This window comes from Streptomyces sp. NPDC002536 (genome assembly GCF_053594995.1).
The window spans coordinates 113861-170166 of sequence record NZ_JBSFWU010000001.1; the positions used below are offsets into that span (position 1 = coordinate 113861).

Sequence of the window (56306 nt, forward strand, 5' to 3'; positions counted from 1 at the left end):
CATGCCGACGAGCGAGGATCCCAGAGCCAGCAGTACCGTGCTGCGGTACCGCCAACAGTAACCGGCGAGCCTCCTGGCCCACCCCCGACCGGTTGCGTCCTTCACCGCCACCCCAGACCTCCTGCTGGTCTTCTCCCGCACTGCCGACGGAAGGCCCCAACGCTCCGGGCGGCCGATTTCATCCCGCTGCAACACAGACGGCCGGAACGACCGCATCCGGTCACCTGTGCCGCAGCCACGCCGCGGGGCGGATCAGATCCCGGGGATGTACTGGATCAGCAGGTCGATCAGCTTGATGCCGACGAACGGGGCGACGAGCCCGCCGACCCCGTAGAGGCTCAGGTTGCGGCGCAGCAGCGCGTGGGCCGAGGACGGCGCGTAGCGCACCCCGCGCAGGGCGAGCGGGATGAGGGCCACGATGATCAGGGCGTTGAAGATGATCGCGGAGGCGATGGCGGAGGTCGGGCTGTGCAGGCCCATGACGTTGAGCTTCTCCAGACCCTCGTAGCCGGCGACGCCGCCGAACATGGCGGGGACGATCGCGAAGTACTTGGCGACGTCGTTGCAGATGGAGAAGGTCGTCAGGGCGCCGCGGGTGATGAGCAGCTGCTTGCCGACCTCGACGATGTCGATGAGCTTGGTGGGGTTGGAATCCAGGTCCACCATGTTGCCGGCCTCCTTGGCGGCCGGCGTGCCGGTGTTCATGGCCACGCCCACGTCGGCCTGGGCGAGGGCCGGGGCGTCGTTGGTGCCGTCGCCGGTCATGGCGACGAGGTTGCCCCCGGCCTGCTCCTCGCGGATGCGCGCGAGCTTGTGCTCGGGGGTGGCCTCGGCGATGAAGTCGTCGACGCCCGCCTCGGCGGCGATGGCCCTGGCGGTGAGCGGGTTGTCGCCGGTGACCATGACGGTCTTGATGCCCATGGCGCGCAGTTCGGCGAAGCGCTCGGCGATGCCGGGCTTGACGACGTCCTTGAGGTGGACGGCTCCGAGCACGCGGGCACCGTCGGGGTCCTCGATGGCGACGAGCAGCGGCGTGCCGCCGGCCGCTGCGACGGACTCGACGATCCAGGCGGCCTCCTCGGGCACCTGGCCGCCGCGCCGGGCGACCCACTGGACGACTGCATTGCCGGCGCCCTTGCGGATGCGGCAGAAGTCGCCCTGGAAGGCGAAGTCGACGCCGCTCATGCGCGTCTGGGCGGAGAAGGGGACGAAGCGGCCGTGCGAGAAGTCCCCGTCGTTGTGGTGGATTCCGTGCTGCTTGGCCAGCTCGACGATGGAGCGGCCCTCGGGTGTCTCGTCGGCGAGGGACGACAACTGTGCGGCGTCGGCGAGGAGTTCCGCGGAGATGCCCTTGACGGGCACGAAGGCGGCCGCCCGGCGGTTGCCGAGGGTGATGGTGCCCGTCTTGTCCAGCAGGAGCGTGCTGACGTCCCCGGCGGCCTCCACGGCCCGGCCGGACAGGGCGACGACGTTGCGCTGGACGAGCCGGTCCATGCCCGCGATGCCGATCGCGGAGAGCAGAGCGCCGATGGTCGTCGGGATGAGGGTGACCAGCAAGGCGACCAGAACCGTGATGGTCTGCGGCGCACCCGCCCAACTGGCCATCGGCTGCAGCGAGACGACGGCCAGGATGAAGATGACGGTGAGAGAGGCCAGCAGGATGTTGAGCGCCAGCTCGTTGGGCGTCTTCTGCCGGCTCGTCCCCTCGACCAGAGCGATCATCCGGTCCAGGAAGGTATGACCGGGGCGTGAGGTGATCCGGACGACGATCCGGTCGGAGAGCACCTTGGTGCCGCCGGTGACGCTGGAACGGTCGCCGCCCGACTCGCGGATCACGGGGGCGGACTCGCCGGTGATGGCCGACTCGTCGACCGAGGCGACGCCCTCGACGACCTCGCCGTCACCGGGAACGGTCTCGCCGGCCGCCACGACCACGAAGTCCTGCGGCCGCAGATCGGTCGCCGCTACCTGCTCCTCCTCCCAGTCGTAGCTCTGGATGCCGACCCGCCAACTGCGCAGCCGCCGGGCGACGGTGGTACTGCGCGTGCGGCGCAGCGCCTCCGCCTGTGCCTTGCCGCGGCCCTCGGCGACCGCCTCGGCGAGGTTGGCGAAGATGACGGTCAGCCAGAGCCAGACGCTGATCACCCAGGCGAAGGCCGAGGGTTCGAGCACGGCGGAGAGGGTCGTCAGGACGGAGCCGACCTCGACGACGAAGAGCACGGGGTGCTTGACCATCACCCGCGGGTGCAGCTTCCGGACGGCCTCCGGGAGGGACGCGACCAGCTGTTTGGGATCGACGAGCCCGCCGCCCACCCGCCGGTGGCTGCGCCGCCCGGCTCCGGTCGGGGGCGGCGGGGGCGGGGTCGTCTGTACGTCCTGGTCCGGCAGCAGGTGCAGCATCGGGATGGCCTTAGCGGTCGGATGGCGTGGAATGACCGACTCAGCCAATCGTCTCCGGCACATCCGCCGGGATCCCCTGACGGGCCTTTGTCGCAAGGCCCGTCAGGACTGACGCCGTTTTAGCGCCGGAGCAGGAACCTCACCCCCGGGCAGCAGCGATCTGACGGGACATGATCGTGGTCAGCTCGTAGGCGGTGTGCGACGCGGCCACGGAGGTGATCTCCGCGTGGTCGTACGCCGGGGCCACCTCGACCAGGTCGGCGGAGACCAGGTGGCAGTCGGCGAGCCCGCGGATGATCTCCAGCAGCTCGCGGGAGGTCAGACCGCCGGCCTCCGGGGTGCCGGTGCCCGGGGCGTGGGCCGGGTCCAGGACGTCGATGTCGATCGAGATGTACAGCGGGCGGTCGCCGATGCGCTGGCGCAGCTGGTCGGCGACCTCGTCCACGCCGCGGCGCATGACGTCGGCGGACGTGACGATGCCGAAGCCCATCTTGGCGTCGTCGTCCAGGTCCTTCTTGCCGTACAGCGGGCCGCGGGTGCCGACGTGGGAGAGCGCGGAGGTGTCGAGGATGCCCTCCTCGACGGCGCGGCGGAAGGGGGTGCCGTGGGTGTACTCGGCGCCGAAGTAGGTGTCCCAGGTGTCCAGGTGCGCATCGAAGTGCAGCAGGGCCACCGGGCCGTGCTTCTTGGCGACCGAGCGCAGCAGCGGCAGGGCGATGGTGTGGTCGCCGCCGAGCGTCATCATGCGCGCGCCGGTGCCGAGGATGTCGTCGGCCGCGGCCTCGATCGTCTCGACGGCCTCGTCGATGTTGAACGGGTTCGCGGCGATGTCGCCCGCGTCCGCGACCTGCGCCAGGGCGAAGGGGGAGGCGTCCTGCGCCGGATTGTACGGGCGCAGCAGGCGGGAGGCCTCGCGGATGGCGTTGCCGCCGAAGCGGGCGCCCGGGCGGTACGAGACACCGGTGTCGAAGGGCACGCCGACGACGGCGACGTCCGCGGTGCCGACCTCGTCCAGGCGGGGCAGCCGGGCGAACGTCGCGGGGCCCGCGTAGCGGGGGATGCGGGAGGAGTCGACAGGGCCGCGCGGTTCACGGGGGGCGGGGGTGCTCATGCTGGGGCCTCTCGGGATCACGGACGGGTCACGGTCGCGTCGATGTGGTCACGTTCGCATCAACGTCGGGGCGGCCGCGGTGGCCGTACCCGAGGGTAGGCAGGGAGCCTGGTTCCGCACATGTACGGATTGCAGGGTCCGGAACATCCATATGGACACCACGTCCATCGCACGCCGGGGGAGAATCACCACATGCCGAGCACTCCGACCACGCCGATACCCAGCCGCAGCGAACTGATCGACCACCTCGTCCGCACCCGCATCGCGGGCGCCGTCGCGACCCCGCGCGAGAACAACCTCGACCACTACCGAAAGCTCGCGCAGGGCGACCGCAATCACTGGTTCGGTCTGGAGCTCGGCGACCGCTGGACGGACGAGCAGGACGTCCTGGCCGTCATGGCCGAGCGCTGCGGCGTCAGCGACGACCTCGAACACCGCTCCGGGCAGGACACGATCGACCCGGAGCTCACGGTCGCCGCCCTGGAGCGCATGGCCATAGTGCTGCGCAAGGCCGCCGAGAGCCGCCTGAGCGTGCTGCTCGCCACCGGCCACCCGGGCGGCCTGCTGGACGTCCACCGCGCGACGGCCGCCGCACTGCGGGCGGCCGGCTGCGAGATCGTCGCCATCCCCTTCGGGCTGCGCGCGGACGACGGCAACGTGTACCAGGTCGCGGACGTGGCGGTCTACGAGCGCGGGGCGTCGCTGTGGCACACGCACTCGCCGCACCCGATGGCGGCGATCCTGGACGGCCTCGCGGCCGGGGGACGGCCGCTGCCGGACCTGGTGGTCGCCGACCACGGCTGGGCCGGGTGCGCGGCGCAGCGCGGAGTCGACGCGGTGGGGTACGCGGACAGCAACGACCCCGCGCTGTTCCTGGCGGAGGCGGAGGGGACGCTGCAGGTGGCGGTGCCGCTGGACGACCACGTGGCGGACCCGCGGTTCTACGAGCCGATGACCGCGTACCTGCTGGGGGCGGCCGGGCTGGTGTGACGGCGCAGTGCCTCGCGGCGCATCACCCGCGGGGCACCCGCACCACGCCCTCCTGGATCACCGAGACCGCCAGCCTGCCGTCCGCCGTGAAGATCCGGCCCCTGGCCAGGCCCCGGCCGCCCTGGGCCGTCGGGCTCTCCTGGTCGTACAGCAGCCACTCGTCCGCCCTGAACGGCCGGTGGAACCACATCGCGTGGTCCAGGCTCGCGCCGACGACGTCGCCGACCGCCCAGCCGCCGCGTCCGTGCGCGAACAGCACGGAGTCCAGCAGCGTCATGTCGGAGACGTAGGTCGCCAGGCAGACGTGCAGCAGCCAGTCGTCGGTCAGTTTGCCGTTCGTCCGGAACCACACCTGCGACTTCGGCTCCCGCACCTCCCCCACGCTGGCGAACGGCGGTGCGTCGACGTAGCGCAGGTCCACCGCGTCCCGCGTCTCCAGGATCCGCTGCACGATCTCCGGGCCGCCCAGCAGATCGGTGTAGGCGGGCAGCATCTCGGCGGCCGTGGGGAGGGACAGCGGGTCCGGCGCCGCGGGCATGGGCTCCTGGTGCTCCAGGCCCTCCTCGTACGTCTGGAAGGAGGCCGACAGGTGGAAGATCGGCTGCCCGTGCTGCACGGCGACCACGCGCCGCGTGGTGAAGGACCGCCCGTCCCGGATGCGGTCGACGGTGTAGACGATCGGCGCGGCCGGATCTCCGGGCCGCAGGAAGTAGGAGTGCAGGGAGTGCGCGGGCCGGTCGGCCGGCACCGTGCGCCCTGCGGCCACCAGCGCCTGCGCGGCGACCTGTCCGCCGAACACCCGTGGCACGAGGGTGGGATGGCTGGTGGTCCCGCGGAATATGTTCTCCTCGATCTTCTCGAGGTCGAGCAGGCTCAGGAGCTCGTCCAGCGGTGTAAGGGGCTCGTTCATTGGGCCGGTGGTCCTTACAGGCCTTACAGGCCCATTGATTTGGCGACGATGGAGCGCATGACCTCGCTCGTGCCGCCGTAGATCCTGCTGACGCGGGTGTCCGCGTACAGACGGGCGATCGGGTACTCCATCATGTAGCCGTATCCGCCGTGCAGTTGGAGGCACTTGTCGATGACGACGGCCGCGCGCTCGGTGGTGAAGAGCTTCGCGGAGGCCGCATCGGCGGCAGTCAGCTCGCCCGCGTCGTGTGCATCCAGGGCGCGGTCGACGACCGCCTGCATCGCATCGACCTCGGACTTGCAGTCGGCGAGCACGAACTTGGTGTTCTGGAAGGACGAGACGGTCTTGCCGAACACCGTGCGCTCCCGCACGTAATCGGTCGCGAACCGCACGGCCGCGGCGGACTGCGCGTACGCGCCGACGGCGATGCCGAGGCGCTCCTGCGGCAGGTTGTGGGTGAGGTACTCGAACGCCCTGCCCTCCTCGCCGAGGCGGTCACCGACGGGCACCACGACATCGGTGAAGGAGAGTTCGGCCGTGTCGGAGGAGTGCAGGCCGAGCTTCTCGAGCTTGCGGCCGACCGCGTAGCCCTCGGAGGTGGCGTCGACGACGAGGATGGAGATGCCGCCGCGCCGGTCCTCGGGCGTGGCGGGAGCGGTGCGGGCGCAGACGAGGACCCGGTCGGCCTGGACGCCTCCGGTGATGAAGGTCTTGGCGCCGTTGAGCACGTAGTGCGTGCCGTCGGCGGAGAGCTTGGCCGTGGTCCGCATGCCGGCCAGGTCGGAGCCGGTGCCGGGTTCGGTCATGGCGATGGCGGTCATCATGTCGCCGGAGACGAACGAGGGCAGCCAGCGCCGCTTCTGCTCCTCGGTGCCGTAGGCGAGGAGGTACGGCAGGCAGAGCGCGGTGTGCACGCTGCTGCCGCCGAAGCTGACGCCCGCACGGGCGCACTCCTCGGTGATGACGGCCTGGTACTTGAAGCTCGCCTCGCCCGCTCCGCCGTACTCCTCGGGCACCTGGATGCCGAACACGCCGAGTGCGCCGAGCTTCTTGTAGAACTCGCGCGGCACGGCGCCGGCTTCGCGCCACTGCTCGTAGGACGGGACGACCTCGGCGGCGATGAAATCGCGGATGGTCTCGCGGAACGCCTCGTGGTCCTCGTTGAACACCGTGCGACGCATCATCGCCTCCCCGGCTGCTGCACAGCTGTATAAGCGCTTGCTCAGCCAGAAGCTACTCGGGCGTCACCGGACCTGTCCAGATCCGATTGCTCCGTGGCCCGATCGGCGCCCCTGTCCGGATCGCCCCCGCCTGTCCGGCCGGGCCGGTCAGTCCGAGAGGGCCGCCAGCGCCCCCAGCGCGAGGCGGCGCAGCAGGGCGGCGGTGGCCGCGCGGCCGGGCAGGGCGCCGGGGCGGCCGAGGTGCGGCGTGGAGTTGAGGAGCCCGAACACGGCGTGCACGGCCGCGCGGGCCTCGGCCTCCGCTGCACCCGGGTGCAGCTCGCGCACGACCCCGACCCAGAGCTCGACGTACTGGCGCTGGAGCGAGCGCACCAGCTTGCGGTCGCTGTCGCGGAGCTGGCCCAGCTCGCGGTCGTGGAGGGTGATCAGCGCCCGGTCGTCGAGGGCGAAGTCGATGTGGCCGTCGATCAGCGAGTCGAGCACGGCAGCCGGGCCCGCACCGGCCTCCGCCGCCTCGGCGACACGCTCCCGGCCGCCGGCGAAGAGCCGCCCGCTGATCCCGACCAGCAGCTCGGCGAGCATCGCGTCCTTGCCCGCGAAGTGCCGGTACAGCCCGGGGCCGCTGATGCCGACCGCCGCCCCTATCTCGTCCACGCCGACGCCGTGGAAGCCGCGCTCGGCGAAGAGCCGGGCGGCCTCCTGGAGGATCCGCTCCCGGCGCGTGGGGACCGGGGCGACGACGGACTGGGCTCGAGTTGCTGCTTCCTTCACAAGGCAATTCTAGACAGCCGGGTTAGCGCGCGTTAACGTGGGGAACAGAGATGTTAACGCTCATTAACACGAGCAAGGGGGCTCGAGGACGATGCAGCAGGCACCGGTGCTCGGAAGCGCCGCAGATCCGGCGTCCGACGCCTGGCGGGCCAACGAGGCCGCGCACCACGAACTGGCCGAGCAGCTGCGGCAGAAGCTCGCCGCGGCCCGGCTGGGCGGCGGCGAGAGGGCCCGCGAGCGGCACACCGCACGCGGCAAGCTGCTGCCGCGCGACCGGGTGGACGCTTTGCTGGACCCCGGCTCGCCCTTCCTCGAGCTCGCCCCGCTCGCGGCGGACGGGATGTACGAGGGGGCGGCCCCGGCCGCGGGCGTGATCGCGGGCATCGGGCGGGTCTCGGGCCGCGAGACGGTGATCGTCGCCAACGACGCCACGGTCAAGGGCGGCACGTACTACCCGATGACGGTCAAGAAGCACCTGCGCGCCCAGGAGATCGCCCTGGAGAACAGGCTCCCCTGCCTGTACCTGGTGGACTCGGGCGGCGCCTTCCTGCCGATGCAGGACGAGGTCTTCCCCGACCGCGAGCACTTCGGCCGGATCTTCTACAACCAGGCGCGGATGTCGGGAGCCGGGATCCCGCAGATCGCGGCGGTGCTGGGTTCCTGCACGGCGGGCGGCGCCTATGTCCCGGCGATGAGCGACGAGGCGGTGATCGTGCGCGGCCAGGGCACGATCTTCCTCGGCGGCCCGCCCCTGGTGAAGGCCGCGACGGGCGAGATCGTCACGGCGGAGGAGCTCGGCGGCGGGGAGGTCCACTCCCGGGTCTCCGGCGTCACCGACCACCTCGCGGAGGACGATGCGCACGCCCTGCGCATCGTGCGCACCATCGTCTCGACGCTCGGCGACCGCGGCCCGCTGCCCTGGTCGGTGGAGCCGGCGGAGGAGCCCAAGGCCGATCCCGCCGGGCTCTACGGAGCGGTGCCGGTGGACTCGCGGACACCGTACGACGTGCGCGAGGTCATCGCGCGTGTGGTGGACGGCTCCCGGTTCGCCGAGTTCAAGGCCGAGTTCGGGCAGACGCTGGTGACGGGCTTCGCCCGGATCCACGGCCACCCGGTCGGCATCGTCGCCAACAACGGCATCCTCTTCTCCGAATCCGCCCAGAAGGGCGCCCACTTCATCGAGCTGTGCGACCAGCGCGGCATCCCGCTGGTCTTCCTGCAGAACATCTCGGGCTTCATGGTCGGCCGGCAGTACGAGGCGGGCGGCATCGCCAAGCACGGCGCAAAGATGGTCACCGCCGTCGCCTGCACCCGGGTCCCGAAGCTGACCGTCGTCATCGGGGGCTCGTATGGCGCGGGCAACTACTCCATGTGCGGGCGCGCCTATTCGCCGCGCTTCCTGTGGATGTGGCCCAACGCGAAGATCTCGGTGATGGGCGGCGAGCAGGCGGCCTCCGTCCTCGCCACCGTCAAGCGCGACCAGTTGGAGGCACGCGGCGAGGAGTGGAGCGCGGACGAGGAGGAGGCGTTCAAGGCCCCGGTCCGCAAGCAGTACGAGACCCAGGGCAGCGCCTACTACGCCACGGCGCGGCTGTGGGACGACGGCGTCATCGACCCGCTGGAGACCCGCCAGGTGCTGGGCCTCGCGCTCACCGCGTGTGCCAACGCCCCGATCCCCCCTCGAGACCCGGCCGCCCCCGGCTACGGCGTCTTCCGCATGTGAGAGGACACGGACCCACCATGTTCGACACCGTACTGGTCGCCAACCGGGGCGAGATCGCCGTGCGCGTCATCCGTACGCTGCGGGATCTGGGCATCCGTTCCGTCGCGGTCTTCAGTGACGCGGATGCGGACGCCCGCCACGTCCGGGAGGCCGACATCGCCGTGCGGATCGGCCCCGCCCCGGCGTCCCAGAGCTATCTGTCCATAGAGCGCCTGCTGGCGGCCGCCGGGCGCACGGGCGCCCAGGCCGTCCACCCCGGCTACGGCTTCCTCGCGGAGAACGCCGCCTTCGCCCGCGCCTGCGCCGATGCGGGGCTGGTCTTCATCGGGCCGCCCGCCCCGGCCATCGAGCTGATGGGCGACAAGATCCGCGCCAAGGAGACGGTGCGCACGGCAGGCGTTCCCGTGGTGCCGGGCTCCTCCGGCAGCGGGCTCGGCGACGCCGAACTGATCGCCGCAGCAGGGGAGATCGGCATGCCGGTGCTCCTCAAGCCCTCGGCGGGCGGCGGCGGCAAGGGCATGCGGCTCGTCCGCGACGAGGCGCTGCTCGGCGAGGAGATCGCCGCCGCCCGGCGCGAGGCGCTCGGCTCGTTCGGGGACGACACCCTGCTCGTCGAGCGCTGGGTGGACCGCCCGCGGCACATCGAGATCCAGGTGCTGGCGGACGGCCACGGCACCGTCGTCCACCTCGGCGAGCGCGAGTGCTCCCTGCAGCGTCGGCACCAGAAGATCGTCGAGGAGGCGCCCTCCCCGCTGCTGGACGAGGCGACGCGGGCCGCCATGGGCGAGGCCGCGGTCCAGGCCGCGCGCTCCTGCGGCTACACGGGCGCGGGCACGGTGGAGTTCATCGTGCCGGGCGGCGATCCCTCCTCCTACTACTTCATGGAGATGAACACCCGCCTCCAGGTCGAGCACCCGGTCACCGAACTCGTCACCGGGCTGGACCTGGTGGAGTGGCAGATCCGGGTCGCCTCCGGCGAGCCCCTCGGCTTCGGCCAGGAGGACGTGACGCTCACCGGGCATGCGGTGGAGGCGCGGATCTGCGCGGAGACGGCGCGGGTGAGCGGCGAGCGCGTCGACTTCCTGCCGTCCGCCGGCACGGTGCTCGCCCTGAACGAGCCGTCGGGCGAAGGCGTCCGGGTGGACTCCGGACTCGCGCCCGGCAGCGCCGTGGGCACGGCCTACGACCCGATGCTCGCGAAGGTCGTCGCGCACGGCCCGGACCGGGAGACGGCACTGCGAAGACTGCGCGGGGCGCTGGCGGAGACCGCCGTGCTCGGGGTGGACACCAACGCGGGCTTCCTGCGCAGGCTGTTGGAGCATCCGGACGTGGTGTCCGGCGCGCTCGACACGGGGCTGGTCGACCGGGAGGCCGCGGCACTCGTCTCCGCCACGGTGCCGGACGAGGTGTACGTGGCGGGTGCGCTGCTGGCGCAGGTGCGGTTGTCCCCCGCGGACGACGGGCGCTGGGTGGACCCCTTCTCGGTCCCGTCCGGCTGGCGCCTGGGCGGCGAACCCGCCTGGACGGCACACCACTTCCGCGTTCCGGGCCACGCCCCGGTGACGGTCCGCGTGCGCGGCACGGACGTCCTCCTGGACGACGCGCCGCTCGGCGGCGCCAGGCTGCTGCCCTCTCCGCGGCCCGGGGAGCTGAGCCTCGAACTCGACGGTGTCACCCATGTGTTCACCCGCGCCCCCGGCCCGGAGGGCATCTGGCTGGCCCGCCGGGGCGACACCTGGCACCTCACCCCGCACGACCCCGTCGAGGCCACCGGCGGCGCGGCGGCCGCCCACGCCGGCACCCTCACCGCCCCCATGCCCGGCACCGTCACCGTGGTCAAGGCGGCCGTGGGGGACAGGGTCACCGCGGGGCAGGGCCTCCTCGTCGTCGAGGCGATGAAGATGGAGCACCTCGTCTCCGCCCCGCACGACGGCACCGTCACCGAGCTGGACGTCACCGCGGGCAGCACCGTCGCCATGGACCAGGTGCTGGCGGTCGTCGCCCCGGAGCAACCGGAACAAGGGGAACAAGGGGAAGAGTCATGATCAGCGGACTGCCGATGACCGTTCCGGACCCCGCCCTCCCGGACCGTATCCGGATCCACGAGGTGGGCCCCCGCGACGGCCTGCAGAACGAGAAGGCCGTCGTCCCGGCGGAGATCAAGGCGGAGTTCATCCGCCGCCTCGCCGCCAGCGGCCTGTCCGTCATCGAGGCGACCAGCTTCGTGCACCCGAAGTGGGTGCCGCAGCTGGCCGACGCCGAGCAGCTGATGCCCATGCTGGCGGACGTCCCGGCCCGGCTGCCGGTCCTCGTGCCCAACGAGCGCGGCCTCGACCGCGCCCTCGCCCTCGGCGTCCGCGAGGTCGCGGTCTTCGCCAGCGCCACGGAGTCCTTCGCCAAGGCCAACCTCAACCGCACCGTGGACGAGTCGCTGGAGATGTTCGCGCCGGTCGTCGCGCGGGCCCGGGAGGCGGGCGGCAGCGTGCGCGGCTACCTCTCGATGTGCTTCGGCGACCCCTGGGAGGGCGCCGTCCCCGTCGACCAGGTGGTCCGCGTGAGCCGCCGCCTGCTGGACCTCGGCTGCGACGAGCTGAGCCTCGGCGACACCATCGGCGTCGCCACCCCGGGCCACGTCGCGGCCCTGCTGACCGCGCTCGGCGAGGCCGGGGTGCCCGTCGGACGGCTCGCCGTGCACTTCCACGACACCTACGGCCAGGCCCTCTCCAACACCCTCACCGCCCTGCGGCACGGGGTGACCACCGTCGACGCCTCCGCGGGCGGCCTCGGCGGCTGCCCCTACGCCAAGAGCGCCACCGGCAATCTCGCCACCGAAGACCTCGTCTGGATGCTGGAGGGCCTCGGCATCTCCACCGGGGTCGACCTCGGCCTGCTCACCGCCACCAGCGTGTGGATGGCCGCCCACCTGGGACGGCCCAGCCCGTCCCGCACCGTCCGCGCCCTCTCCCACCAGGAGCACTGAGTCATGTCGCTGGACCACCGTCTCACCCCCGAGCACGAGGAACTCCGCCGCACCGTCGAGGAGTTCGCACACGACGTGGTCGCCCCCAAGATCGGGGACTTCTACGAGCGCCACGAGTTCCCGTACGAGATCGTGCGGGAGATGGGCCGCATGGGCCTGTTCGGGCTGCCCTTCCCCGAGGAGTACGGCGGCATGGGCGGCGACTACCTCGCCCTCGGCCTCGCCCTGGAGGAGCTCGCCCGGGTGGACTCCTCGGTCGCGATCACCCTGGAGGCGGGCGTCTCGCTCGGCGCCATGCCCGTGTACCGCTTCGGCACGGAGGAGCAGAAGCGCGCCTGGCTGCCGAAGCTCTGCACCGGCGAGATGCTGGGCGCCTTCGGTCTCACCGAGCCGGGCGGCGGCTCGGACGCGGGCGCCACCCTCACCACGGCCCGGCTGGACGAGGCCACGGGCGAATGGGTGATCAACGGCACCAAGTGCTTCATCACCAACTCCGGCACGGACATCACCGGCCTGGTCACGGTCACCGCCGTCACCGGCCGCAAGCCGGACGGCCGCCCGGAGATCTCCGCCATCATCGTCCCGTCCGGCACCCCGGGCTTCACGGTCGCGGCGCCCTACTCCAAGGTCGGCTGGAACGCCTCCGACACCCGGGAGCTGTCCTTCTCCGACGTCCGGGTCCCGGCGGCCAACCTGCTGGGCGCGGAGGGGCGCGGCTACGCCCAGTTCCTGCAGATACTGGACGAGGGGCGGATCGCCATCTCGGCGCTGGCGACGGGTCTGGCCCAGGGCTGCGTGGACGAGTCGGTGTCGTACGCGAGGACGCGCGAGGCGTTCGGCAGGCCGATCGGGGCCAACCAGGCCATCCAGTTCAAGATCGCGGACATGGAGATGCGGGCGCACACGGCCCGGCTCGCCTGGCGGGACGCGGCCTCCCGGCTGGTCCACGGCGAGCCGTTCAAGAAGGAGGCGGCGCTGGCCAAGCTGTACTCCTCGGAGATCGCGGTCACCAACGCCCGCGAGGCCACGCAGATCCACGGCGGCTACGGCTTCATGAACGAGTACCCGGTGGCCCGGATGTGGCGGGACTCCAAGATCCTGGAGATCGGCGAGGGCACGAGCGAGGTCCAGCGGATGCTGATCGCCCGGGAACTGGGGCTCACGGACTGACGGTTCGGCGGTTCCCGGACGGTTCGTGCCGGGCGGGCCTGCTGGGAGAATTGCCCGCATGGTTGAAATCCTTCAGAAGGACGGCACTTGGGCGTTCGAGGGTGATGCGATACGCATCGTCCCGGGCTGGGACAAGGGGGTGCACGCCGCGCGGCAGACGCTCGGCGAGCTGACCGTGCCGCTGACGGCCGTGGCAGGCATCTCCTTCGAGCCGGGCCGCAAGGGGGGACGGCTGCGCCTGCAGCTGCGCCCCGGTGCCGACCCGCTGTCCCGGGCCACCAGCGGCCGGCTGCCGGACGCCGCCGACCCGTTCCAGCTGACGGTCGACTCCTCGGGTGCGGACGTCGCCGGCTACCTGGTGGACGAGGTCCGTCAGGCACTGCTGCTGGACCAGGTGCCCTCCGGCCCGGTGGACCGCTATCTGCTGCCGGGCCCGGCCGTGCCGCTGTCGGTGTCCGCCGGTGACGGCACCGTCCACTTCGACGGCGAGCACGTCCGGCTGGAGTGGGGCTGGAAGACGGACGAGGACAAGCGGACGGCCGGCCCGACCGTGCTCCCGCTGGCGGAGATCCGCGCCGTGGAGTGGCGGCCCTCGGCCGGCCTGGAGAACGGCTGCCTCCGGTTCACCACCGCCGGCGGCCCAAGCAGGCTCCCGGCCAAGCGGGATCCGCACGCCGTGGAGCTGTACGGCTTCAAGAAGGACCCGCTGATGGCGCTGGTCGCCGCGGCGGTCACCGTCCGGCTGCCGCATCCGTCGGGCGGAGCGGAACCGGCCGCCCCTCTTCCGGCGTCCTCTCCCGTGCAGCAGCTCGAAGGTGCCGCACCCGCGGCCCCGGCGGCCGAGCCCGGCGCCGATCACGACACTCTGCTGCGCCGCCTGCGCGAGCTGGGTGAGCTGCATCACGCGGGAGTCCTCACCGACGAGGAGTTCACCGCCGCGAAGCAGGCCATACTTCGTCGCTTCTGACCGTTTCCTTTGCACTTCGACTGCAGTCCTGCCCGATTTCGGGCAGGATTCTTGCGAAAGACGTCGGCACCCCTCAGTATCGACGGGTGCTCGAACGCCGCATGACCCACGACGACCTGGTCGACCACCTGATGCGCAGCACATCGCTGCAGCGCGGTGAAGCCGCCCGGGTGGTGCTGGACGTGCTGGCGTACTTCGACGAGACGACCGAGGAATTCGTCCGCCGCCGCCACCGCGAACTGCAGTCCGGCGGCATGACGAACGCAGACATCTTCGAGCGGATCGCGGCCGAGCTGCCGCACAGGGCGGTGGCGCCGCCCGAACTCTCGCTGCGGCAGCTGCGCCGCATCGTCTACGGCTGAGTGCACAGCGGCCCGCACGCCGCACCGCCGCCACGGCAACCGCCGTCGCCCGACGTCATCGTCGCCACCGGGCACCACTGATCGCTTACCTGGGAGGGTCACTTATGTGCGGAATCGTCGGATACATCGGAAAGCGTGATGTCGCACCGCTGCTCCTCGAAGGCCTCCAGCGCCTGGAGTACCGCGGCTACGACTCCGCCGGCATAGCCCTGCACGCGAGCGGCAAGACCGGCGGCCTGAAGGCGGCCAAGGCCAAGGGCCGCGTCCGCGAGCTCGAGTCCCGCCTGCCCAAGCGCTTCAACGGCACCACCGGCATCGCCCACACCCGCTGGGCCACCCACGGCGCCCCGAACGACGTGAACGCGCACCCCCACCTGGACGCCGACGAGAAGGTCGCGGTCGTCCACAACGGCATCATCGACAACGCCGCCGACCTGCGCACCCGGCTGACCGCCGAGGGCTTCGTCTTCGTCTCCGACACCGACACCGAGGTGCTCGCCCACCTCATCGGCCGCTCCAAGGCAGGCACCCTGGAGGAGAAGGTCCGCGAGGCCCTGCGGCACATCGAGGGCACCTACGGCATCGCCGTGCTGCACGCCGACTTCCCGGACCGCATCGTCGTCGCCCGCAACGGCTCCCCCGTGGTGCTGGGCATCGGCGAGAAGGAGATGTTCGTCTCCTCCGACGTCGCCGCCCTGGTCAGCCACACCCGCCAGGTCGTCACCCTGGACGACGGCGAGATGGCCACCCTCAAGGCCGACGAGTACCGCACGTACACCACCGAGGGCTCCGCCACCTCGGCCCAGCCGACCACCGTCGAGTGGGAGGCCGAGTCGTACGACATGGGCGGCCACGACACGTACATGCACAAGGAGATCCACGAGCAGGCCGACGCCGTGGACCGCGCGCTGCGCGGCCGCATCGACGACCGCTTCTCCACCGTGCACCTCGGCGGCCTCAACCTCGACGCCCGCGACGCCCGCGCCGTGCGCCGCGTCAAGATCCTCGGCTGCGGCACCTCGTACCACGCCGGCCAGATCGGCGCCCAGATGATCGAGGAGCTGGCCCGGATCCCCTCCGACGCCGAGCCCGCCTCCGAGTTCCGCTACCGCAACCCGGTCGTGGACCCCGACACCCTCTACATCGCGGTGTCCCAGTCCGGTGAGACCTACGACGTCCTCGCGGCCGTCCAGGAGCTCAAGCGCAAGGGCGCCCGCGTCCTGGGCCTGGTGAACGTCGTCGGCTCGGCGATCGCCCGGGAGACCGACGGCGGCATCTACGTGCACGCCGGCCCCGAGGTCTGCGTCGTCTCCACCAAGTGCTTCACCAACATGGTGGTCTCCTTCGGCCTGCTCGCCCTGCACCTGGGCCGCATCCGCGACCTGTCCGTCGCCGACGGCAAGCGGATCATCGAGGGCCTGCGCAAGCTCCCCGCCCAGATCTCCGAGATCCTGGCCAACGAGGAGCAGATCGAGAAGCTGGCCGCGGAGTACGCCGACGCCAAGTCGATGATGTTCATCGGCCGGGTCCGCGGCTACCCCGTCGCCCGTGAGGCCTCGCTGAAGCTCAAGGAGGTCTCGTACATCCACGCCGAGGCCTACCCGGCCTCCGAGCTCAAGCACGGCCCGCTGGCCCTGATCGAGCCCGCGATGCCGACGGTCGCGATCGTGCCGGACGACGACCTGCTGGAGAAGAACCGCGCCGCGCTGGAGGAGATCAAGGCCCGCAGCGGCCGCATCCTCGCCGTCGCACACCGGGAGCAGGAGAAGGCCGACCACACCATCGTGGTGCCGAAGAACGAGGACGAGCTGGACCCGATCCTCATGGGCATCCCGCTCCAGCTGCTCGCCTACTACACGGCGAAGGCCATGGGCCGCGACATCGACAAGCCGCGCAACCTGGCGAAGTCCGTCACGGTCGAGTAGCCACCGGACCGGCCCCGCACGGGGCCATGAACTCTCGTACCTGTCCGCACCTGTCCGCGACAGGTCCGAGAAGGACGGTCCTCCCCGCGCGTGCCACCACGCGCGCGGGGAGGACCGCCTCCCCTGTGCCGGCGTCGCCCTCGCGCCGGCGGTGATGCCGCCGGGGCCCGGGAACCGTCACCTCCCGTCCGGCAGCACGCAAGCGTCCTGTTGACGGATGCCTACCCCCCGGAACGGCGCCTGCCACCTCTGCGCCCGGGTGGATTCCGGAACCCGTCGGAAACCCCCGTCGGAAACCACTGCCCCTCCCCCGCCCTCATGTCGCCGACGGCATGGGGGAGTTGACGTTTCCGCAGGGAATGACAAGCGGCGCACCGCTCAGGGAATGACCACCACCGGGCGCTGTGCGCGCCGCGCCAGCCGCCCCGCCACCGAGCCGAAGATCCGGCCCACCAGGCCGTGCGTGGAGCCGACGACGATCGCGTCCGCCGCGTACTCCCGCCCGACTTCCTCCAGTTCGTGGCAGATGTCCCCACCACGCTCCACCAGGATCCACGGCACCTCGGACAGGTGGTCCGCACAGGCCAGTTCGAGGCCGAGGACCTCGGTGCGGTGGTCGGGAACGTCCACGAAGACCGGCGGCTCACAGCCCGCCCAGACGGTCGTCGGCAGCCGGTTGGCCACGTGGACGATGATCAGCCCCGAGCCGGAGCGCCGGGCCATCCCGATTGCATACGCAAGCGCTCGCTCGCTCGACATGGAGCCGTCGAAGCCCACCACGACGCCGTGCTGGAATGCCGGATCGCAGGAATGACGTGTTTCTTCCGCCGCTTCGGGATTCGCCATCTGATCGGCGATCCGCTTGCGGTCCGCGGGTTCGGAGAATTCGTGACCGGCCATCGGTGTCTCGGCGAAGAAGTCCTCGGACGGAGGGATCGGCAGTGGGCTGGTTGAAGTTGTCGACAGAGCTGAGGGGCGCTGCCCGCAGATGGATCATGGACGGCAAAATCCGTCCGGGATTCATCTTTTCAAGTGCTTACCCCCAGGGTACGGCGCCACTCCCCGCCTGCCCAGATGCCTGCGGATGATGCACGCCCCCCGGAACCGGCCGTTCGGCACCGGGTCCCGCCGTACGGAACCGCGGCACCCGGCGCCCTTGGCCAAGGCGCTCGGGCTTCCCCGGAGCATGCACGAGGGCGGCGCGCAGCGCAATGGGCCGGGCTTCCCGGAGATGCCCGTGTCCCCAGTGACCCGGGCGGCGGGAGCGGCGTTGTAGTACCGCCAGCAGCCGCCACCAGGGAGCCGCTCCGTGCCCGGAACCCGTGACCGCACCCGCGACGACGACGCCGAGGGGGAATCCCCCGATCCGGTGAGCGACGTCGTGCGCTGGGCGGCCTTCAGCTGCGCCCTGGTCCCGGTCGTTCTGCTGATGTGCGGTCAGTCCTTCGGCGGTGCGGTCGGCAGCGCGGCCGGGCTGGTGGCCCTCACCTGCGTCTGCCACGCCCTGCTGCGCCAGGCCGAGCGCACCGCCGCGCGGGTCGCCGCGGACCGGACCGCGCCGCACCGCGGACGGCACGGCAGGACGGGCGCCGGCACGCACCGGGGCGCACGCCATCCGGGCACCGGACAACCCGTCGACTGACGCTCTCGTACGCCTGCACCCGTAGGTTTTCAGCCAACTTCAGGCCGAACTCCCCACCTTGGCCGCAGCCACTCCCAACAGCCGGTCGACCAGCAAGGAAAGGACCGCTGAGGGCGGTTGCCGCCTACGCTGTGTGGGCAGGCGCGGGAGGCGTACTTTTCACCGAGCCCTGCAAGTGCAACGCTTCGTGATCGAACGCTTCGCGCCAAGTTGTCATGTCGACATAGAGCCGGGTGGTGAACTGGTCACCGCGTCTCCATGCGACGCAGTAGATTCGATCTTGGCCATGACCGGCGGGGGAACCGTTCAGGACCGAGGGGAAACGTGCAGGACCGAGAGGACTCGACCGCCGAGGGGGGCTTAGCGCCATGAGCCAGGACTCCACGACCGTACCGGAGACCGCGCGCAAGCTCTCCGGACGCCGCCGCCGGGAGATCGTCGCCGTGCTGCTTTTCAGCGGCGGCCCCATCTTCGAAAGCTCCATCCCGCTCTCCGTGTTCGGAATCGACCGACAGGACGCGGGAGTTCCCCGCTACCGATTGCTGGTGTGCGCGGGCGAAGATGTGCCATTGCGAACGACCGGCGGCTTGGAATTGACCGCACCGTACGGCCTGGAGGCACTCTCCAGGGCCGGCACCGTCGTCGTACCGGCCTGGCGGTCGATCACTCAACCGCCGCCCGCCGCCGCACTCGACGCACTGCGCCGTGCCCATGAGGAGGGCGCCCGCATCGTGGGGCTGTGCACCGGTGCCTTCGTACTGGCCGCGGCGGGGCTGCTCGACGGCAGGCCCGCCACCACCCACTGGATGTACGCGCCCACGCTCGCGAAGCGCTATCCGTCGGTCCACGTGGACCCGCGGGAGCTCTTCGTGGACGACGGCGACGTACTGACGTCCGCGGGCACCGCGGCAGGCATCGACCTGTGCCTGCACATCGTCCGCACCGACCACGGAGCCGACGCGGCGGGGGCCCTGGCCCGGCGTCTCGTCGTGCCGCCGCGCCGCAGCGGAGGACAGGAGCGCTACCTCGACAGGTCTTTACCGGAGGAGATCGGTGCCGACCCGCTCGCCGAGGTCGTCGCCTGGGCGCTGGAGCACCTCCACGAGCAGTTCGACGTGGAGACCCTGGCCGCCCGTGCCTATATGAGCCGTCGCACCTTCGACCGGCGGTTCCGTTCGCTCACCGGGAGCGCTCCCCTGCAGTGGCTGATCACTCAGCGGGTGCTCCAGGCGCAGCGGCTCCTGGAGACCTCGGACTACTCCGTGGACGAGGTCGCCGGGCGCTGCGGCTTCCGCTCGCCCGTGGCCCTGCGCGGTCACTTCCGCCGGCAGCTGGGGTCCTCCCCCGCCGCCTACCGGGCCGCCTACCGGGCGCGCCGCCCGCAGGCCGGTGCGGACGGCAGGCCGGAGCGGAGCGAGCGGCCGGAGCGGGGAGACCGCGGCGAGCGGTTCGACCGGCCCGAGCCGGTCGAACCCCGGCCGGGGGATCCCTCGCTGGTGGCGATGCGGCGGGCGGCCATGGCCACCACGGCGCACGTCGTCACCGGGGCGCCCCTGGGAGCTCCGCCGCCCCATGGGGGGCATAGCAGACATACGGGACACATCATTCATGACCCCGGTTCCGCCGGGGGTCATCTCGCCGGAGGTCCGGAGCCGGGCAAGCCCGACACCGACCTCTACACTCCGCGCCTGCCCGGTCAGCGGGAGCGCCCCGTAGGGTGAGATGCATGAACGATCGCATGGTGTGGATCGACTGCGAGATGACCGGGCTCTCGCTGTCGGACGACGCACTCATCGAGGTGGCCGCACTGGTCACCGACTCCGAGCTGAACATCCTCGGCGACGGCGTGGACATCGTGATCCGCCCGCCCGCCGAGGCCCTCGCCACCATGCCCGAGGTGGTGCGCCAGATGCACACGGCCTCCGGGCTGCTGGCGGAGCTGGACGGCGGGACCACGCTCGAGGAAGCCGAGCAGCGGGTCCTGGCGTACATCCGCGAGCACGTCCCGGAGCCGGGCAAGGCCCCGCTGTGCGGAAACTCGGTCAGCACCGACCGCGGTTTCCTCCTGCGGGACATGCCCGCACTGGAGGGCCACCTGCACTACCGGATCGTGGACGTCTCCTCGGTGAAGGAACTGGCCCGGCGCTGGTTCCCGCGCGCGTACTTCAGCAGTCCCAAGAAGAACGGCAACCACCGGGCGCTCTCCGACATCCGCGAGTCGATCGCCGAGCTCCGCTACTACCGCGAGGCGATCTTCGTGCCGCAGCCCGGCCCGGACTCGGACACCGCGAAGGCCATCGCGGCCAAGCACGTCCTGTCCGCCGAGGCCTGACCGCTCCGCGGGGTGCGGCTGCTCCGCGGCTGCGGGTCGGCCGTGGTCGACCGCGCAGTTCCCCGCGCCCCTCACGGGGCGCGGGGAGAGTGACGCAGGTCGCTCCCGATCATGGTGGAAGCCGGGAGCGAGCACCCCTCCGGACCCTGTACACTTTTTCTCGGCCGGTGGGAAACACGGAAACAAACGCCGGACGTGGTGGGTATAGCTCAGCTGGTAGAGCACCTGGTTGTGGTCCAGGATGTCGCGGGTTCGAGTCCCGTTACTCACCCTGAAGCCGAAGGGCCCGGTCTGCGGAAGCAGACCGGGCCCTTCGGCGTTGCACGGAGCCGACGGGCCGTCACTTCCGCGGGAGGACGTTCTCCCGGAAGGCCCCGTCCACATTGCCCGGCGGGGCGAACGCGAAGACCACGTAGCTCTCGGTGCGGCCGCCCGCCCGGCCGCTGACCCGGGCGGCGCCGAGCCGGTCCGAGGCCTTCCACACCAGCTGGGTGAAGTCGCCGGTGGCCGCGCTGAAGCCCGGCTTCCGCCAGTCGTACGAGCGCGCCTCGGCGTACCAGGTCTCGACGGCCTGTGCCGCGCCCGCGGCCGGGGCACGCTCGGTCCCGGCGGACGACCAGAAGAGGTCCTCCCCCAGCCTCGGGTCCGCCCCCTCGGTGCTCAGCTGCCCGGGGGCGCCCCGGGAGATCTCCCGGGCGCGCTTCCTGGCGTACGCGGTGAGGGCGGGGTCGAGCGCCAGGGGCGGGACCCCGTGCTGCGCGCGGTGGCGGTTGGCCGCGGCCACGGCCTCCTTGAGGAACCCGCCGTCCGTGGTGTCCGGCAGCGGCGGGCGGGCCGTGGCCGGGACGGCCGGCGCGGTGAGCGCCAGGACGGCGGCGGGCAGCAGCAGTTTCTTCCACATGTCCCCGACCCTGCCCGCCCGGACGGCTCCCCGCCGGTTGCCCGGCGGGGCGTTCACCCGGATTGACCGCCGGGCCGACGGGGCGTCAGGACGATTCCCGCACGATCAGTTCGGTGGGCAGGACGATCCGGGGGCCCGCCGGTGCCGCGGGGTCCTGGATCCGGGAGAGCAGGACCGCGGCCATCGTGCGGCCCACCGCCTCGGTCGGGCGGCGGACGGTGGTGAGCGGCGGGTCCGTGTGGCGCGCGACGGCGGAGTCGTCGAAGCCCGCGACGGCCACGTCGGCGGGGACGCGGCGGCCGCGGGCGCGGAGCACCTGGAGGGCTCCGGCGGCCACGGCGTCCGAGGCGGCGAGGACCGCGTCCAGGCCGGGGCGCCGGTCCAGCAGGGCACGCATGGCGCGGCGGCCGCCGGACCCGGTGAGGGCGGCGCGCTCGACGAGGGCGGCGTCCGGGGCGGAGCCGAGCGCCTGCCGGCAGCCGTCGAGGAGACGCCGGGCCGCGTCCGTCCCGGGCGGGCCGGCGATGACGGCGACGGTACGGCGGCCGCGGGCCAGCAGGTGGCCGAGCGCGGTCCGGGCGCCGCCCGTGTCGTCGGAGTCCACGCACGTCAGCGGCAGGCCGGCGGGCCTGCGGCCGGTGAGGACGGCGGGCACGCCGAGCTCCGCGATCAGGCCCGGCAGGGGATCGTCGTCGTGGACGGAGACCAGCAGCACGCCGTCCACGCGCCGCGCGGCGAGCTGGTCCGCGCAGCGGCGGCCCTCCTCCGGGCCGCGGAGGAGGGTGAGTTGCAGCTGCAGGCCGCTGTCGGCGAGCCCGGAGCCGACGCCGCGCACGAGGTCGGCGAAGTACGGGTCGGCCGGCAGGCCCGCTCCGGGCTCGGGGAGGACGAGGGCGACGGCGTCCGCGCTGCCCGCCGCAAGGGCACGGGCAGCGCGGTTGGGTATGTAGCCCAGATCCGCGACGGCCTGCTCGACGGCAGCGCGGGTGCGGTCGCTGACCCGCGGCGAGCCGTTGATCACCCGGGACGCCGTGCCCCGGCCCACACCGGCGCGGGCCGCCACCTCCTCCAGGGTGGGAACGGTACGGCGCGGGCCGCCGCCGGCGGTGTCCGTGCTGCGGGCTGTCTCTCCGGTCCGGGACATCGGGCGCCTCCATGGCACGTCGCGCGCCGCGTCCTTGACACTCCGCCAGGTTGCGGCAACGCTTCGACTTGTCGTTCTGGGAGCGCTCCCACCGTACTGCTGACCCATCGGGCAGGCCCTGAGACCTCCGCGCCCCTCCGGATCCACCCGACAAGAAGCCCGACGCCCCGCTCCGGCACGGCAGTTGACCGGGAGGACGCGATGCCCCGTACCCGCACCGCCGGCCGCATCCGCCGTGCCGCGGTGGCGGCCGTGGTGCTCGGCGCGGTCCTGCTCGCCGGCTGCGCACGCCACGGCGACGGGGCCGGGAGGACCACGGTCACCATCGGCACGTACGGCATCTTCGGCTACAAACAGGCCGGTCTCTACCGGGAGTACGAGCAGCTGCACCCCGATGTCGTCATCAAGGAGAGCGTGGTCGAGCGCAACGACACCTACTATCCGCAGCTCCTCACCCACCTCGCGGCCGGCAGCGGGCTGGCGGACATCCAGGCCGTCGAAGTGGGCAACATCCACGACGTGGCCACCGGGCAGGGCGACCGCTTCGAGGACCTGTCCCGCGCACCGGGCGTCCGCCGGAGCGACTGGCTGGACTGGAAGTGGGCGCAGGCCACCACCCCCGGCGGCAGGACGATCGGCCTCGGCACGGACATCGGCCCCATCGCCGTGTGCTACCGCAAGGACCTCTTCCGGCAGGCCGGGCTGCCCACGGACCGGGCGGCCGTCGGCAGGCTGTGGGCCGGCGACTGGCAGAAGTTCATCGACACCGGCAGGGCGTACATGCGCCACGCCCCCGCAGGAACCGTCTTCACCGACTCGGCCGCCGGGGTCTACAACGCGTCCGTCCACGGTTATGCCGAGCGCTACTACGACCGGCGCGGCAGGCCCGTCTACCGCAACAGCCCGGCCGTCACCGCCTCCTGGGACCTGGCCATGCAGGCGGCGCGCGGCGGACTGACCGCCCGGCTGCGGCAGTTCGAGAAACCCTGGGACCAGGCGTTCGCCAACGGCCGCTTCGCCGCCGTGGCCTGTCCGCCGTGGATGCTCGGCTACATCAAGGAGAAGTCCGGAGACGCGGGCCGGGGCGCGTGGGACATCGCCGCCGCACCGCGGCCCGCGAACTGGGGCGGCTCGTTCGTCACCGTGCCGAAGGCCGCGCGGCACAAGGCCGCCGCGATCGCCCTCGCCGTCTGGCTGACCGCGCCGGACCGCCAGGCCTGGCTCTTCGCGCGGCAGGCCGCCGTCCCCTCCACCCCGGCCGCGTACGCCATGCCGGAGGTCGGGAACGCCCGCAACCCCTACTTCGGCGACGCACCCGTCGGCGCGATCTTCGCCGCCGCGGCCAGGGGCATTCCGACCCTCCTCTTCGGCCCCATGGAGCAGCAGATCGGGACGGCCTTCACCGACGTGGGCATCCCGCAGGCCGAGCAGCAGGGCAAGCCGCCCGCGGAGGCCTGGAAGGCAGCACAGAAGGAGATCGAGAACGCGGTGGACGAATGACGGCCACGACCGCAGCGGTCGAGGACCCGGAGGCACGGCCGCCCGGACCGCGCGACGGCACCCGCGCCCCCCACAGCACCCGGCGCCCGTCGGCCCCTTGGCGCAGTCGGCTGCACCGCTGGGACGTGCGCTACAGCCCGTACGCCTTCGTGGCGCCGTTCTTCCTGTTCTTCGCCGCATTCGGACTCTTCCCCCTCCTCTACACGGGCTGGGCCTCCCTGCACCGCGTGGAGCTCACGGCGCCGGACCACGCGACCTGGGTCGGACTGCACCACTACACGCGACTGCTGGGCAGCCCGTTCTTCTGGAACGCCCTGCGCAACACCCTCACCATCGGACTCCTGGCGACCGTGCCCCAGCTGCTGATGGCCCTGGGCCTCGCCCAGCTGCTGCACTACCGGCTGCGCGCCGCCACCTTCTGGCGGGTCGCGCTGCTGACCCCGTATGCCACGTCGGTCGCCGCGGCCACACTCGTCTTCGTGCTGCTCTTCGGGCGGGACTACGGGATGGTCAACTGGGCACTGGGCACGGTGGGTCTCGGACCCGTCGACTGGCAGAGCGGCACGTGGAGTTCACAGATCGCGGTCTCCTCGATCGTCGTCTGGCGGTGGACGGGCTACAACGCGCTGATCTATCTGGCGGCCATGCAGGCCGTCCCGGACGAGCTCTACGAGTCCGCCGCGCTGGACGGGGCCTCGCGCAGGCAGCAGTTCCTGCACATCACGGTGCCGATGCTGCGGCCGACGATCCTGTTCACCGTGGCCGTCTCCGCCATCGGGGCCACCCAGCTCTTCGGCGAGCCCCTGCTGTTCGGCGGGGCGGCCGGGCAGAAGGGCGGGGCCTCGCACCAGTTCCAGACGCTGGGGCTCTACCTCTACGAACAGGGCTGGTTCGACTTCCACCTCGGGCGTGCCTCGGCCGTCGCCTGGACGATGTTCCTGATCCTGCTGCTGATCGCGGCAGGACAACAGGCGGTCGCCCGGCGGCTGCACAGGGGCGGGTGAGCCGTGTCGCCCCGTACCCGGACGCCCGGGAACCGCGCCGGACGGCAGCTGCACGGCGGGCCGTTCGCGTACACCGTGCTCGCCCTCTGCACCGCCGGCTCCCTCTTCCCCCTGCTCTGGACGGCCGTCGCCGCCTCGCACGACAACACGCGGCTGGCCAGGACGCCGCCGCCCTTCTGGTTCGGCGGCAACCTCGGCAGGAACCTGCGCTCGGCCTGGACCGATGCCGGCCTGGGCCTGGCGCTGGGCAACACGCTGCTGGTGGCCGGCAGCATCGCGCTGGGCACGGTGCTCTTCTGCACCGTCGCCGGCTTCGCCTTCGCCAAGCTGCGGTTCCGCTTCCGCGGGCCGCTGCTGGCGCTGGTGATCGGCACGATGATGGTGCCGCCCCAGCTGGGCGTGATCCCCCTCTTCATGATCGTCGCCCGCCTGGGGTGGACCGACCGGCTCCCGGCCGTGGTGATGCCGACCCTCGTCAGCGCCTTCGGGGTGTTCTTCATGCGGCAGTACCTGGTGGAGGCGCTGCCCACCGAGCTGATCGAGGCCGCCCGCGTCGACGGCGCGAGCAGCCTGCGCATCGTGCGGCACGTCGTCCTCCCCGTGGCCCGGCCGGCGATGGCCGTGCTGGGGATGCTCTCCTTCGTCCAGGCGTGGAACGACTTCTTCTGGCCCGTGATCGCACTGACCCAGGAGAACCCCACCGTGCAGGTGGCCCTGACCGGGCTCGGCCGCGGCTACGTGCCGGACCAGGCCGTGGTGATGGCCGGCGCGCTGCTGGGCACCCTGCCGTTGCTGCTCGTCTTCGCCGTCTTCGGCCGGCAGATCGTCGGCGGCATCATGCGCGGCGCGGTCAAGGGTTGACGCCCCGTGAACTCCCATGTGTCCGTTCCCCCCACGTTTCCACGTTTGACTGCCACGTTTATCGGAGCACTTGCATGAGCGTGAACTTCCCTCCCGGCTTCCTCTGGGGCGCCGCAACGGCCGCGTACCAGGTCGAAGGAGCGGCGCGCGAGGACGGCCGCACCGACTCGGTCTGGGACGTCTTCTCCCGCACCCCCGGCCGGGTGCTGGGCGGCGACACCGGGGACATCGCCGCCGACCACTACCACCGCCGCGCCGCCGACGTGGCGCTGATGGCCGAACTGGGCCTGGGCGCCTACCGCTTCTCCGTCTCCTGGCCCCGCGTCCAGCCCACGGGCCGCGGTCCCGCGTCGCAGCGGGGCCTCGACTTCTACCGGGAGCTCGTGGACGACCTGCTCGCCCACGGCATCCGGCCGCTGCTGACCCTCTACCACTGGGACCTGCCCCAGGAGCTGGAGACGGCGGGCGGCTGGCCGGCCCGGGAGACGGCACACCGCTTCGCCGACTACGCGTACCTCGTCGGCGAGGCCCTGGGCGACCGCGTCGGGATGTGGTGCACCCTCAACGAGCCCTGGTGCAGCGCCTTCCTCGGCTACGGCTCCGGCGTGCACGCCCCGGGCCGCACGGACCCGGCGGACGCCCTGCGCGCGGCCCACCACCTCAACCTGGCGCACGGCCTCGGGGCGCAGGCACTGCGCTCCGTGCTCCCCGGCGGGGCCCTGCTGACGGTGGCCCTCAACACCGCGGCCGTCAGGGCCCTCACGTCCTCCCCGCAGGACCTGGACGCTCAGCGGCGCATCGACGCCCTGTCCACCCGTATCTTCACCGAGCCCATGCTCAACGGCGCATACCCCGCCGACCTGTTGGCGGACACGGCACGGATCACGGACTGGTCCTTCGTCCGCGACGGCGACCCGGACATCGTCAAACACCCCCTGGACGCGCTCGGCATCAACTACTACGCACCCACAGTGGTATCAGCGGGCACTGACAACGGCCCCTCGCGCGCCGACGGCCACGGCGGAGGCGAGCACTCCGCCTGGCCCGGCGCCGAACGCCACGTCGCCTTCCACCAGCCCCCCGGCAGGCGCACCGCGATGGACTGGAGCGTGGACGCCACCGGCCTCCACGACCTGCTGATGCGCTTCACCCGCGAACTGCCCGGCCTGCCCCTGCTCGTCACCGAGAACGGCGCGGCCTACGACGACAAGCCCGACGCGGCGGGTGCGGTGCACGACCCCGAGCGCATTGCGTATGTGCGTGCGCACCTGGAGGCGGTTCTGCGCGCCGTCTCCGAAGGCGCGGACGTCCGCGGGTATTTCGTGTGGTCGTTGCTGGACAACTTCGAGTGGGCCTACGGGTACAGCAAGCGGTTCGGGGTGGTCTACGTGGATTATGCGACGCAGGCGCGGACGCCGAAGTCAAGTGCCCGGTGGTATGCGGAGGTTGTGCGTACGGGGCGGCTCGGCTGATCCTGCCGTTCTACTCGAAGACCGACGGCGGCGGGGTCGGGGACGGGCGGGCGGTCGCATCCGTGACCGGGGCCGCGCCGCCGGTGAAGTCGGCCAGTCCCTTGCCGTGTTCCACGCGCCCCTGGTGCGGATCCGTCGCGGCGCGCCGGGTCAGCTCCGCGACCGGCAGCTCCCGGTCCGAGGCCAGCAGCACGGCGTTGCCGAAGCGCTTGCCGCGCAACACCGCCGGGTCGGCGGTCAGGCACAGCTCGGGAAAGACCGTCCGCACCGTCGCGATCTGCGCCTTGAGGTGGGCGAGCGGCGGGCCGTCGGCGAGGTTGGCGACGTAGAAACCGCCGGGGCGCAGCGCGCGGCGCACCTCGGCGACGAACTCGGTGCTGGTCAGGTGCGCCGGGGTGCGGGCGCCGCCGAAGACGTCGGCGATGATCAGGTCCGCCCAGCCGTCCGGCACCTTGCCGAGCCCCTCGCGGGCGTCGCCGCCGCGGACCCGGATCCGCCAGCTGCCGTCCAGCGGCAGCTCGGTGCGTATGAACTGCACGAGCGGGGCGTCGATCTCGACGATCTGCTGCGTCGACCGGGGCCGGGTCGCGGCTATGTAGCGCGCGAGCGTGAAGGCGCCGCCGCCGAGGTGCAGCGCCTGGACGGGCCTGCCGGGGGGCGCCACGAGGTCGGCGATGTGACCGATCCGGCGCTGGTAGGCGAACTCGAGGTACGCGGGGTCGTCGAGGTCCACGTGGGACTGCGGCGCCCTGTCGATCAGCAGGGTCCGGCCGCGGGGGCGGTCGCGATCGGGCACGAGCTCCGCGAGACCACCCGCCACCTGCGCCGATATCGGTTCCGCCGCGCGCCCGCGGCCCTGCTTCTGTTTGCCCTTTGCCACACGGCAAGTATCCCGCGGGCGGCTCGGGCGGCTATCTGCAGCGGTCGACGGCCTCGATCGTGCGGGCCGCCTCACCGAGCGCCGCGCGCAGCACGGCGGGATCCGTGGCGGAGGTGAAGGCCACATCCGGGGCGACGAGCCAGCCGGTGCCCGTGACCGGCGGCTCGGCGACGCCGTCGGGCGCACCCGTGCGCAGGCCGCGCCCGTAGGTCTCGGTGCAGGCGCTGCCCGGCAGGTCCCAGGCGGCGGCGGTGCCGGGCGGTACGAGGAAGCCGAGGGTGTCGCAGTCGCCGTCGTGCAGCACGGGCCCCACACCGTCGCGCAGCCGCAGGATGTCGACCGCCTCCAGGCCCTGCCGGGCAGGGACGGTGACGAGGTCGCACGGATCGCTCTCCGTGGCCGCCGGCGGCGGGTATGGGGAAGCGCTGCGGTCCTGACGCGGCTGGTGCAGTGCCGTCGTTCGCGAGCTGCCGATGTCCACTCCGGCCTCCGCCAAGGGAAACCCCTCCTCCGCCGCACAAGTCCGCTTCCGCAGTGAACGGACCGTCCGCGGGCCCCGGTCACGAGCCCGCTCCAGTCCGTTCACCCGGTTCAACGCCCGTGCGGTGTCAACGGCTACGGCGCCGCGCCGCCGCAAAGGATGGCAGTTCATGGCGGATGGCAGGTGGGATATCCGTTTTGTAGAGAAACCAGGCGTAGTGGTCCCGCCACAGCCGGTACGGTCATCACGCCATACGGCAGCACAGCCACCCGTCCCGCAGGCACCTCGCGGGGCGGCTCGCCAGGGAGAGGGTCCGGCCATGGCGTCGTCTCGCACGTCTTCCTCCGCGTCCTCGCCGCGCCGCCCGAACACCGCCTTCCGCAGGCTCCGGGGGCAGCGCTCACCAGGCGAGTTCGCGGCGGAGGTGCGCCGGGCGGCCCGCGAGATCGGCGAACACGTCTCCTGCGACGCGCGCTACATCGGGCGCGTCGAGTCCGGCGAGATCCGCTGTCCCAACTACGCCTACGAGCGAGTGTTCCGCCATATGTTCCCCGGCTGCGAACCGGCGGACATGGGGTTCGCGCCGCGGGAGGCAGTGCGCGGACGGGGGGCGCGCGACAAGGGCGGTGCGCCGCCCGCTTCCACCGAGAACCCCTCGGGCGGCCGCAACCCGGGTTACGGGGGCGGTCCCCTCGACCGCTTCGACAGCAGCAAGGAGAGCGACGTGTTGCGTCGCGCGTTCATTTCCTCCGGCCCGGCCGCCATGGCCACCGCCTCCCTGGGCGGAGTGCCGGGTGCCCGCAGGCCCCGGCATGCGGGCGAGGCCGAGGCCTCCGCCCTCGAACAGGCGGTCCGGCGGATCCGGCTGCTCGACGACCGGCACGGCGCCGACCACCTCTACCGGCGTGCTGCGCAGCCGCTGCGGGCGGCGTACGAACTGCTCGACGCGGAGACCCGGCGGCAGTCGGTGGCGGACCGGCTGCACGCGGGCGCGGGCGAACTCGCCATCTCCGTCGGCTGGCTGGCCCACGACTCCGGACGTTTCGGCGACGCCCGCTCCCACTACGCGGAGGCCCTAGCGACCGCACGCGTCGCCGGGGACGCGGCACTGGAGGCGCACGCCTTCTGCAACACCGCCTTCCTCGCGCGCGACGCCGGACGACCGCGGGAGGCCGTCCGCGCCGCACAGGCCGCACAACAGGCCGGCCGGCAGTTGGCCTCGGCACGGCTGATGTCCCTGCTGACCCTGCGGGAGGCGGGCGGCTGGGCGCAGCTGGGCGACCGGGCGGCCTGTGAGGAAACGCTGCTGCGCGCACGGACGCTCTTCGAGCGCGGGCGGAGCGAGGACGACCCGGAGTGGATGACGTTCTTCGGCGAGGCCGAGCTGGAGCTGCTGGAGGCGCAGTGCTGGTCCGCCCTCGGCGACTGGCGGAGGGCGGCGGAGCACGGCGGGCGGGCCGTGGAGCTGGCCGATCCGCACTTCGCGCGGAACATCGCCCTGTACACGGCGCAGCTGGCCGGGGACCTGGCGCAGGGGGGCGAAGTGGCGGAGGCGGCGGTGGCCGGGGAGCGGGTCCTGGACCTGCTGGCGCAGGTCCAGTCGGCGCGGATCCGGGGAATGCTGGCGTCCATGGCGCGGGTGCTGCGCTCCCACGCGCGCGTGCCTGCGGTCGGCGCGTTTCTGGCGCGGCACGACACGCAGGCCGTGTGAGGCGCGAACCGTTCGAGGCTCCGGACGCGAAACGTGTGACGCTCCGGGCGTCAGGATCCGTACGTCAGGCCAGGTGCCCCGTGTCGTTCCAACGCTCGATGGCCGGTTCGTCGTACGCCCAGCCCAGGATCGACAGCGACGTCGGGTCCAGGCGGATGCGCGCCGCGAACGACGCGTCCTGGCCCAGCCAGCGGGAGCCGATCACGCGCAGGATGTGGCCGTGCGCGAAGATCATGACGTCGCGGTCCGCCGACTTCGCCCAGCGGATGACCTCGTCCGCACGCGCCGACACCTCGGCCAGCGCCTCGCCCTCCGGCACGCCGTCGCGCCAGATGAACCAGTCCGGGCGGCCGGACTTGATCTCGGCCGGGGTCATGCCCTCGTACGCGCCGTAGTCCCACTCCATCAGCGCGTCCCAGTCGGCCGCCCGGTCCCCGAAACCGGCCAGCTCGCAGGTCTCCTTGGCACGCACGAGCGGGCTGGTGCGGATCTCGACGTCCGGCAGGCCGTTCCACGGGGTGCGGTGCAGGCGCTCGCCGAGCAGCTTGGCGCCGCGCCGCCCCTCGTCGAGGAGCGGGATGTCCGTGCGGCCGGTGTGCTTGCCGGAGAGCGACCATTCGGTCTGTCCGTGCCGGGCCAGCAGGATGCGCGGTGCCATGGAGTGGGCCCCTTCACAAGTGTGCGGTGACGTTCCTCTCCATCATCACTCACGCCCGTACCAGGCAACCCTTGGGGCGCTTGAGACGTCTCCTTTCCCGCGCCCAGGGGCGGTGTGCGGCCAATGTGGCGTACACCGTACGGTTGCATGTCCGCTTGTTGGCCGCCTGAACAACATGGAGAGCGTCCGGATGTACCGCACCGCACCACTCGGGAAGCGGCCGCGCTGGTGGACCGAGCTGCCCCTGATAGCCGTCGTCTACGGCCTGTACTCGGCAGGCCGGCTGCTGGTGCGGGGTGACGTGCAGGCGGCGGTCGACCACGGCATATCGATACTCGACCTTGAAAAAACGTTCCGAATAAACATCGAGCCCCCGCTCAACCGGCTCTTCACCGACCACCCCGCGCTGGGCATACCCGCCGACTTCGCCTACGCGTCCCTGCACTATCTGCTCACGCCCGCCATCCTGATCTGGCTGTTCCGGCGCCGGCAGGAGCACTACCGCCGGCTGCGGACCTGGCTGATGATCTCCACCCTCATCGGCCTCATCGGCTTCACCCTGCTGCCCACCTGCCCGCCCCGGCTGCTGGAGGCCGGCTACGGGTTCGTCGACACGATGGCCCAGTACGGCTCGTACGGCTGGTGGGGCGGCGACGCGAGCGCCCCGCGCGGACTCGGCGGGTTCACCAACCAGTACGCGGCCATGCCGAGCCTGCACGTCGGCTGGGCCCTGTGGTGCGGGGCCGTGCTCTGGCGGCACGCGCGCAGCATCTGGGCGAAGGCCGCCGGCGCGATCTACCCGCTCGCCATCGCCCTCGTGGTGATGGGCACCGCCAACCACTACCTCCTGGACGCGGTCGCCGGCGCGGCCGTCATGGGCGTCGGCTACCTCCTGTCCCGGCCCGCGCTGCGCCTCGCCGAGCGCATCCGGTCCCGCTTCGCCGGTCCGGACGGCGCGGAAAGCCGTGAGGTGCCCGCGGTTGTCAGTGGCGGATGCGAGACTGCGGCGCGTACGGCGGATACAGCGCACCGACTTCGCGAGGCGGACGCCAGTGACCAGATCCCTCGACAGCCGGCCCGGGGCGAGGCCGGGGACAGCCGCACCGACGACGCTGCGACGGCAGCTCGCTGAGCTGCGCGGCCCGGAGGCCGTGCCGCACCCTCTGGACGCCCGCGCACTGGCGGCCCTGGCCGCCAACCCCGGCTGCCGCCGCCGGGCCCTGCTCGACGGTGCCGGGGTGGACAAGGCCGCGCTGGCCCGGGCGCTGGGGGCGCAGGCGACGTTCGGCCAGTCCCAGTTCGCGTTCGTGCGCGGCCACGCCTTCGAAGCGCGGGTGAAGGGCGACGGCGGGGCGGAGCTGGTGCGACTGCTGTGCGGGCGGCTGCCCGGGGCGGAGCCGCCGGAGGCGGACGCCGTGGACGTGCCCGACCTGTCGGCCGCCGGCCCCGAGGGCCGCACGGCGCGGACGGCCCTGGTCCTCCGCGAGGCCACGGCGGCGGGGCGCTGGGCGCTGCTGGACCACCCGATGCTGAGCCTGACCGTCGCCGGGACGCCCGCCTTCCTGGAGCCGGATGCGGTGATCGTCCATCCCGACGGGGGCTGGACGGTCGTGGAGATCAAGTCCTTCGCCATGGTCGACGGGGCGGCGGACTCCGCCAAGGTGGGCGCCGCGGCGCGGCAGGCCGCGGTGTACGCACTCGCGCTGGACGCCCTCGGCGGGCGCGTCCGCCCGGAGGCGCTCCTGGTCTGCCCGAAGGACTTCTCCAATCTGCCGGCCGCGGCACTCGTCGACGTCCGCCGCCAACTGGCCGCCACGCGGCGCCAGCTGGCCCGGCTGGAGCGGGTGGCGGACATCGCCGCCGCACTGCCGCCCGGCCTCTCGTTCGCGACGGACCGGCCGGCGGCCGAGCTGGCCGAGGCGGTGGGCGCGGTCGAGGCGGCGTACGCGCCGGAGTGCCTGGCGGCCTGCGAGCTCGCCTTCCACTGCCGGGAACGGGCACGGGAGGAGGGGGCCATGGCGGTGCTCGGACGGGGACTGCGGGCGGAGTTGGGGGATCTGACGACCGTCGAGGCGGTGGCCGCTGCGCTGGGCGGGGTGGGGGGTGCGGGGGATCCGGTCGTTGACGCGCTTCGGCGTGCCGCCGGGCTTCGGGCGGAGGCGCTCAGCAGTGCGGGGGAGCTCGTATGAGTCTCCTCACCACCCTCGCCCGCGTCGAAGCCGTTCAAGCCGGCAAGGCCCAACCGCTTGCCACCGTGCGGCATCGGTATCTCTCCGAGCGGCCGCTCGTTCTCGTGCTGTTCACCACCGCCGGTGAGGCGGGTGCGCCGCTCGGTGCACTGGTCGGGACCGAGCGGGACGCCCCGCGGCTGCTGGCCGTTCCCCAACCGCGCGACAGGGACCTGCGGTTCGCGTTCCTCGCCGAACTGGCCGACGTGATGCTGCCGTACATCGAGCAGTACGGCGAAGCGGACGGAGGCGAGGGCGAGGAGCCGTGCCCCGATGCGCCACAGATCCTCGTGCCCAACGCGCCCGGCGTGGAGTACGTCCGCCTGCTCGGTCGCTCCATGCGCTTCCGCCGCACCGCCGAGCAGGATCCCGAGGCCCCGTATCCCGCGCCCCCGCGCGTCCCGCTGCTGGGCCGGTGGCTCACGCATGTCGGGGAGCGGGCCCGGGTGCCGGGCGCGTCCCTGCTGCTGCCGATGACGCACCTGCTGGGCCGGCACTGGGCCACGGGCCAGAGCCGCCTGGAGGACCAGCACCTCGGCGCGCTGCTCGCCTGGATCGATCCCCCGCCGGGGATGACGGGTGCCGCGGCGGCCCTGCGCGCGGAGACGGAGCGCGGCCCCGACGGGCTCCTCCGCCAGCCCCCGGCCGGGCCCGCCACGGATCCGGTCTTCGACAACAAGCGCCTGGCGCCCGCCGCTTCGCGCCACGACCTCGCGCGCACCGCGGCGCAGCGGTCCGCCGCCGAGGAGGAGATCCGCGAGCTCCTCGCCTCCCAGCTCCGGCCCACGTGGGACGCCATGTGGCGCGGCATCGACCTGCTGCGCGCCCTCCCGGAGGGCGCCCGGGTCGCCGACCGCTGGCGGCGGGACCGCTGGTCGTACACCGCGCACCGCGACCGCATCCGCGCGGGCGAACCCCCGCAGCCCCGGCGGGACGACGCGGTGACGGCGGCCCGCAAGCTCGCCGCGCGCGAGAGTGCTCTGGCCCAGCTGGACGCCCAGGAGGCGCTGGACGATCCGCTGGTGATGGCCGCACGGCGGCTGGCCGGCGCGGCCTTCGAGGGGGAGGTCACCGAGGTGGTGATGGAGTACTCGGAGGCGAAGGTCCCGCGCCCGCGTCCCCTGGTGACGGTGCGCACGGAGGACGCCCCGCACCTCGCCGAGGGCGTGAAGCTGTACCGGGCGCTGCCCGACGGCCGTGCCCAGACCGGGGAGTTCGTGTCGTACGGGCCGGACGGCGCGCCGACCGTGCGGCTGACCGGCGGGATGGGCCGGGGCAAGGTCCCCGAGCCGGGTTCGGTGCCCGAGAAGAACGACCGGGTCTGCTGGACGCTCTTCGAGCATGCGCCCCGGGGCGGCCCCGAACTGCCCGATCCCGAGCGCACGCCCTGGACCCACGGCGGCCCGCCGGACCCGGCGGCACCGCCCGACGCCCCCGACCCCGTGACCGCGGAGGACCGGCTGTGAGCGTACGCATGGCGCGCGGACGCGCCTTCGACCCGGCCAGGGCGGCGGCCGAGGCCACCGGGGCGATCCTGCACGACACCCTGCACAGCCCGCACCGCGGCGTCGTCGTGGACTCCCCGCCCGGCGCGGGCAAGTCCACGCTCGTCGTCCGGGCGGCCCGCGAACTTGCCGCTGCCGGGCGCCCGTTGATGATCGTCGCGCAGACCAACGCCCAGGTCGACGACCTGGTGCTGCGCCTGGCCGAGGCGGAGCCCGGGCTGCCGGTCGGCCGGCTGCACAGCAACGAGCGCCGTCCGTACGACCCGGCGCTCGCCGGCCTGGACTCGGTGGTGACGTCCGCGAAGGCGGCGGATCTGGCCGGGCTGGACGTCGTGGTCTCCACGGCCGCGAAGTGGGCGCACACCAGGGCCGAGGAGCCGTGGGGGCACGCGATCGTCGACGAGGCGTACCAGATGCGCTCGGACGCGCTGCTGGCCGTGGCGGGCCTCTTCGAGCGGGCGCTGTTCGTCGGCGACCCGGGCCAGCTGGATCCGTTCAGCGTGGTCGGGCCCGAGGGCTCGGCCCAGTGGGCGGGGCTGTCGTACGACCCGTCGGCGAGCGCGGTGACGACGCTGCTGGCCCACAACCCCGGCCTGCCGCAGCACCGGCTGCCGGTGTCCTGGCGGCTGCCCGCCTCGGCCGCGCCGCTGGTGTCGGACGCCTTCTACCCGTACACGCCCTTCCGCAGCGGCACGGACCACGGGGACCGGCGGCTGGCCTTCGGGGTGCCGTCCGACGGCTCGGGCCCGGACCGGGTGCTGGACGAGGCGGCGGAGTCGGGCTGGGGCCTCCTGGAGCTGCCCGCGCGCCACACGCCGCGGACGGATCCGGAGGCGGTGGGCGCGGTGGCGCTGGTGGTCCGGCGGCTGCTGGACCGGGGCGGCGCGACGACCAGCGAGCGCTCGCCGGACCCGGTGCCGCTGACGGCGGAACGGATCGCGGTGGGCACGGCCCACCGCGACCAGGCGGCGGCGGTGCGCGCGGCACTGGCGGAGCGCGGGGTCCACGGCGTCACGGTGGACACCGCCAACCGGCTCCAGGGCCGGGAGTTCGATGTGACGGTCGTGCTGCACCCGCTGTCGGGCCGCCCGGACGCCACGGCCTTCCACCTGGAGACGGGCCGGCTGTGCGTCCTGGCCTCGCGCCATCGGCACGCGTGCGTGGTGGTGTGCCGGGCGGGTGTCGACCGCCTGCTCGACGACCACCCGTCGACGGAGCCGGTCCAGCTGGGCGTCACGGTGAAGTTCCCGGACGGGTGGGAGGCCAACCATGCGGTGCTGGCGCACCTCGGCGAACACCGGGTGCGGTGGGCGCCGCCGTGATACGGGCCGGGGCCCCGTGCCCCCCGTTGCGCGGGCAGCACAGGCGGGCACCCGGGTGCGTGTCCGGCGGATCTTCGTCACACGGCACCACGGTGCCCTGTCAGGGGCGCGGGGAACTGCGACCAGCCGCTGACGGCCCGCAGCCGACACGCCGCCTCGGGGTTCGGGGCGAAGCCCCGGGACTTCGGCTGCGGGCACGTTCATGGTTGCTCGCGCAGTTCCCCGCGCCCCTGACAGGGCGCCGCCCGCCTGGTCGGTCGGCCTCTTGTCGACGGCCCCCTTGCGGTACGCAGGAGAATGGATGGCGGTGCAGACGATCCTGGAGGTATGTACATGTGCGAGCCGAAGCAGGCTCCCGGCGCGCGTGACGGCAGTGGTCCGCGTCGTCTGAAGCCCGCCCAGTTGCTCTTCGAGCCGCCCGAGGCCGTCACCGATCCCGAACACTTCTTCGATCTCGAATCGATCGAGGACCCGCGCGAACTGCTGGCCCGCTCCACCGAGCTGGCGCTGGCCTTCCGCGCGGCAGCCGACCGCGCGACCGAGTACCAGGCGGTCGCGGCGGCCCAGCTCGCCGACCCCCGGCGCTTCGACCGGCTGCCGACGGCCGTGATCGCGGAGCGGGCCGAGTGGAGCGAGGACTACACCAGAAAGATGGTGGAATTCGGCCGCGGGCTGCTGCGTGACGGCAGCGTGGTCGAGTAGTGGTCGAGTAGCGGCCGGGCAGCCGCCCGGCGGGACGAGTGCGGCCCGTGGTCCGGGGACCATGGGCCGCTGGCATATGCGGCGCACAAGGTAGCGCACCGTCCGCCGCCCTGTCCCGGATTCGGGCAAGCACCCGGGGGCCGGGCCTGTGACGCAGATCATGGGACCCATGACCTCCCGAGAGCACTCGCCGCGCCCCCCGTACGCCGCACCGGTCGCCGCCCGGGTCACCCTGGCCGGTGCCGACTGGCTCGCCTCCGCCAGCAGGTTCCCGCGCAGCGTCCACGCCCTGTGGGCCGACAGCCCGGGATCCTCGGTCGTGCTCCCCTGCGGCACCGCGTTCGACGTGATCGGCACCCCCGCGCTCTTCGGGCGCCGGGTGCTGGACCGGCTGTGGGCGGCGGGGCCGGGCTCCGGACCGGTCGCGGCCCAGCGCGGCCGGCTGCTGCTCTTCGCCGCACCCGGCACCGCCCAGCGGCTGCCCGCGCTGCTGAGCTGGGAGGAGTGGGGAGGCCGCGACCGCCGGGTGCCCCCGCTGCTGTGCCACGGCACGGGCGACACGGTGGCCGTCCCCCCGCTGTTCCCGGCGGACGAGACCGAGCCCGTGCCCCCCGCCGCCCGCTGGCTGGTCGCCCCGGAGACCCGGGACCCCTGGCTCCCGGGGCCCGACGTGCTGCTGTGGGCCTGCGTCCGAGCCGCTCGTGCAGCGGTTTAAACATCCGGATTTTCTTTCCACCGGATCAGGGTGCTAAAGTCTTCCACGTCAGCAGGCGCCGCTAGCTCAGTTGGTTAGAGCAGCTGACTCTTAATCAGCGGGTCCGGGGTTCGAGTCCCTGGCGGCGCACAGACAGAAGTAGGCCCTCGCACTCCGGTGCGGGGGCCTTCTTCCTTTCCCTCCCGCCCCCGCGTCACTCGCGCCGCACCCTGACCGTCCAGGCGCCGCCCGCCGTGCGCGCCCGGACGCTCACCTCGACACCGTCCGCGTGCTCGGCCGCCAGCGTCTCGCCCACGCCGAGCGGCGCGTCCGCCAGCTGCGGATTGACGGACTCGCCCCAGCAGGCCTGCCGCCCCGGATGGCCGTCCAGCACCTGGATCGGCCCGTTGCCCGAAGGAACGTCACTGCGCACCCGGTAGACCAGGACGCCCTCGGTGCAGGTGGAGGCGTCGTTGCCGGAGGCTCCCCGCGCCTCGACGACGATCGCGCTGTTCAGGCCCGTACGCACCACCACCAGCCGGGTGCGCGGGTCCGTGCCCGGCACCATCGGGGCCTCGACCGGCTGGAGGGTGTGCAGCGTGCTGCCCCGGCCGAGGACGCAGTCGACCTGCCGGGCGGTGAGCCAGCCCAGCTTCCACTTGTGCCAGCCGAAGGGATCGGAGGCGAGCCCGAACTGGCTGCCCATGAGGTCCCAGTCGCCGACGTGGGTGTCCCAGTCACCCTTGCCGTCCACGGGCCGGTGGTAGAGGTCGGGCAGGTCCAGGGCGTGGCCCGTCTCATGGGCGAGGACGTTGCGGTCCGGCGGGTGGTGCTCGAAGACGGTGACGACGCGGCGCAGGTCGGTGTTGTCGACATGGATCGGCTGGTCAAGATTGACCACCTTGGTGGCATCGGAGTCCACACCGGGGGCGTCGGGATCGGCCACGAGGTAGACGAGCCCGTAGCGGCTGAAGTCCACCTCGCCGTCGGCCGCGGCAATGGCGTCCTTGAGGTAGGCGGAGCGCAGGTCGCCGTCCCAGTCGCGCTGTATGCGGTAGTCGACCGAGGGCCGGGGCATGCGGATCCACTTCTTCAGCGGGTGGACGCGCAGCGAGAACTGCCCGTAGGAGGCCCGCTCGAAGAAGCGGGACGTGCCGGGGAAGTGGTCCGCCGCGAGCCGCTCCGGGGTGACGTAGGGGCGGGAGTCCGGGAAGGACAGGAAGACCATCACGGCGTCGAGCCGGCCGACCGGGCGCGGGAAGGCCGGGTTCCAGGTGTCGAGCCCCTCGGAGTGATGGGCCTCGCTGCGCGGCAGCGCGCACGGGCCGCCGGGCCCCACGGCGTGCGCGGGCCCGGTCGCGATCGTCGTGGCGATCGCACACAGGGAAGTGATCACGGCTCCGGCACGACGCAGCCGGGGCCGGTCCACTCCCATGGGTGTCTGCGGACGCACCACGTCGACCTCCGGGGACGGATTCGGGAGACCTCCACCACCCTCTTGTTATTTGCGGTGTTATGCCCCGTTTCACTACCCCAGTCGAGTGACTAAGCCGACTTCTGGGTACATCACACTCAGTCACGGTCAGTCAATCGGGAAGCCGCTGTCGTGCAGCTCCAGACATGAGTGCGCATGGACGGGCATGGACGAACGGAATCGGTCACCGCATGGCCGGCGGCACCGCCGCTCGCGGGCGGGCCGCTGGAACGGGCCCTGTGCGAGCCCTATGATCGCCACATTTCCAGCACGGAAACCCCCCTACAGGCGGCCATTCAGCCCTATTTCGACCACTCGTACGACCCACGCACACGATTCGAAGACCCCTGCACTCCAGCAGTGCGGACCCCGATGCCACGCGGGAGCGAGCGGTGAGCGGACCCCTCGACGGCCAGGGCGGTACCCCCGGCACCATGCCGCCAGTCGTCACGCAACGTAATCTGACCCCCCAGGAATTCCGGGCTGCCTTCCGAGCCGCGCACCTCGGCATGGCCGTCGTCGGCCGCGACGGCCTCGTACGCACCGCCAACGACGCCCTCGGCGTCCTGCTGGGCACCGACCCCGCCCGGCTCCAGGACTCCCCCGCCGCCGAGTTCACCGGACTGCGCGACGACACCCGGACCTGGCTGAAGTACCGCGAGGTGCTGCTGGGCCGCCGCGACCGCCTGCACTGCACCCGGCGGTTGAGACAGTCCGGCGGACGGGGGCTGTGGGCCGAGGTGACCGTCACTCCGCTGCCCGAGAGCCACGACGCGCTGCTGTCGGTCGCGGACGTGAGCGACCGGCGCGACCTGCGGGCCCGGCTGCGGCACGTCCGGATGCACGACCCGGTGACCCGGCTGCCCAACCGGAGCCTGTTCTTCGAGCGGCTGGCCGGAGCGCTGGCCGCCGCCTCGGCCCTGCCCGCGCTACCGGGCGGAACGGGCCGGATCGGCCTGTGCTACCTCGACCTGGACGGCTTCAAGGCCGTCAACGACACCCTCGGCCACGGCGCCGGCGACCGGCTGCTGATCGCCGTGGCCGACCGGCTCACGGCCTGCGCGGCACCGGGCGGGCACCTCGTGGCCCGGCTCGGCGGCGACGAATTCGCCGTCCTGGTCGAGGAGTCCGCGGGTACCCAGCAGCTGATCGACCTCGCCGTGGCCGTACAGACCGCCCTGCAGCGGCCGTTCGAGGTGGCCGGACAGCAGCTGTCGGTGTCGGCGAGCATCGGCGTGGTCGAGCGCCCGGCCGCCGGGACGCACGCCACCGAGCTGATGCAGGCCGCGGACACCACGCTGTACTGGGCCAAGGCGGACGGCAAGGCCCGCTGGACCCTCTTCGACCCCGAGCGCAACGCCCACCGGATGAACCGGCAGGCGCTCTCCCGGACGCTGCGCCCCGCCGTCGAGCGAGGCGAGTTCGCGCTGCAGTACCAGCCGCTGGTGGGGCTGGCCGACGGCGTCGTACGAGGGGTGGAGGCCCTGGTGCGCTGGTGCCACCCGCAGTTCGGCACGCTCGGACCGAACCGGTTCATCACGCTCGCGGAGGAGACCGGCGCCATCGTCCCGCTGGGCCGCTGGGTGCTGGCGACCGCGTGCCGGCAGGCCCGGCGCTGGCAGCTCGAACGGCCGGACGGGCCGCCGCTGGTCGTCAGCGTCAACGTGGCGGTGCGTCAGGTGTGGGACTCCGACCTGGTCGCGGACGTGGCCGCGGCCCTCGCCGAGACCGGGCTGCCGCCGCACCTGCTGCAGCTGGAACTCACCGAGTCGGCCGTGATGGGCACGGCCGGGCGACCGCTGCAGCAGCTGCGGGAGCTGAGCGACATGGGCGTCGCCATCGCCATCGACGACTTCGGGACGGGGTACTCCAACCTCGCCTACCTCAGCCGGCTGCCGGTGTCCGCGCTCAAGCTGGACGGCACGTTCGTGCACGGCCGCAATCCCGCGGACGAGGCGATCGTGGAGGCGTTGGTGCAACTGGCGCACCGGTTGGGGCTGACGGTGACGGCGGAGTGCGTGGAGAGTGCGGAGCAGGCGGAGCGGCTGGGGCGGATGGGGTGCGATACCGGGCAAGGGTGGTTCTACTCGCGGCCGGTGCCGGCCGAGCGGATCTCGGAGTTGCTCGGGGCCTGAGCGGTCGGTACTCGGCTGCGGGTCGTCCTTGGTTGCTCGCGCAGTTCCCCGCGCCCCTTACGGGGCGCGGAAACTCTACATTTCGTACATATTCGCGATCAGCTCAAGGCTCCGCACCCGCGCCTCCGCCCCATGCACGTTCGAGGTGAGCATCAGCTCGTCCACGCCCGTCCGGCGCACCAGCGCGTTCAGCCCCTCCCGTACCTCGTCGGGTGTCCCGTACACCACATTGCGCAGCCAGTCCGCCACGAACTCCTTCTCCGCCGGGGTGAAGGCGTACGTCTCCGCCTCCTCCGGTGTGGGGACCAGGCCGGGGCGGCCCCTGCGCAGGCGGAGCATCGCCAGTGCGCCCGTCATGACCTGGCGGTGCGCCTCGCGGGCGTCGTCCGCGGCGAAGGCCTGGACGCCGATCTTGGCGTAGGGGCGGTCCAGGACCTCGGACGGGCGGAACGACTCGCGGTAGAGCTCCAGCGCCGGAACCGTGTTCGCGGCCGAGAAGTGGTGTGCGAAGGAGAACGGCAGGCCGAGCAGGCCGGCCAGGCGGGCGCTGAAGCCCGAGGAGCCGAGCAGCCAGACCGACGGGCGGTCGGCGCGCTGCACCCCGCCGGGCACCCGGCCCTGGACGGGGCCCGGCACGGCGTGGATGCGGGCGAAGCGGTGGCCGTCGGGGAAGTCGTCGTCCAGGAAGCGGGTGAGTTCGGAGAGCTGTTGGGGGAAGTCGTCCGCGCCCTCGTGCAGCGAGTCGGTGCGGCGCAAGGCGGCCGCGGTCGCGCCGTCCGTGCCGGGGGCGCGGCCGAGGCCGAGGTCGATGCGGCCGGGGGCGAGGGCCTCAAGGGTGCCGAACTGTTCGGCGATCACCAGGGGTGCGTGGTTGGGCAGCATCACCCCGCCGGAGCCGAGGCGGATGCGGTCGGTGCGGGCGGCGAGGTGGGCGAGGATGACGGCCGGCGAGGAGCTGGCCACCCCCGGCATGGAGTGGTGCTCGGCGACCCAGAAGCGGTGGTAGCCGCGGCGCTCGGCGAGGCGGGCCAGTTCGACCGTGGTGCCGAGTGCCTGCCGGGCGGTGCGGCCGCTGCCGACGGCCGCCAGGTCCAGTACGGACAGGGGGACGGGAGCGCTGCCGCGAGGCCTCGCCCGGACGGTCTCGTCCTGAACATCCTGAACATCGCGAACGTCCTGAACGTTCTCCTGTGCGTCGGCCACGGTGGCCCGCCTCCCTGCGGTCGTCTCCGCGCGCGTGTGCGCCGTCGCCGCAACCAACCGGAGCCAATCTCCGGTTATTCCCGCGCGGCCGCCTACGACTACGGCATATGCCAAGGTCCGACGGCCCAGGACAGGGGTACGGACCAAGCCGGGATTCTGCTCAACCCCCTCTCCGCGCAGGCCCTTTCGCCCTTATCGTGGGGAGGGCGACAACCGGGGACACCCACAGGAAAAACCGCAAGGGGGAGACCGTGGCGCTCAGGCCCGACCCGACCGCACCGTTCCACTCGGTGCAGTACGCGCTGCGCGTGCTGGAGACCGTCGCCAAATACACCGGAGGCGTCAGCGAGGCACAGCTCGCACGCGAGACCGGGCTGCCCCGCGGTCACCTCGCCCACCTCCTGCAGATGCTGCGGCACGAGGAGTACGTGGAGCGCACCGCCGACGGCGGCTATGTCACGGGCGATGCGGTGCCCCTGCTCACCGCGGGCCGCGACCGCACGAAGGCCCTGGAGGGCAGACTCCAGCGGTCGCTGTCCGTGCTGCGCGACACCCTCGGCGCCGCCGTCTACCTGAGCAGCTACGTCGACGGAGAAATCAAGATCACCCAGTACGCGGACGGCCCGCGCACCCCCAAGGTCAACGAGTGGGTCGACTTCCGCTCCGCCGCCCACGCCATGGCGGCCGGAAAGTGCCTGCTCACCCAGCTCGACCACGACGACCGGCGCGACCACCTCGCGCGGCACCGCACCGCCCGGCTCACCTCCCGGACGATCACCAGCGAGAAGCTGCTCTTCCGCAGGCTCGACGCCCAGCCCGCCACCGTCCCGGTGCTCGACCTCCAGGAGTACGCGCTCGGCACCGTCTGCGCCGCCGTCCCGATAACGGCCGGGCGCGCGGTGGGATCCCTGGCGCTCTCGCTCCCGCTGGAGCATGCGCACCGGCTGCGCCAGGCGGCCGAGGCGCTCAACCGGCACGCGGCGCCGATGCTGCTGTCGATGGCCCTCTGAGCGGGGTCCGGAGGGGCCGTGGAACGGGTGGTTCAGAGCACCCGTTCGGACCGGGTAGTATTTACCTCGTCAGCAAGCGCCGCTAGCTCAGTTGGTTAGAGCAGCTGACTCTTAATCAGCGGGTCCGGGGTTCGAGTCCCTGGCGGCGCACAGACTGAAGAAGGCCCCTCGTTCCGGCGAGGGGCCTTCTTCGTTCGGCCGGGAACGGGACGGGAGGAGGAGGCAGATGCCGCAGCGGTACCGCACGTCGGCGGTCTCCGTGCTCGTCCTCCTCCTCGCCGTCGTCTTCGGCCCGGCTCTCTGCGGAGGCGGGGCGACGGGCGCGCCCGTCCCGCCCGCACAGACGCAGACCGGCGCGCAGGTGGCGTCCGCCGCGCAGGCCGGTTCCCACAACAACTGCCGTCAGCAGGACGTGCCGATCAAGGGCGCCGAGGTCGCCGTCGCCCACGGCTCGGCCGACCCGCTCACCGCCCCCGGCACCGCGCGCACGCCCCTCCCCCAGGCGCCTGCGCCCAAGGCCACCGCGCCCCGCGCCCCGCCCGCGCCGGTCGCAGGCTGCTCCGAGCTGCTCCCCGTCCTACGGATCTAGACCCGCCCCGCCACGGCCCGCTCCCCCGCGCGAGCGCCCGGCCGTGCCCCGGCATGCCCAGATTCCGTACGTCCCAGGGAGTTCCCCGCTCATGTCCGCACGCCCGCCCAAGAACACCAAACCCGCCAAGAACACCAAGAACACCAAGAACGCCAGGCCCGGCAAGCCCGCCAAGCCCTCCCGTCGCATCGCCGCCATCGGCGCGATCGTCGCCCTGGTCGTCGCGGTCGCCGCCGCCGGCATCGCGATCGGCAAGAGCACGGGCGGCTCCGGCAAGCGCGAGCCCTCCGCCGCCTCCGGTGCGGCGAACGATCCGCAGCAGAAGGCCTACGACCAGTACGACAAGGCCAGCGCCCGCCGCCAGGACGGCGACCCGCTCGCGCTCGGCAAGGCGGACGCCCCGGTCGTGCTCGTCGAGTACGCCGACTACCAGTGCTCCTTCTGCGGCCGCTTCACCCGGGAGACCCAGCCCGAGCTGATCAAGAAGTATGTGGACACCGGCGTCCTGCGCATCGAGTTCCGCAACTTCCCGATCTTCGGCGACCCCTCCGTGCGCGCCGCCCGCGCCTCCTGGGCCGCCGGGCAGCAGGGGAAGTTCCACGCCTTCCACGACGAGCTCTTCGCCAAGCTCCGCAAGGGCGATGCGCTCGCCGAGGACAAGCTCGTCGACATGGCCCGCACGGCCGGCGTCGCCGACCTCGACAGGTTCCGCACGGACATGAACGGCTCCGCCGCCGAGGCCGCGGTCAAGAAGGACCAGGAGCAGGGCTACGCCATCGGCGTGCAGAGCACCCCGTCCTTCCTCGTCAACGGCCGTCCCCTCGCGGGCGCGCAGCCGATGTCGGCCTTCGAGGACGTCATCGCGCAGGCCAAGGCGGCCAAGGAGGCGCAGGCCGGCGACGGGAAGCCGGGCAAGTGAGCGACATCGGCTACCTCGCCGCGTTCCTCGGCGGCGCCCTCGCCCTGCTGAGCCCGTGCAGCGCCCTGCTGCTGCCCGCGTTCTTCGCCTACTCGCTCGCCACCCCCGGCCGGCTGCTGGCCCGTACCGGCGTCTTCTACCTGGGGCTGGCCACCACGCTCGTGCCGCTCGGCGCGGCCTCCACCGCCGCGAGCCGGCTCTTCAACGGGCACCGCGACGTGCTGGTCACCGCCGGCGGCTGGATCGTCGTCGCCCTGGGCCTCGCCCAGATCCTGGGCCTGGGCTTCGCCTCGAAGAAGGCCCAGGAGGCGGCCGGGCGGATCACCCCGCGGTCGGCGGCGTCGACGTTCCTGCTGGGCTGCGTGTACGGGCTGGCCGGCTTCTGCGCCGGGCCGATCCTGGGCGCGGTGCTGACCGTGACGGCCGTGCACGGCAACCCGGTGTACGGGGCGTCGATGCTCGCCGTCTACGCGCTGGGCATGGCGCTGCCGCTGTTCGTCCTCGCCCTCTTCTGGGACCGGTTCCAGCTCGGCGGCCGACGGTGGCTGCGCGGGCGGGAGTTCCGGGTGGGACGGCTGCGGCTGCACACGACGTCGCTGGTGTCGGGGCTGTTCTTCATCGGCATCGGCGTCCTGTTCCTCGTATACGACGGGACGACCGGGCTGCCCGGCATTCTGAACGCCGATCAGGAGTTCAGGCTGGAGGAGTTCGCCTCGAAGGCGGGCAACGCCGTGCCCGACTACGTCCTGCTGGCGGTGGTCGCGCTGGTGGTCGCGGGCATCCTGGCGCGGATCGCGCTGAAGCGCGACCCGGACGAGTGAGGTGCCGGGGGCGGGGGCCGTTCCGCCCGCCCCCGGTACCGGTTCAGAACTGGACGTCCGAACAGGCGTAGAACGCGTTGCCGGTGTCCGCGATCGTCCAGACGGCGAGGATCAGCTGCTTGCCGGTTCTCCCTGCGGGGACGACGCCGTCGTGGGTGACGGTGGCGTCCGGTATGCGGCCGTCGTAGGGCACCGTGAGGAAGGGCTCGGGGTCGAGCTCGTCCCGGGTGAGCGGTTTGGTGGGGTCGTAGGTGCTGTTGGTGAGGTAGTAGCGGAAGTCGGTGGTGGCGTGGCGGGCGGTGAGCCGCCACCGGAAGGTGAAGCTCTGGCCCGCGGTGACCGGAGTGGCCGGCCAGCTTCCGCTGCGCGGGTCGTCGAGCTCGGCGAAGCGGCTGTTGCCGCCGGCACAGAGGGTGCCGTCGGAGGGTCCGGAGTCCGGGAAGCCCTTGGGGCCCTCGACGCTCTGCGGCTCCCACTGGATCGCGCCGCAGTTCTGGACGGTGCCGTTGGCGCAGAACGCCTGGCGGCTGGTGGGCGCGTCGGTGTAGCCGTGGCCGACGGCGCTGCCGGTGGAGAGGGCGGAGACGCAGGCGATGCCTAAGCCGATGACCACCGCACTGATCTTTTTGCGCATGCTGAGCACTCCTCGAACGTGGGGGGTTCGTGGGTCGTGTGGGATGAGCGGTCCAGACCAATACGGAGGCTAGTACCGGCCAATAGTCATGTCCAGGCCAATCGCAAGCCCGACTGCATGCCCCACCACGTGCCCATCCGCACGCTCACCCGGCCACCGGCCGGCCGTAGAGGTTCGGGCTGTAGCGGGAGAAGGCCGAGATCCGTACCTTCGTCCCCGGCCGGGCCGCCTCGATGTAGCGGCCCCCGCCCAGATAGACCCCGACGTGGTGAATGCCGGACGCCCGGCCGTCGGAGGACCAGAAGACCAGGTCACCGCGGCGCAGCGCCTTGCGCGAGATCCGGGACGTCGCCCGGTACTGGTCGGCCGCGATCCGCGGCAGCCGGACGCCCGCCCGGCGGTAGGCCTGCTGGACCAGCCCCGAGCAGTCCCAGCGGTGCGGGCCGTCGCCCCCCAGGGCGTACGCATCGCCCACATGGCCCATCGCGAAGGCCACCGCGGGCTCCAGCCCCTGCGCCCCTGCGCCCTCGTCCGCGACCGTCTCCGCCGGGGCGTCCTCGTTCGCCGCGGGGTCGGGGGGATCCGCCAGGGCGCCCGGGACCGCAGCGGCCGTACCGACGATCACCGCGGCCCCGACAACCGCCACCAGAGCTCCCCGCAGGGTGGATCGTCCCTGGTGGGAGGGGTGATCGTCGTCGGATATCCGGTCGGGCATCTCCTCGCTGCCTTTCCTGCGACAAACCGCAGATCAATAGCCATTACGACACAAATACCGGCATACGGCCTGCCGGGGTGGTCGGGAGCACCCTCCGGAGTCCTGTAAAGTCTTCTCTGTCAGCAGGCGCCGCTAGCTCAGTTGGTTAGAGCAGCTGACTCTTAATCAGCGGGTCCGGGGTTCGAGTCCCTGGCGGCGCACGCGAGACTCAGGGCTCCTCACCATCGGTGAGGAGCCCTGAGTCGTTTCCGTCCAGGTGTGCGCGCGATACTTCTGCATGTTCGTGCGTTTCTCTGTTCGACCGTACCGCTTTGCCCGGTAACCACCTTGTTTCACCCTTGCGATCATGACTGACGGTCCGAGATCCTGACCTGAACAGCAACACCCCCAATATCACTGTCTGACCAGTGAGTTGGGTGGTGCCGGAGGGAGCCGGCACCGACGCACGCCCGCGCTCGGTCAAGGGGGGCCGGCCGGGCCCATGAACTGCAGCGCACACGCAGTCAGCATGCGTGCGGGGGGACGATTCATGACATCTACGCCTGCCGACTCCAGGCATCAGGAGACGCCGCCGAAAGCGATTCCGCGCGTGCGGGTCCCCGTTCCGACCACCCGGGCCACCGCGCCCGACACCCGGCGGCCCACCGCCGGAGCGGTCGTCCCGGCACCGGCCCGCCGCCACCCGGGGCGGACGCGCCCGCGCTACGACTACGAGCACTACAGCCGCCTCGCCGGCCCGCTGACCCAGCCCCCCGAGGGCGTCCCGTACCGGGTCCGCTACCGCAGCCTGCTGGCCGACGAGCCGCACCGGATCAAGGCGGCGCTGCTGCTGGGCGCCGCCCCGGTCGTCTCGCTGGCCCTGCTGATGTGGCTGATGCAGCCCGCGCACTGGACCCACCGGGACAACGCCACCGCGCTCATGCGCGTGCTGGACACGGTGATGCTGGTGTCGATCGGCCTGATCGAGCTGTTCCGCACCCTGAACGTCACGTCCAACGCCCACGCCACCCTGGTGGCCCGCGACCCGATACCCGTAGTGCCGCAGACCGGCACCAAGGTCGCCTTCCTCACCTCCTTCGTGCCCGGCAAGGAGCCGATCGCGATGGTGACGCGCACCCTGGAGGCCGCGGTCCGGGTGCGCCACCGCGGCCCGCTCGACGTCTGGCTGCTGGACGAGGGCGACGACCCCGAGGTGAAGGACGTCTGCAAGCGCCTCGGGGTGCACCACTTCACGCGCAAGGGCGTGGAGAAGTGGAACAGGCCCAAAGGCCCGCACCGGGCAAGAACCAAACACGGGAACTACAACGCCTGGCTGGACGCCCACGGAGAGCATTACGACTTCTTCGCCTCCGTGGACACCGACCACGTGCCGCTGCCCAACTTCCTGGAGCGCATGCTCGGTTATTTCCGTGACCCGGATGTCGCCTTTGTCGTTGGACCGCAGGTGTACGGGAACTACGACGCGGCCGTCACCAAGGCCGCGGAAAGCCAGCAGTTCCTCTTCCACGCCCTCATCCAGCGCGCGGGCAACCGCTACGGCACCCCCATGTTCGTCGGCACCAACAACGCCGTGCGCATCAGCGCGCTCAAGGGAATCGGCGGGCTCTACGACTCGATCACCGAGGACATGGCGACGGGCTTCGAGCTGCACCGGCACCGCAATCCCGCGACGGGCAGAAAGTGGCGCTCGGTCTACACCCCCGACGTCCTCGCCGTGGGAGAAGGGCCGAACGCCTGGACGGATTTCTTCACCCAGCAGCTGCGCTGGTCCCGGGGCACCTACGAGACCATCCTCAAGCAGTACTGGAAGGGGCCCTTCACCCTGCCCCCGGGCGCGTTCCTGAACTACACGCTGATGGTTATCTACTATCCGATGACCGCGATCAACTGGATGCTCGGCGCCCTGAGTTGCGCCCTCTTCCTCGGACTCGGCGCCTCCGGCATCCAGATCAATTCCGAGGTCTGGATGATGCTCTACAGCGATGCGGCCGCCCTGCAGATCGGGCTCTACATCTGGAACCGCCGGCACAACGTCTCCCCGCACGAGCCCGAGGGCTCCGGCGGGCTGGCCGGCATGGCGATGTCCGCGCTCTCCGCCCCGATCTACGCACGCTCGCTGACGGATGCGGTACTGCGCCGCAAGAGCCGGTTCGTGGTCACCCCGAAAGGCGATTCCGCCAGCCCCGACACCCTCTTCGGCACGTTCCGCATCCATCTGTTCTTCCTGGCGGTCTTCGGCGGTTCGCTGGCGGCCTCCTTCTTCCTCGGCCACACCCATGTGGCCATGCGCACCTGGGCCGCCCTCGCCGTGCTGATCACCGTGGCGCCCATCGCCGCCTGGGCATGGACCCTGCGCCGCACGCCCGAGCACCCCGAGGGGGCGCAGCAGTCATGAGATACCGGTTCAGCCGCCGCACCCGCCGCACGGCGATCGGCGCGGTGGTCGTGTGCGCCCTGGCGGGCATGAACGGCCCGGCGATCTGGGGGTACGCCTCCGACCAGTACTACGCCTACAAAATCAACAAGCCCGAGTACAAGGCGAAGAACGGCCACTGGGACGAGGTGGACGTCCCCAAGGAGTACCGGATCAACACGATCCACGCCGCCCTGCTGCACACCGGCAAGGTGCTGCTGGTCGCCGGCTCCGGCAACAACGCCGCCAATTTCAAGGCGAAGTCGTTCCGCTCGGTCCTGTGGGACCCGAAGGAGAACACGTATCAGAACATCCCCACCCCGAAGGACCTCTTCTGCGCCGGGCACACCCAACTGCCCGACGGGAACCTCCTGGTGGCGGGCGGCACCCAGCGCTACGAGAAGCTGGAGGGCGACGTCACCAAGGCCGGCGGCCTGATGATCATTCACAACGAGAACCCCGACAAGCCGATGACGTTCCCCGCCGGGACGCGCTTCACCGGCAAGGCGAGCCGCAAGACCTTCGAGTCGAAGGACGCCATTCTCGTCCCGCGCGCCAAGAAGGACCAGGACAAGGACGGCAAGGTGACCGTCACCGGCAGCACCGCGCGCGTCTATGTGGAGGCCTTGGAGAAGGGCCAGGAATACGAGACGGGGACGACGGACAACTACCGTATCGAGGGCCTCTCCGGCACCGACGCGCAGAACTTCTACGGGATCGCCAACAAGCTGTCCTTCGACAAGAAGGATTTCCAGGGCATCAAGGACGCCTACGAGTTCGACCCGGTGGCCGAGCGCTACATCACGGTCGACCCGATGGAAGAGGCCCGCTGGTATCCCACGCTCACCACGCTCCAGGACGGCAAGGTCCTCTCCGTCTCCGGTCTGGACGAGATCGGCCAGGTCGTCCCCGGGAAGAACGAGATCTACGACCCGAAATCCAAGAAGTGGAGCTATCTGCCCACGCAGCGGTTCTTCCCCACCTATCCCGCCCTGTTCCTCACCGACAAGGGCCGGATCTTCTACACCGGTTCCAACGCCGGGTACGGCCCGGCCAACGAGGGCCGCACGCCCGGCCTCTGGGACGTGCAGACCAACCAGTTCACCGAGGTGCCCGGCATCGGCGACCCCGACGTCCTGGAGACCTCCATGTCGGTGCTGCTGCCGCCCGCGCAGGACCAGCGCTACATGGTGCTGGGCGGCGGAGGCGTCGGCGAGGACCGCAAGTCCACGGCCAGGACCCGGATCGTGGACCTGCACGACACCACACCGCGCTTCCACGACGGCCCCGACCTCTACGCCAAGGTGCGCTACCCCAGCAGCGTCATCCTGCCCGACGACACCGTGCTGACCACGAACGGCTCCGGCGGCTACCGGGGCCGCAGCGACTCCAACGTCCTCATGGCCGAGATCTACGACCCGAAGAGCAACTCCACCCGCCCGGTGGCCGATCCGCTCGTGGGGCGCAACTACCACTCGGGCGCCCTGCTGCTGCCCGACGGCCGGGTGATGACCTTCGGGTCGGACTCGCTCTTCGGCGACGCGGACAACACCCGGCCCGGCACCTTCCAGCAGGAGATCGACCTCTACACCCCGCCGTACCTGTTCCGCAACGTGCGCCCCGAGATCAAGGACAGGGACACGCGGACGGTAGGACTCGGCGAGGGCACGAGCTACCGGACCTCCGGCGAGGTGAGCAAGGTACGGCTGATCCGGCCGGGGTCGTTCACCCACGTCACCAACGTGGAACAGCGGTCGATCGCCCTGGACTTCACGAAGACCAAGGACGGCGTGAAGGTCACCCTGCCCAAGGACCCGTCCCTGGTGCCGCCCGGCTGGTACATGCTGGAGGCGGTCGACGGCCAGGGGACGCCGTCCGAGGCGGTGTGGCTGAAGGTCCCCGTCAAGGACGAGGGCCAGTAGAACTACCCAGTAGAACTACTTCGCGTTGCGGGCCAGTTCGAGGGCGTACGCCTCCCACCACTGGCCCGCTCCCGGACCTCCCTTGCACGAACCGTCCGACTCTCCCGGCCGCTTGACCCACAGGTAGGCGTCCACCAGCGCGTCACCGGTCTTCGTCGTCGGGGGCTCGCCGAGGGCGCGGCCCTCCGGGTTGCACCAGGCCTTTTCGTGATCGGCGCCGGACAGCGGGCCGTTGCCGTTGCGGCTGGTGTCGATGACGAAGTGCTTGCCGCCGACGAGTGCGGAGAGCTGCCGTCCGTACTCCTTGCTGTCCTGCGTGGTCTGGAAGTTGGAGACGTTGAGCGCGAAGCCGTCGGCCTGGTCGATGCCGGCCCGCTTGAGCGGCTCGGCCATCCGGTCCGCGGGGGTGACCCAGCTGGGGTTGCCCGCGTCCAGGTAGACCTTGGTCCCGGGCAGCCGCTTGAGCCTGCCGACGGCCTCCTTGAGCAGCGCGTACCGCTCCTCGTGGAACTGCTGCGGAGTACAGCCGTCCTCCATGTGCGGCAGGGCGTCGGGCTCGAGGACGACGGTGGCCCGGCGGTCCCCGATGCCGGCAACGGCCTTGTCCAGCCAGGCCCGGTAGGAGTCGCCGTCGGAGGCGCCGCCCTGGGAGTACTGGCCGCAGTCGCGGTGCGGGATGTTGTAGAGCACGAGCAGGGCGTCGCGGTCGGCCTTGGCGGCGGCCTCGGTGAAGCCGCGGGTCTGGCCCTCCGGATCGTCCACACCGATCCACTCGGCCTCCGGCTGCGCGGCGATCCTGGCGATCAGCTTGGCGTCCTGCGTCTTGCCGGACTGCTGCAGCCGGCTCATCTGCTTGGCCGCGGTGGCGTCCGGGTTGACCCAGAACGGCGAGCGGGACTTGGGGAGTTGGGAGGGCGGCTGGATGGCCGCCGAGGCGTTCTGCGCGGCCGGCGTCTTGTCCTCGGAGGAACAGCCTGTCGTCAGAAGCAGCACCGCGACTGCCGCGCCGGTCAGCGCGAGGGCCCTCCGTGGGCCGGTGTTGCCGCCGTACATCCACTCCCCCTTGGGTGTACCGCCGGAGCCGATGGAGGTGCCTCGTCCATGGTCGCACAGTCCGGCCCGCGACCGGGGGCGCTCCCGCAGGGACACGGTGCGGAGTCGCTCTGTTGGGCGAGTGTTCGCCGGTGGTTCCACTGGGATCTCTCCGCTCGTTGCAGGCTGCGGGGCTACGGTCGCGCGCCGCCGCCGGTCAGGTACGCCGACACCACGACGTTGGCGCTGTACGTCTGCCGCACCCGGTCGAAGGTGCCGCCGCAGGTGATCAAGTGCAGTTCGGCGCGGCCCTTTTCGTGCGGGCCGTAGACCCTGGCGGCGTCGAAGCGGTCCTTGGTGTAGACCGCCACGTCCTCGACCGTGAACTCGGCGGTGCTGCCGTCCGCGCGCTCGACCGTGATCGTCTCGCCGCGCGGGATGCCGCCGAGCCCCGCGAAGACCGCGCGGCCGTGCGCGGTGTCGACGTGCCCGACGAGGACGGCCGCGCCGAGGGTGCCGGGCTGGGGTCCGCCCCGGTACCAGGCAACGCTGTTGGGCCGGTTGTACGGCGGCGGTTCGACCGCGCCCTGCGGGGTGAGCCCGCGTTCCTCCACCGGTGCGCGGACGCCCATGGCCCTGATGGCGAGGACCCGCGGGCGCGCCCTGGGCAGGGGGTCCCGGGCCGGGGGCAGGGGGTGTGCGGGCGGGCGGCCGGCGGCCGCGGCATCGCCCGTGGTGGGGGTGACCGACGCCGGCACCTCGGTGGCCTCGCGGCCCCACAGCCACAGGGCCACCAGCAGGGCCGCCCAGGCCATGCCGGTCAGCAGCCGCCCGCGGCCGGTCGTCTGCGGTTCGCCCCCGGTACGCAGTTCTTCCATGGCACCCGGGTCGCCTCTCTCACCGCTGCTGTCGGCCGTCGGTGCGCCGGCGGTACCAGATCAGGCCGCCCGCGATGGCGGCCGTGGTGCCGGCGAGGACCAGCCCGGGGGTGTCGGGCGGCTGCGGGACGGCCACGCGTGCCGTGCCGCCGCCCCCTGCCGGGACGGGTGCGACGGGCGAGGCGAAGTGCCCGCCGGGCAGGGTGTGGGCCTCGTGCGGGCCGAGCCCGTCGTGCACGACGGGGGCGGTGCGCTGCTCGGGGGGCTGTGGGGCGGCCTGGGGTTCGGGCAGGTCACGGCCGTAGGGGACGACGGTCAGCCGGCCCTGGGCGGTCGAGTTGTAGCCATCGCACATCACCTTCACCGGGTAGGTGCCGGCGCGGGCGGTCTGCCGGACGGTCGCCTCGGCGAACAGCCCGGCGGAGTCCTTGGCCAGCCGGGCGTCGGAGACGAAGGCCTCGGAGGTGGCCGTGGCCCGCTCGCTGCGGCAGCCGGAGATGCGCAGCTGCACCTCGGAGCCGGGGCGGGCGGAGACGGGGGTGAGCTCTATCGTTCCCGACATCGTCGCCGGACCGTCGCCGGCGCGGGCCGATCCGGCGGAGAGGGATCCGGTGCAGACGGCCACCGCAGCGGTGACGGCGCCGCACAGGGCGATGCGGAATGAGTCCATGATGAACCTCCTGCTCCAGAGGTTCACCCGGCGGGCGAGCGCGGCGCATCCGCTCCGTAGACGTATTGCTCCATTTGGCGATCATCGGGCCCGATCGGCTCAGAATCCCGACCGGAACGGGCCCTGTTCCGCCCGTTGTCGCTCAGATCAGATCGACGAGATCGGCGATCGAGTCGACCACGCGGGACGGGCGGAAGGGGTGGTGCTCGACCTCCTCGGGCCGGGTCAGTCCGGTCAGGACGAGGAAGGTCTCCATGCCCGCTTCCAGTCCGGCCAGCACGTCGGTGTCCATCCGGTCGCCGATCATGGCGCTGGACTCCGAGTGGGCCCCGATGGCGTTGAGCCCGGCCCGCATCATCAGCGGGTTGGGCTTGCCGACGAAGTAGGGCTCGCGGCCGGTCGCCTTGGTGATCAGGGCGGCCACCGAGCCGGTCGCGGGCAGGGCGCCCTCGGCGGAGGGCCCGGTCTCGTCGGGGTTGGTGGCGATGAACCGGGCGCCCGCGTTGATCAGCCGGATCGCCTTGGTGAGCGCCTCGAAGCTGTAGGTGCGGGTCTCGCCGAGGACGACGTAGTCGGGCTCGACGTCGGTGAGCACGTAGCCGATGTCGTGCAGGGCCGTGGTCAGACCGGCCTCGCCGATGACGTAGGCCGTGCCGCCGGGCCGCTGGTCGTCCAGGAACTGGGCCGTGGCCAGGGCGGACGTCCAGATGTTCGGCACGGGCACGTCGAGCCCGATCCGGGCGAGCCGGGCGTGCAGGTCGCGCGGGGTGTAGATCGAGTTGTTGGTCAGGACGAGGAAGGGCCTGCCGGACTCGCGGAGCCGCTTGATGAAGGCGTCGGCCCCGGGGACCGGAATGCCCTCGTGCATCAGCACACCGTCCATGTCGGTGAGCCAGGACTCGATCGGCTTGCGCTCTGCCATGTCGCTCCCGCTGGGGTACGTGGGGCGTGGTGCTTGGGCGGTGCCCCGGTGCCTCCACCCTATGTCGTCCGCTGCTGGTCCGTTGTGGCTGGTCGCGCAGTTCCCCGCGCCCCTTACGGGGCGCTTGTCGCCGCCTTCCACGCCTCCACGTACGACGACAGGTGGGCGTTGATGTCCTGCCAGTCCGGGCGGAAGATGTCCACGCCCTTCATGATCTCGCCGAGAGCGATCGCGTTGCGGTCGGCCGCCTTGATGTCCGTGCGGGCCGCGAAGCCGCCGGCCACCGAGGACACCTCGCCCTGGACCTCGTCGGAGAGCAGGTAGTCGAGGAACCTCTTGGCGTTGGCCGTGTGCGGTGCGCTCTTGACCAGTCCGGCGGCGTAGGGCAGGGCGAAGGTGGTGGGCTTCCCGTTGTCCCCGGCGGGGAAGAAGATGCCCTGGTCCGCCATGAACTTGGTGTTGGCGTAGTTCATCTGCACATCGCCGTTGGCGACGAGGAGTTCGCCCTTGGCGGTCTTGGGGGCGAGCTGGCCGGTCGAGGAGGACGGGCCGACGTTGTTGGCCTGGAGCTTCTTGAAGTAGGCCATGGCCGCGTCCTTGCCGCCGAAGTCGTGCATGGCCTTGATCAGTACGGCCGTTCCGTCGCCCGCGACGCCGGGGGTGGAGTACTGCAGCTTGCCCTTGAATTTGGGGTCCAGGAGGTCGTTCCAGGTCTTGGGCGGGCTGCTGAGCTCCTTGGAGTTGTAGATGAAGCAGAAGTAGTTGTTGACGACCGAGGTCCACTTGCCGGAGGGGTCCTTGTCGGCGTCGGCGACCTGGTCGGACCCTGCAGGCCGGTACTCCTCCAACAGGCCCTTGCCCGACGCCTGCTGGATGAACGGCGGGAGGGTGACGACCACGTCGGCCTGGGTGTTGGCCCGTTCGCGGTTGAGGCGCTGGACCATCTCGCCCGAGCCGCCCTCGACGTACTTGACCTTGATACCGGTCTTGTCCTCGAAGTCCTTGAAGACCTTGTCGTAGAAGCCGGTGCCGTTCTCGGCCTTGAGGCCGTCGGCGCTGTAGACGGTGATCTCCTTGGCGGAGGCGTCGGCGGAACCGCCGCAGGCGGTGAGGGAGGCGCCGAGGGCCAGGGCGCCGAGGGCGGCGGTGAGCGGCCGGGAGTAGCGGGGCATGGCGAGGTGAACTCCGTTGTCAGTGGTGGGTGGTTATCTGAAGGAGGCGCGGGTGCGGATGCGGGAGACGCCCAGCAAGGCGAGGAGGGTGGTGACCATCAGCACGACGGCGAGCGCGGCTCCGGAGAACAGCGCGCCACGGTCGGTGGCGCCGAAGATCTTGACGGGGAGGGGCAGCCAGTCCGGCGGGTAGAGCATCATCGTGGCGCTCAACTCGCCCATGGACAGGGCGAGGCAGAGGCCGGCGGCGGCCGTGAGGGAGGGCAGCAG

Annotated in this window: 51 protein-coding genes and 4 tRNA genes (2 of these 55 running past the window's edge); 33 read left to right on the plus strand and 22 right to left on the minus strand. The window is 72.0% G+C overall.

The features are described 5' to 3' along the window. From ACWD4B_RS00490 to speB, 3 genes are all read right to left on the minus strand, one after another. Positions 1-111: the 5' portion of an ABC transporter ATP-binding protein gene (locus ACWD4B_RS00490; protein WP_451418646.1), read on the minus strand. The gene continues 3693 nt to the left of window position 1, outside the view; 111 of the gene's 3804 nt are visible here — the first part of the coding sequence; the start codon lies at positions 109-111; its stop codon lies beyond the left edge, outside the window. A gap of 141 nt (positions 112-252) precedes the next feature. Next, entirely contained in the window at positions 253-2400 is a 2148-nt protein-coding gene (gene kdpB, locus ACWD4B_RS00495) for a potassium-transporting ATPase subunit KdpB (RefSeq protein ID WP_451418647.1), read from the minus strand. Positions 2401-2539: 139 nt separating this feature from the next. Next, positions 2540-3511 carry an agmatinase gene (gene speB / locus ACWD4B_RS00500; protein ID WP_358342621.1) on the minus strand — a complete coding sequence of 324 codons (972 nt, stop codon included), beginning with the start codon at positions 3509-3511 and terminating at the stop codon, positions 2540-2542. Between the two features lie 192 nt (positions 3512-3703). Here speB and ACWD4B_RS00505 point away from each other — a divergent pair, with 192 nt between their 5' ends. Further along, positions 3704-4501: a phosphatase gene (locus tag ACWD4B_RS00505; protein ID WP_451418648.1), complete on the plus strand. Its 798-nt coding sequence runs from the start codon at positions 3704-3706 to the stop codon at positions 4499-4501. Positions 4502-4523: 22 nt separating this feature from the next. Here ACWD4B_RS00505 and tesB read toward each other — a convergent pair whose 3' ends face one another. The 3 genes from tesB to ACWD4B_RS00520 all read right to left on the minus strand — a co-directional run bounded on the left by tesB (position 4524) and on the right by ACWD4B_RS00520 (position 7363). Further along, entirely contained in the window at positions 4524-5411 is an 888-nt protein-coding gene (gene tesB / locus ACWD4B_RS00510) for an acyl-CoA thioesterase II (protein ID WP_336413334.1), read from the minus strand. A gap of 23 nt (positions 5412-5434) precedes the next feature. Next, entirely contained in the window at positions 5435-6592 is a 1158-nt protein-coding gene (locus ACWD4B_RS00515; RefSeq protein ID WP_451418649.1) for an acyl-CoA dehydrogenase family protein, read from the minus strand. A 147-nt stretch (positions 6593-6739) separates the two neighbouring features. Beyond that, positions 6740-7363 carry an SACE_7040 family transcriptional regulator gene (locus ACWD4B_RS00520; protein ID WP_336413332.1) on the minus strand — a complete coding sequence of 208 codons (624 nt, stop codon included), beginning with the start codon at positions 7361-7363 and terminating at the stop codon, positions 6740-6742. 91 nt (positions 7364-7454) lie between these two features. On the opposite strand from ACWD4B_RS00520, the gene ACWD4B_RS00525 reads away from it, so the two are divergent. The 7 genes from ACWD4B_RS00525 to glmS all read left to right on the plus strand — a co-directional run bounded on the left by ACWD4B_RS00525 (position 7455) and on the right by glmS (position 16490). Continuing rightward, complete coding sequence (locus ACWD4B_RS00525; RefSeq protein WP_451418650.1) at positions 7455-9086, plus strand: carboxyl transferase domain-containing protein; 1632 nt, start codon at positions 7455-7457, stop codon at positions 9084-9086. A 17-nt stretch (positions 9087-9103) separates the two neighbouring features. After that, complete coding sequence (locus ACWD4B_RS00530) at positions 9104-11131, plus strand: acetyl/propionyl/methylcrotonyl-CoA carboxylase subunit alpha (protein WP_451418651.1); 2028 nt, start codon at positions 9104-9106, stop codon at positions 11129-11131. Further along, positions 11128-12066 (plus strand): hydroxymethylglutaryl-CoA lyase, encoded by a 939-nt coding sequence (locus ACWD4B_RS00535; protein ID WP_451418652.1) that lies wholly within the window; start codon positions 11128-11130, stop codon positions 12064-12066. Before ACWD4B_RS00530 ends, ACWD4B_RS00535 begins: the two co-directional genes overlap by 4 nt. Before the next feature lie 9 nt (positions 12067-12075). Further along, positions 12076-13236, plus strand: a complete 1161-nt coding sequence (locus ACWD4B_RS00540; RefSeq protein ID WP_451418693.1) for an acyl-CoA dehydrogenase family protein — start codon at positions 12076-12078, stop codon at positions 13234-13236. 58 nt (positions 13237-13294) lie between these two features. Continuing rightward, positions 13295-14203, plus strand: a complete 909-nt coding sequence (locus ACWD4B_RS00545; protein WP_451418653.1) for a DUF4429 domain-containing protein — start codon at positions 13295-13297, stop codon at positions 14201-14203. An 86-nt stretch (positions 14204-14289) separates the two neighbouring features. Further along, positions 14290-14565, plus strand: a complete 276-nt coding sequence (locus ACWD4B_RS00550; protein ID WP_336413327.1) for a hypothetical protein — start codon at positions 14290-14292, stop codon at positions 14563-14565. A 104-nt stretch (positions 14566-14669) separates the two neighbouring features. Further along, positions 14670-16490 carry a glutamine--fructose-6-phosphate transaminase (isomerizing) gene (glmS, locus tag ACWD4B_RS00555; RefSeq protein ID WP_451418654.1) on the plus strand — a complete coding sequence of 607 codons (1821 nt, stop codon included), beginning with the start codon at positions 14670-14672 and terminating at the stop codon, positions 16488-16490. Between the two features lie 378 nt (positions 16491-16868). Here the strand turns inward: glmS and ACWD4B_RS00560 are convergent, their stop codons facing one another. Beyond that, complete coding sequence (locus ACWD4B_RS00560; RefSeq protein WP_336413325.1) at positions 16869-17390, minus strand: universal stress protein; 522 nt, start codon at positions 17388-17390, stop codon at positions 16869-16871. 409 nt (positions 17391-17799) lie between these two features. Between ACWD4B_RS00560 and ACWD4B_RS00565 the strand changes: the two genes are divergently transcribed. The 4 genes from ACWD4B_RS00565 to ACWD4B_RS00580 all read left to right on the plus strand — a co-directional run bounded on the left by ACWD4B_RS00565 (position 17800) and on the right by ACWD4B_RS00580 (position 20735). Then, a complete protein-coding gene (locus tag ACWD4B_RS00565) occupies positions 17800-18132 on the plus strand; it encodes a hypothetical protein (protein ID WP_451418655.1) in 333 nt (110 codons plus the stop codon). Between the two features lie 368 nt (positions 18133-18500). Further along, positions 18501-19853: a helix-turn-helix domain-containing protein gene (locus tag ACWD4B_RS00570; RefSeq protein ID WP_451418656.1), complete on the plus strand. Its 1353-nt coding sequence runs from the start codon at positions 18501-18503 to the stop codon at positions 19851-19853. A 5-nt stretch (positions 19854-19858) separates the two neighbouring features. Further along, a complete protein-coding gene (gene orn, locus ACWD4B_RS00575; RefSeq protein ID WP_451418657.1) occupies positions 19859-20464 on the plus strand; it encodes an oligoribonuclease in 606 nt (201 codons plus the stop codon). Between the two features lie 198 nt (positions 20465-20662). Then, positions 20663-20735 (plus strand) — tRNA-His (locus ACWD4B_RS00580). A 69-nt stretch (positions 20736-20804) separates the two neighbouring features. Here the strand turns inward: ACWD4B_RS00580 and ACWD4B_RS00585 are convergent. Together ACWD4B_RS00585 and ACWD4B_RS00590 are read right to left on the minus strand one after the other, a co-directional pair. After that, the gene (locus tag ACWD4B_RS00585; protein ID WP_451418658.1) at positions 20805-21365 is read right to left on the minus strand and encodes a CAP family protein; all 561 of its coding nucleotides are present in this window, start codon (positions 21363-21365) and stop codon (positions 20805-20807) included. Between the two features lie 85 nt (positions 21366-21450). Beyond that, positions 21451-22509 (minus strand): LacI family DNA-binding transcriptional regulator, encoded by a 1059-nt coding sequence (locus ACWD4B_RS00590; RefSeq protein WP_451418659.1) that lies wholly within the window; start codon positions 22507-22509, stop codon positions 21451-21453. Between the two features lie 201 nt (positions 22510-22710). On the opposite strand from ACWD4B_RS00590, the gene ACWD4B_RS00595 reads away from it, so the two are divergent. The 4 genes from ACWD4B_RS00595 to ACWD4B_RS00610 all read left to right on the plus strand — a co-directional run bounded on the left by ACWD4B_RS00595 (position 22711) and on the right by ACWD4B_RS00610 (position 27346). After that, the gene (locus ACWD4B_RS00595) at positions 22711-24009 is read left to right on the plus strand and encodes an ABC transporter substrate-binding protein (protein ID WP_451418660.1); all 1299 of its coding nucleotides are present in this window, start codon (positions 22711-22713) and stop codon (positions 24007-24009) included. Further along, complete coding sequence (locus ACWD4B_RS00600; RefSeq protein WP_451418661.1) at positions 24006-25013, plus strand: carbohydrate ABC transporter permease; 1008 nt, start codon at positions 24006-24008, stop codon at positions 25011-25013. Before ACWD4B_RS00595 ends, ACWD4B_RS00600 begins: the two co-directional genes overlap by 4 nt. A gap of 3 nt (positions 25014-25016) precedes the next feature. Then, positions 25017-25874, plus strand: a complete 858-nt coding sequence (locus ACWD4B_RS00605) for a carbohydrate ABC transporter permease (protein ID WP_451418662.1) — start codon at positions 25017-25019, stop codon at positions 25872-25874. 74 nt (positions 25875-25948) lie between these two features. Further along, complete coding sequence (locus ACWD4B_RS00610) at positions 25949-27346, plus strand: GH1 family beta-glucosidase (RefSeq protein ID WP_451418663.1); 1398 nt, start codon at positions 25949-25951, stop codon at positions 27344-27346. 10 nt (positions 27347-27356) lie between these two features. On the opposite strand, the gene ACWD4B_RS00615 is transcribed toward ACWD4B_RS00610, so the two are convergent. Together ACWD4B_RS00615 and ACWD4B_RS00620 are read right to left on the minus strand one after the other, a co-directional pair. Further along, positions 27357-28226 carry a spermidine synthase gene (locus ACWD4B_RS00615; protein ID WP_451418664.1) on the minus strand — a complete coding sequence of 290 codons (870 nt, stop codon included), beginning with the start codon at positions 28224-28226 and terminating at the stop codon, positions 27357-27359. Positions 28227-28257: 31 nt separating this feature from the next. After that, positions 28258-28722, minus strand: a complete 465-nt coding sequence (locus tag ACWD4B_RS00620) for a hypothetical protein (RefSeq protein ID WP_451418665.1) — start codon at positions 28720-28722, stop codon at positions 28258-28260. A gap of 304 nt (positions 28723-29026) precedes the next feature. Between ACWD4B_RS00620 and ACWD4B_RS00625 the strand changes: the two genes are divergently transcribed. Next, positions 29027-30418, plus strand: a complete 1392-nt coding sequence (locus ACWD4B_RS00625; protein ID WP_451418666.1) for a tetratricopeptide repeat protein — start codon at positions 29027-29029, stop codon at positions 30416-30418. Between the two features lie 64 nt (positions 30419-30482). Here the strand turns inward: ACWD4B_RS00625 and ACWD4B_RS00630 are convergent, their stop codons facing one another. Next, positions 30483-31076 (minus strand): histidine phosphatase family protein, encoded by a 594-nt coding sequence (locus tag ACWD4B_RS00630; protein WP_451418667.1) that lies wholly within the window; start codon positions 31074-31076, stop codon positions 30483-30485. A gap of 175 nt (positions 31077-31251) precedes the next feature. Between ACWD4B_RS00630 and ACWD4B_RS00635 the strand changes: the two genes are divergently transcribed. The 7 genes from ACWD4B_RS00635 to ACWD4B_RS00665 all read left to right on the plus strand — a co-directional run bounded on the left by ACWD4B_RS00635 (position 31252) and on the right by ACWD4B_RS00665 (position 37677). Then, the gene (locus ACWD4B_RS00635; protein WP_451418668.1) at positions 31252-32208 is read left to right on the plus strand and encodes a phosphatase PAP2 family protein; all 957 of its coding nucleotides are present in this window, start codon (positions 31252-31254) and stop codon (positions 32206-32208) included. Then, positions 32129-33265, plus strand: a complete 1137-nt coding sequence (locus ACWD4B_RS00640; RefSeq protein WP_451418669.1) for a hypothetical protein — start codon at positions 32129-32131, stop codon at positions 33263-33265. The genes ACWD4B_RS00635 and ACWD4B_RS00640 overlap by 80 nt, the downstream gene beginning before the upstream one ends. Beyond that, complete coding sequence (locus ACWD4B_RS00645; protein ID WP_451418670.1) at positions 33262-34770, plus strand: hypothetical protein; 1509 nt, start codon at positions 33262-33264, stop codon at positions 34768-34770. The genes ACWD4B_RS00640 and ACWD4B_RS00645 overlap by 4 nt, the downstream gene beginning before the upstream one ends. A gap of 8 nt (positions 34771-34778) precedes the next feature. After that, on the plus strand, positions 34779-36131 hold the full coding sequence (locus ACWD4B_RS00650; protein WP_451418694.1) for an AAA domain-containing protein: 1353 nt from the start codon (positions 34779-34781) through the stop codon (positions 36129-36131). A 333-nt stretch (positions 36132-36464) separates the two neighbouring features. Beyond that, positions 36465-36833, plus strand: coding sequence for a hypothetical protein (locus tag ACWD4B_RS00655; protein WP_390781033.1), 369 nt, complete (start codon positions 36465-36467; stop codon positions 36831-36833). Between the two features lie 169 nt (positions 36834-37002). Beyond that, positions 37003-37548 carry a bifunctional DNA primase/polymerase gene (locus ACWD4B_RS00660; protein WP_336413308.1) on the plus strand — a complete coding sequence of 182 codons (546 nt, stop codon included), beginning with the start codon at positions 37003-37005 and terminating at the stop codon, positions 37546-37548. 55 nt (positions 37549-37603) lie between these two features. Then, positions 37604-37677 (plus strand) — tRNA-Lys (locus tag ACWD4B_RS00665). A gap of 64 nt (positions 37678-37741) precedes the next feature. Here ACWD4B_RS00665 and ACWD4B_RS00670 read toward each other — a convergent pair. Further along, on the minus strand, positions 37742-38962 hold the full coding sequence (locus tag ACWD4B_RS00670) for a M6 family metalloprotease domain-containing protein (protein WP_451418695.1): 1221 nt from the start codon (positions 38960-38962) through the stop codon (positions 37742-37744). 431 nt (positions 38963-39393) lie between these two features. Here ACWD4B_RS00670 and ACWD4B_RS00675 point away from each other — a divergent pair, with 431 nt between their 5' ends. Further along, positions 39394-41136, plus strand: coding sequence for a putative bifunctional diguanylate cyclase/phosphodiesterase (locus tag ACWD4B_RS00675; RefSeq protein ID WP_451418671.1), 1743 nt, complete (start codon positions 39394-39396; stop codon positions 41134-41136). Positions 41137-41211: 75 nt separating this feature from the next. On the opposite strand, the gene ACWD4B_RS00680 is transcribed toward ACWD4B_RS00675, so the two are convergent. Then, positions 41212-42240 carry an LLM class flavin-dependent oxidoreductase gene (locus tag ACWD4B_RS00680; RefSeq protein WP_451418696.1) on the minus strand — a complete coding sequence of 343 codons (1029 nt, stop codon included), beginning with the start codon at positions 42238-42240 and terminating at the stop codon, positions 41212-41214. Positions 42241-42590: 350 nt separating this feature from the next. Here ACWD4B_RS00680 and ACWD4B_RS00685 point away from each other — a divergent pair, with 350 nt between their 5' ends. The 5 genes from ACWD4B_RS00685 to ACWD4B_RS00705 all read left to right on the plus strand — a co-directional run bounded on the left by ACWD4B_RS00685 (position 42591) and on the right by ACWD4B_RS00705 (position 45678). Further along, a complete protein-coding gene (locus ACWD4B_RS00685) occupies positions 42591-43349 on the plus strand; it encodes an IclR family transcriptional regulator (protein WP_451418672.1) in 759 nt (252 codons plus the stop codon). Positions 43350-43425: 76 nt separating this feature from the next. After that, positions 43426-43499, plus strand: a tRNA-Lys gene (locus ACWD4B_RS00690). 76 nt (positions 43500-43575) lie between these two features. Beyond that, positions 43576-43938 (plus strand): hypothetical protein, encoded by a 363-nt coding sequence (locus ACWD4B_RS00695; RefSeq protein WP_451418673.1) that lies wholly within the window; start codon positions 43576-43578, stop codon positions 43936-43938. 91 nt (positions 43939-44029) lie between these two features. Then, positions 44030-44857, plus strand: a complete 828-nt coding sequence (locus ACWD4B_RS00700; protein WP_451418674.1) for a DsbA family protein — start codon at positions 44030-44032, stop codon at positions 44855-44857. Beyond that, positions 44854-45678: a cytochrome c biogenesis CcdA family protein gene (locus ACWD4B_RS00705; RefSeq protein WP_451418675.1), complete on the plus strand. Its 825-nt coding sequence runs from the start codon at positions 44854-44856 to the stop codon at positions 45676-45678. The genes ACWD4B_RS00700 and ACWD4B_RS00705 overlap by 4 nt, the downstream gene beginning before the upstream one ends. Positions 45679-45721: 43 nt before the next feature. Here the strand turns inward: ACWD4B_RS00705 and ACWD4B_RS00710 are convergent, their stop codons facing one another. Together ACWD4B_RS00710 and ACWD4B_RS00715 are read right to left on the minus strand one after the other, a co-directional pair. Beyond that, positions 45722-46312, minus strand: a complete 591-nt coding sequence (locus ACWD4B_RS00710; RefSeq protein ID WP_451418676.1) for a lytic polysaccharide monooxygenase auxiliary activity family 9 protein — start codon at positions 46310-46312, stop codon at positions 45722-45724. Positions 46313-46457: 145 nt separating this feature from the next. Beyond that, entirely contained in the window at positions 46458-46958 is a 501-nt protein-coding gene (locus ACWD4B_RS00715; RefSeq protein ID WP_451418677.1) for a C40 family peptidase, read from the minus strand. A gap of 195 nt (positions 46959-47153) precedes the next feature. Here ACWD4B_RS00715 and ACWD4B_RS00720 point away from each other — a divergent pair. From ACWD4B_RS00720 to ACWD4B_RS00730, 3 genes are all read left to right on the plus strand, one after another. Further along, positions 47154-47227 (plus strand) — tRNA-Lys (locus ACWD4B_RS00720). 329 nt (positions 47228-47556) lie between these two features. After that, positions 47557-49422, plus strand: a complete 1866-nt coding sequence (locus tag ACWD4B_RS00725) for a glycosyltransferase family 2 protein (RefSeq protein WP_451418678.1) — start codon at positions 47557-47559, stop codon at positions 49420-49422. After that, positions 49419-51362: a galactose oxidase-like domain-containing protein gene (locus ACWD4B_RS00730; RefSeq protein WP_451418679.1), complete on the plus strand. Its 1944-nt coding sequence runs from the start codon at positions 49419-49421 to the stop codon at positions 51360-51362. The genes ACWD4B_RS00725 and ACWD4B_RS00730 overlap by 4 nt, the downstream gene beginning before the upstream one ends. Before the next feature lie 15 nt (positions 51363-51377). Here ACWD4B_RS00730 and ACWD4B_RS00735 read toward each other — a convergent pair whose 3' ends face one another. The 6 genes from ACWD4B_RS00735 to ACWD4B_RS00760 form a co-directional block, all read right to left on the minus strand. Then, positions 51378-52415 (minus strand): glycoside hydrolase family 6 protein, encoded by a 1038-nt coding sequence (locus ACWD4B_RS00735; RefSeq protein ID WP_451418680.1) that lies wholly within the window; start codon positions 52413-52415, stop codon positions 51378-51380. 173 nt (positions 52416-52588) lie between these two features. After that, positions 52589-53272 carry a class F sortase gene (locus tag ACWD4B_RS00740; protein WP_451418681.1) on the minus strand — a complete coding sequence of 228 codons (684 nt, stop codon included), beginning with the start codon at positions 53270-53272 and terminating at the stop codon, positions 52589-52591. 19 nt (positions 53273-53291) lie between these two features. After that, on the minus strand, positions 53292-53942 hold the full coding sequence (locus ACWD4B_RS00745; RefSeq protein WP_451418682.1) for a hypothetical protein: 651 nt from the start codon (positions 53940-53942) through the stop codon (positions 53292-53294). Positions 53943-54084: 142 nt separating this feature from the next. Beyond that, positions 54085-54864, minus strand: coding sequence for an HAD-IIA family hydrolase (locus ACWD4B_RS00750; protein WP_390781020.1), 780 nt, complete (start codon positions 54862-54864; stop codon positions 54085-54087). A 113-nt stretch (positions 54865-54977) separates the two neighbouring features. Then, positions 54978-56036: a 2-aminoethylphosphonate ABC transporter substrate-binding protein gene (locus ACWD4B_RS00755; RefSeq protein ID WP_451418683.1), complete on the minus strand. Its 1059-nt coding sequence runs from the start codon at positions 56034-56036 to the stop codon at positions 54978-54980. Positions 56037-56069: 33 nt separating this feature from the next. Next, positions 56070-56306, minus strand: the 3' portion of a protein-coding gene (locus ACWD4B_RS00760; RefSeq protein ID WP_451418684.1) for an ABC transporter permease. The gene runs 564 nt beyond the window's last position; the window shows 237 of its 801 coding nt (coding positions 565-801); its start codon lies beyond the right edge, outside the window; the stop codon is at positions 56070-56072.

Coding starts and splice junctions, on each gene's coding strand:
- kdpB (WP_451418647.1), bottom strand. CDS start 2,400: ATGCTGCACCTGCTGCCGGACCAGGACGTACAGACGACCCCGCCCCCG.
- speB (WP_358342621.1), bottom strand. CDS start 3,511: ATGAGCACCCCCGCCCCCCGTGAACCGCGCGGCCCTGTCGACTCCTCC.
- ACWD4B_RS00505 (WP_451418648.1), top strand. CDS start 3,704: ATGCCGAGCACTCCGACCACGCCGATACCCAGCCGCAGCGAACTGATC.
- tesB (WP_336413334.1), bottom strand. CDS start 5,411: ATGAACGAGCCCCTTACACCGCTGGACGAGCTCCTGAGCCTGCTCGAC.
- ACWD4B_RS00515 (WP_451418649.1), bottom strand. CDS start 6,592: ATGCGTCGCACGGTGTTCAACGAGGACCACGAGGCGTTCCGCGAGACC.
- ACWD4B_RS00525 (WP_451418650.1), top strand. CDS start 7,455: ATGCAGCAGGCACCGGTGCTCGGAAGCGCCGCAGATCCGGCGTCCGAC.
- ACWD4B_RS00530 (WP_451418651.1), top strand. CDS start 9,104: ATGTTCGACACCGTACTGGTCGCCAACCGGGGCGAGATCGCCGTGCGC.
- ACWD4B_RS00535 (WP_451418652.1), top strand. CDS start 11,128: ATGATCAGCGGACTGCCGATGACCGTTCCGGACCCCGCCCTCCCGGAC.
- ACWD4B_RS00545 (WP_451418653.1), top strand. CDS start 13,295: ATGGTTGAAATCCTTCAGAAGGACGGCACTTGGGCGTTCGAGGGTGAT.
- glmS (WP_451418654.1), top strand. CDS start 14,670: ATGTGCGGAATCGTCGGATACATCGGAAAGCGTGATGTCGCACCGCTG.
- ACWD4B_RS00560 (WP_336413325.1), bottom strand. CDS start 17,390: ATGGCCGGTCACGAATTCTCCGAACCCGCGGACCGCAAGCGGATCGCC.
- ACWD4B_RS00570 (WP_451418656.1), top strand. CDS start 18,501: ATGAGCCAGGACTCCACGACCGTACCGGAGACCGCGCGCAAGCTCTCC.
- orn (WP_451418657.1), top strand. CDS start 19,859: ATGAACGATCGCATGGTGTGGATCGACTGCGAGATGACCGGGCTCTCG.
- ACWD4B_RS00585 (WP_451418658.1), bottom strand. CDS start 21,365: ATGTGGAAGAAACTGCTGCTGCCCGCCGCCGTCCTGGCGCTCACCGCG.
- ACWD4B_RS00590 (WP_451418659.1), bottom strand. CDS start 22,509: ATGTCCCGGACCGGAGAGACAGCCCGCAGCACGGACACCGCCGGCGGC.
- ACWD4B_RS00595 (WP_451418660.1), top strand. CDS start 22,711: ATGCCCCGTACCCGCACCGCCGGCCGCATCCGCCGTGCCGCGGTGGCG.
- ACWD4B_RS00600 (WP_451418661.1), top strand. CDS start 24,006: ATGACGGCCACGACCGCAGCGGTCGAGGACCCGGAGGCACGGCCGCCC.
- ACWD4B_RS00610 (WP_451418663.1), top strand. CDS start 25,949: ATGAGCGTGAACTTCCCTCCCGGCTTCCTCTGGGGCGCCGCAACGGCC.
- ACWD4B_RS00625 (WP_451418666.1), top strand. CDS start 29,027: ATGGCGTCGTCTCGCACGTCTTCCTCCGCGTCCTCGCCGCGCCGCCCG.
- ACWD4B_RS00630 (WP_451418667.1), bottom strand. CDS start 31,076: ATGGCACCGCGCATCCTGCTGGCCCGGCACGGACAGACCGAATGGTCG.
- ACWD4B_RS00635 (WP_451418668.1), top strand. CDS start 31,252: ATGGAGAGCGTCCGGATGTACCGCACCGCACCACTCGGGAAGCGGCCG.
- ACWD4B_RS00645 (WP_451418670.1), top strand. CDS start 33,262: ATGAGTCTCCTCACCACCCTCGCCCGCGTCGAAGCCGTTCAAGCCGGC.
- ACWD4B_RS00650 (WP_451418694.1), top strand. CDS start 34,779: ATGGCGCGCGGACGCGCCTTCGACCCGGCCAGGGCGGCGGCCGAGGCC.
- ACWD4B_RS00655 (WP_390781033.1), top strand. CDS start 36,465: ATGTGCGAGCCGAAGCAGGCTCCCGGCGCGCGTGACGGCAGTGGTCCG.
- ACWD4B_RS00660 (WP_336413308.1), top strand. CDS start 37,003: ATGACCTCCCGAGAGCACTCGCCGCGCCCCCCGTACGCCGCACCGGTC.
- ACWD4B_RS00670 (WP_451418695.1), bottom strand. CDS start 38,962: ATGGGAGTGGACCGGCCCCGGCTGCGTCGTGCCGGAGCCGTGATCACT.
- ACWD4B_RS00695 (WP_451418673.1), top strand. CDS start 43,576: ATGCCGCAGCGGTACCGCACGTCGGCGGTCTCCGTGCTCGTCCTCCTC.
- ACWD4B_RS00700 (WP_451418674.1), top strand. CDS start 44,030: ATGTCCGCACGCCCGCCCAAGAACACCAAACCCGCCAAGAACACCAAG.
- ACWD4B_RS00710 (WP_451418676.1), bottom strand. CDS start 46,312: ATGCGCAAAAAGATCAGTGCGGTGGTCATCGGCTTAGGCATCGCCTGC.
- ACWD4B_RS00725 (WP_451418678.1), top strand. CDS start 47,557: ATGACATCTACGCCTGCCGACTCCAGGCATCAGGAGACGCCGCCGAAA.
- ACWD4B_RS00730 (WP_451418679.1), top strand. CDS start 49,419: ATGAGATACCGGTTCAGCCGCCGCACCCGCCGCACGGCGATCGGCGCG.
- ACWD4B_RS00735 (WP_451418680.1), bottom strand. CDS start 52,415: ATGTACGGCGGCAACACCGGCCCACGGAGGGCCCTCGCGCTGACCGGC.
- ACWD4B_RS00740 (WP_451418681.1), bottom strand. CDS start 53,272: ATGGAAGAACTGCGTACCGGGGGCGAACCGCAGACGACCGGCCGCGGG.
- ACWD4B_RS00745 (WP_451418682.1), bottom strand. CDS start 53,942: ATGGACTCATTCCGCATCGCCCTGTGCGGCGCCGTCACCGCTGCGGTG.
- ACWD4B_RS00750 (WP_390781020.1), bottom strand. CDS start 54,864: ATGGCAGAGCGCAAGCCGATCGAGTCCTGGCTCACCGACATGGACGGT.
- ACWD4B_RS00755 (WP_451418683.1), bottom strand. CDS start 56,036: ATGCCCCGCTACTCCCGGCCGCTCACCGCCGCCCTCGGCGCCCTGGCC.